Raw genomic sequence first — 57,671 nt, forward strand, 5'->3', positions numbered from 1 at the left:
AATTCATCCACATTCATTTGCTTACCTTTTGTTGCACGAATCCCAAGAAACAAGGCAGCTACCGCAAAAAAGAAAATAATCACTAATGCAATATTCATCGTTTCGACCCCACCTTTTCTCCTCCTTGATTGTCAGGATCAAGTTTATAAACAACTAGTAATATAAAAGAAGATAAGACCATCCATAAAGCAATCCAAAACAAGATAAATGGTAATCCTAACACATAAGGCTCAACTCGATTTGCAAAAGGCATACAGAAAGCCATTCCGATGAACGGTACAAAAAGCAAGAGTTTAATGTATTTCATTTAGGCCCTCCATTCCATTTAAACTACTTCTAACTGTTAAATAATTATCTTTTACGGTTTTTAAGGGTATAATTGTTCTTTAATGCTGATTTCATCTAACCCTTTAAATAAAAATGTAGAGCATTATATAAGTAATTCTTTCATTACAAGTTCTCTTCTAAATATCAATTTAAGAAGTTTATAGTAAGAAATCGTGTCCCTCACGATGTATTCCCTCATACAAACGAATTCGACCTTTGATATACTACTTCCCCATCAATCATGGTCAAATTCACTTTAATATCTTTAAGAAAGCGATTTTCAATTGTGAGTATGCTACGGTCCAAAACCAATAAATCTGCTAACTTTCCTATTTCGACACTTCCTTTTAGCTGCTCGTCAAAACTAGCATAGGCCGCATTATAAGTGTATAGCCTTATTGCTTCATAAATTGAAATGCGTTGAAGCTGTCCAAAAGGATTTCCTGAATTAATTTCTCTGTTCACCGCAGTGTGAATGCCAATAAAAGGATTATATGTAGTGATTGGAGCATCCGATCCAGCTGCACAAATAATTCCTTGATCAATAAAATCACGAGCAGGATACATATACTTTGTTCTTTCACCATAATTCTGAATGTAACTTTCTCCAAACTCATAGGGGAAGGGAGGGTTTGGCACAGGGATCATTTGAAGGTCTTTTATACGTTTTTGTAAATCTGGTGTAGAAATTCCTGCATGTTCTATACGATGTCTATGATTTTTACGTGGATACCTTTTCAAGGCACGTTCCACAACATTTAGATACATTTCGATCGCTTTATCACCTTGCGCATGTACTGTAATTTGGTATCCACGTTTATGGGCCTCACCCAATACTTCGTATAGTTCATCTTCAGAATAATATAAAATACCATAATCATCAGGATTACTTAAATAGCCTTCGCGCGTTGCAATTGTTGGACCAGTACTACTCCCATCTGTGAACATTTTTGCTGGCCCAATCTTAAAAAAGTCATTACCTGTACCTGTCACAACCCCAGCCTTTAACATATTTTTGGTGAACTGGGTACAGTCACTTAGCGTACTGATCATGGCATAAATACGTAACTTTATTGCTCTTCGATGTGATGCAAGCTGCATCAGGCGAAAACTTTCTTGATTAAATGTACCAGCCTCATGAATACTAGTAATACCTTGCTCAATAAAATGTTGTTGAGCAATCTGCATCGCTTGTTCTAATTCACCTTGTGTATAACCAGCAATATCGTTAAATTGCATAAATGCTGTTTCGATTAAACGGCCGTTTAATCGGCCATGTGAATCTCTTTCTATGATACCCCCCTGTGGATTCGGAGTATGTTCATCTATTTTTGCCAAATGTAAAGCCAGACTATTGATCACTCCTATATGGCCACAAGTTCGGGTAATCGAGATAGGATGATCGGTCGAAATGGAATCTAGCTCGTCCAACGTCGGATAGCGTTGCTCCTTGATATTTTTTTCATTGAAACCCCAAGCTCTAACCCAATCACCCTTTGTTGTTTCATTAGCTTTTACTCTTAGTTCCTCTAATAAATCTTGAATCGTTTGGATTTTAGGGTCTTTACAACTTATCTGAAGTTGAAATACACCATACATAACAAAATGCAAATGTGCATCAATAAACCCAGGTGTTAATGATTTCCCTTCCAAATCCAGAACCTTTGTTTTAGGTCCAATATATTCTTCTATTTCAACATTTGAACCTACTGCAATAATTTTGTTTCCTGCAACAGCAACAGCCTGTTTTATAGAATTTTTTTCATCAACGGTTATTACTTCCCCATTTACAAATACAAACGTTGCATCCATGTGTTTCCCCTCCTACGAATCAACCCTAATAGATTAGGATTTAAAAAGGATTTAAAGAATCCCTAAAATAGTTTCAGGGATTCTTTGTAATTAAATTTTCAATCATTATTGCTTGGGAAGGCGAATGTCGACCCTGTATTGGCGGACGATGTCAACCATCTTTCCGAGACAGTCTTTGTTTTAGTAAAGAAACGGGCTTGATCTGGTCCGAACATATGACCTTCACCAAATCTAGACCCTTTAAACCCGGCGAAATTATGGTACCCGACTGGGATTGGAATCGGGACGTTAACCCCTACCATGCCGACATCGATTTCCGTCGTGAATTTCCGCGCTGCCGCTCCATCATTCGTGAAAATGGTAACGCCATTCCCTAACTCATGTTCATTGATCAACTTGATCGCTTCTTCCAGGGAAGAGACGCGAACAATATTACGCGCAGGTCCGAACACTTCCTGTTCGTATATATCCATTCCTGGCTTTACATGATCAATTAATGTCGGCCCTACAAAGAAACCATTGGATTCTTTGACGATTTCCAGTTCCCGTCCATCGCAAACTACCGTCGCGCCTTCTTCAACGCTCCTGTCGATTGCAGCAATGACAGACTCTTTGGATTGTTGGGATATTACCGGCCCGAAGTCGACTTCTTCATCTGTATAGGACCCTACCTTCAATGCGCCGATTTTTTCTTTTAAAATCATTATCAAACGATCCGCCGTTTCTTCTCCGACCGGCATAAGGGTGGAAATCGCCATGCAACGCTGGGATGCAGCTCCATATGCAGCTCCAATAAAAGAATTAGCCACCTGTTCTAAATCCGCATCCGGCATGACGACCATGTTGTTTTTCCCACCGCCAAGGGCTGTCACACGCTTACCATGTTTCGCCCCCGTCTCATAAATATATTGAGCTACCGGCGTAGAACCCACGAAGGAGATTGCCTGCACTTCTGGATTACTTAATAATTCATTGACCGCGTCCTTATCGCCATTGATAACGGTCCAGATACCGTCCGGCAAGCCCGCCTTCTTCCATAATTCGCTTACGAATAAAGCTGTCATCGGAACCCGTTCGGAAGCTTTCAGAATGACGGCATTACCTACTGCAAGTGCCATACTGGTCTGGGCCAGGGGTACCATGATTGGGAAGTTGAATGGTGAAATGGCTGCAACGACACCAAGTGGGTATTTCGCTGAATACACATTGATTTGTCCGCCTACATTGACGGAATACTCACCCTTCACTAAATGGGGAGCCCCAATGGCAAGGTCCACAGATTCTATTCCACGGGTAATCTCTCCCTTTGCATCTTCTGCCGTTTTACCGCTTTCCGTGCAGATAAGATCGATTAGGGCATCCATATTCTCCGTAAGTAAGTTGCGAAATTTGATCACAATGTCCGCACGCCTTGCCACAGATAGGTCACGCCATGCAGGAAAGGCAGCTTTCGCTTTATCAATAGCACCTTTTACCTCTTCAATCGAAGCTAACGGTACTTTTGCAATGACTTCTCCGCTCGACGGGTTGAATACATCCGAAAACCTCCCATTTTGTCCTGCAACCATTTCACCGCCTATAAAGTGAGATAATTCCTTTATTTTTATTGTTTCAGTCATTTATAATTCCTCCTGATCATTCGATTTTTTTACAAAGTTTTATATGCGCAACCGTATTTTAGAACCCGTCTATTAACTAAATACTCAGATAATTGTTTGCAGAAGTTTCCTTGGAGTCCATCGGGCATCATCTTGCACTGTATAAATCGTTTCACTTCCTTTATTGTTTTTATATCCTATCCTTATTGTGATACTTCCTGGCTACTTAGTCATTATACAAAATGTTAAATGAATCCCTATTCTATTTCACATAAAGGCTAATTTTAAAAAAACGAACAAAAGGTACCCCATCAAGAAGCACCTTTTGCCTAAAGCTTATATCGGGAAAGCCCATGTTGATCATCCCTTTTTAACTTTCCCGTACTTGCCCCCTCCTCCTGCATCGAAATCGAGTATCCCTCTTCTTGCAGAATCTATAAAGTGGGCCATTTTTAACGGTACGACTCCCGAAAGCTGTTCGAAAGTGGCCTCATGAAGAATATTCATCTCGGTATCAAATGCCCGTAGCAATCTTTCCATAGACTTCGGTCCAAGCCCTGGAATGAAATCCAGCGGGACTTGGTGGATATATGGGGGCCGCGTTCTCTTTTTCCCATCTGTTCCGGAATCGGATAATTCTGCTATACGGGTGGAGACTCCTTTTATAATCGTCCTGCCTCCGCATTCACTGCACGCTTCACCTATCCCGGGCATTGTATGAAGGCAAGTCCCGCAAACGGTTTGATAATATTTACCCAACAAGGGGTTCAATCCATAATTGGCGGTAACTTTACGCCCTTCTTTTTCTTTAATGGCTTTTTCCAACTCTGTAAAGCTCGGTTCTCTAAGCAATAGTTTTTGATATTCACGGGCTATCTTTCCGAGCGAGTGGGCATCGGAATTCGTCAGGAAGGTATACGCTTTTAATTCTTCTATATCTTCGACCAAATAAGTATCCGAACTTAAGCCAAGCTCGACGGCATCGATTAGCTTCGGATTGAATACTTCATCCAGACTTTTCCGTACACCTTTTCCGTACAAGCTTTTAAAGGGCGTGAACACATGCGCAGGGATGAACAATCCTCCCAACGACTTCACTTTTTCTTGCAGCGTTTTTCCTTCACAATAAATCCTTTGGGAACTCAACGTGATATTTTTGACATGATTACTCATCCATGCTGAAAAGCCCTTCATCGCCTCCATGTTTGGAAAATAAGCCAGAACATGAATCGGTCCATGGCAATTCTGGTCATATATCTCGATTTCCGACCCTGGGATGATGGACATGTCTCGGTAATGAAGCCCGCCACCTTCCATTTCCGTAATTTCCCCACTTCTCATTCCCTCTTCTATCTCTTCAATGACCTCAGGAGAATGGCAATCTATAATTCCAATCAAATCAAGCCCCTTACGTTCGCTTGCCACCTCGATTATATTGCTGAAGGTCAAAGTTTTAGCTCCGGTGATCTTAACGGGCTGCCCACTTCTCGTCCTGCCTATATGAATATGCAAGTCGGCATAGTACTCTTTCATTTATTCGGCAATCGCCTTTTTCAACTGCAAATATTGGATAGCGTATGCCGTTTTGGCATCTTGGATTTTCCCTTCATCCAGATAGTTTTGAGCTTCCTTGAGTGTCAGCTCTATCATCTCGACAAACTCATCTTCATCCAATGGGGCCGCATCTTTTTTCTTTTTCAAATTATGTGCCAGATAGAGATGGACTAACTCATCAGCGAAGCCTGGAGACGTATAAAAAGAGATGATATGCTCCATTCTTTCACATTCATAGCCCGTCTCTTCTTCAAGTTCACGTTCAGCTGACCGAATGGGCTCTTCCCCTTTTTCGAGTTTCCCCGCTGGAATCTCAACCAAGCTTCTCTCCAACGCTTTACGGTACTGTTCGACCATGATGATCTTTTCTTCAGCTGTAAGAGCAATGATTGCAACTGCCCCGGGATGCTTGATGATTTCGCGTTTACTTGTTTTCCCATCTGGAAGCTCTACTTCATCCACTTGCAAATCGATGACTTTACCCGTGAATATTTTTTCGGTAGTTAACGTTTTTTCTTCGAATTTTTTCAACTTGTCCACTCCTCTGTTCTAATTGCAGCATGATGCTTCATACATTTTACCATACTAGAGATGGAGGACGATTTAATGAAAATTCATGTATTCGAAAATGGCATGGTATTCTCCGGAAAGAGTTGGGAGATTATTCAAAAACTCAAAAACCTTCAAAGTAACTATGTATATATCAGTGATTGGATTGCAGATATCCATCAGCAAGAAGCTCACCCTTTAAAAAGGATCAAGTGAAATCTTTGAGTGAAAGTGATTCCTCCTTTACAATAAAGGTAAAGGGAGATGATAGCATTGAAAAAACGCAGATTAGGAAACTCGGATTTGCTCGTATCCGAAATCGGACTCGGCTGCATGTCTTTGGGTACCGATAAAAAAAAGGCATCGGAAATCGTGAAGTCAGCTTTGGATGAAGGCATCAATTATTTCGACACCGCTGACTTATACGATTTTGGAATGAATGAAGAAATCATGGGGGAGAACTTAAAGCCAGTTCGCGACCAAGTATATATAGCGACGAAAGTCGGAAACCGCTGGACAGAAAATAAAGACAGCTGGAGCTGGGATCCATCCGGCGACTATATCAAGTCAGCCGTAAAAGATAGTCTAATGAGACTTGGTACAGACTATATCGACCTCTATCAACTGCATGGCGGCACGATTGAAGACAATTTGGATGAAACGATCGAGGCATTTGAAGACTTAAAAAAAGAAGGCTTGATTCGGTACTATGGAATTTCTTCCATTCGGCCCAACGTAATTAAGGAATTTGTCAAAAAGTCTGAGCTTGATTCCGTGATGATGCAATACAGCCTTCTCGACCGCCGTCCAGAAGAGTGGATGTCACTTTTGGAAGCTAAACAGGTTAGCATCATTGCCCGTGGGCCCCTTGCCAAAGGACTCCTTAGCGAAAAAATGCTTGAAAAGGCTAATGAGGAGGGCTATCTCGACTATAGCTATAACGAACTCAAAGACTTGCTTCCCCAATTAAAAGACAAGCTCTCCGATAAAAAATTGAATGCTACAGCTCTTCAATATGTATTATCGAACCAAGGCGTCGCTTCTGCCGTAGCCGGGGCCAGCTCGGTGCAGCAACTCCGTGAAAACTGTCAGGCTGCCAACAGTTCTTCTCTTTCATACGATGAACTTGATGTATTGAAAAAACTCACTAAAGCTAGCAAATATACAAGTCATCGGGAATAATCACTAAACCAAATATTTTTTGAATATCAGGCTACCTTTCTTTTTATAATGATGGGTAGCCTGTTTTTCTTCGCTATAGAGAAAAGTAATAGAATCTTCACTTATACATTTTACAAGGCCTTTTCAGTTGCTAATTCCCTATCGATATTATAAAATTAAATTGTGCACAACCAAAGTATAAAGATTGGGGAGAAAAACTATGACAAAAACATTATTTACGACATCGGTAACGGTTGATGGTGGAAGAGAAGGAACGGCCATTTCCGCTGATGGAAACTTCACGGTTGATATTGCGATGCCTGGGACGCCAAGAGCTAAACAAATGCCTGAAGCTTCTAATCCCGAACAACTTTTTGCAGCTGGATACGCGGCTTGTTTTGACAGTGCTTTACAATCGGTTGGAAAAATCGAAGGTGTTACTTTCACTTCCAACGTCACGGCCAATGTCAGTTTATTAATGGGTGATATGCATCAGTACAGCTTGGCTGTAACATTAGTGGTAAAGGGATCTGGAATCGATAAAGATTCATTCGAAACTCTTGTCCATAAGGCTCATCAAATGTGCCCTTACTCAAAAGCAATCAGCGGCAATGTCGATGTTGCCATTGAAATTGAAGTAGATTGAAGCAACAATGTTCAAATAAAAAAACGCTTGGATTTTTTTCCAGGCGTTTTTCTGTTCCCTAAAATGCTTGCAAGGTTTTTAATAGTTGAAGCAGTGACACTTTCAAATCCTCCACCACTTGCTTATCTTCACCCGACATATCTGAAATGCGTTTGGGAATGAAGCAGGCTTCTTCTTTTAAATCAAGTCCCTTTTCCGTCAGCTGAATCATGACCGACCTTTCATCATGCGTGGACCGTTCGCGAACAATGAGTCCGTTTTGTTCCATTCGTTTCAACATCGGAGTAAGTGTTCCTGAGTCAAGAGCAAGCAGCTCCCCCAATTTTTTCACGGTGAGCGCATCCTGTTCCCAAAGTAAAAGCAGAACCAGATATTGAGGATATGTTACATTAAGTTTAGTAAGCAACGGTTTATACTTTTTGGTCATTTCCCTCGAATTTGCATAAAGAAGGAAGCATAGTTGATTTTCCAGTACAGCTTCTATTCTTTTTTCCATTACATCACCAACTAATAGTAGTCCATTCAATATGAAATACATATCAAACTTACTTTTACTATAATCGTTATGCTCTATAAAATAAAGCACTATGGCCAGAGGCTACCGCTTTCATTCCGTTAAAGGCATCTATCCTGACAAAAAAACATCTCCGTTACATTGTTACCAACGAAGATGCTTTCGATCAGTCTTTTATGTCAGCGCACGGTAAACGATCCGCTTCCTTATTAAAATTATTTATAGTTCTTCCAATTAAGGTTGCTTTCACCGAGTAGCTCTTCGAATGATTTGTTTTTCTCACGCTGTTTTCTTTCTTCACGTTTCTTCTCTTCTTCTGCTGCTTTTTTCTCTATTTCCACATCATTCAATTCTTTCTGCTTTTGACGAAGCTGGGACATGATATCTTGATTGAGCATATCACCAAGTTTCAATGATGACGATGATTCTTTTTCTTGTTTTTTACTTTGATTTTGATTTCGCGGCTGTTTCTTTTTCATCCTTAAAACCCCCTGACATTATGACATTATTATACCATGACTACGGTTTTACCCGTTATGATTTCTAAACAGTATTTTCTTATTTTCCATATGGTAAAATAAACTAAAAACAAGGAGGATCGCTATGAAAAAATGGGGGCTCGCGATAGCTGGCATTTTGGCGTATATGATCGGTATCGGCGTTTACTTTTCGAATCGACTCATGTACATGAAAAAGAAGGAAGATGATTTCATTCAAAATCGCGAAATCTTGGCTAAACGCTTGATTCAAGCGGACTTTGATAATCTTCCCAAAACAGAAGTTTGGGTACCTTCTCCATCTGGATATCCCTTGAAATGTTTGTTTATTGAACCGCATCAGACGAATAAGTGGATCATTGTTACTCACGGTGTGACGGAGAACAAAATGAACTCGATCAAGTACATGAACATTTTCCTTAAGCGCGGCTTCAATGCGGTCATCTATGATCACAGGCGTCATGGAGATTCGGGTGGGAAAACGAGTAGTTATGGGCATTATGAAAAATTCGATTTGAAGGCTGTTATCGATGAATTGAAAAAACGTAAAGGTACAGACCTTTTCCTTGGCATTCATGGTGAATCCATGGGGGCCGTGACCCTACTTCTTTACGCCGGAATGCTTGAAGATGGAGCGGATTTTTATATAGCCGATTGTCCATTTTCTAATTTCGAGAAACAGATTCAACATCAAATCGGCATGGAAATCCCGTTACCAGCCTGGACCGTATTCCCCTTGGGCCGTATGTTCATCAAGCTTCGTGACGGATATTGGACCAACGAAGTATCACCGATACATTTCATTAAAAACATCAAGAAACCAGTATTGTTCATCCATAGTGAACCTGATGCGTTCATTCCCGCTTCCATGACACGGGAATTATATGCAGCAAAACAAGGACCAAAGCAGCTTTACCTCGCAAAAAAAGGGGCCCATGCACAATCATATAATGACAATCCACAGGAGTATGAGGAACGGATCGAGCAATTTATCGAACAGGTCGTATTGAAATAGACAAAGGGAGAATCCCGGATTATCGGGATTCTCCCTTTGCCTATGTTTTAGAATTTAGTAAAGTAACTCATCCTCGGATTCAACATTTGATTCGGACTTTTCAACTGAAAGCAGTTCGCTTCAGTCACAAAGTCTATTGTCATGACTTCATCCAAAAAGATCTTCTTGGATTTTTCCACAAAAATAGGAATCCCGTTAGTCTCCACCTTTTCGTTACCCTCTTCAAGCTCATCGACGAGCCATAGTGCTGTCACACCACTTACTACGCAACCACAGCCGTCTGTATCATATTTCAATTGTAAGTGTCCTTCTTTTTCCTGTATTTTATCGGAAATCTTTTCCGCTGCTTTTTCCGTCCATTCAATATACATGTCGTTTGCCTCCTTATTCGTTCCATTCCCCAATTATAAACGATAAAGGGGCGGCTGTCCTTTTTCCGGCATACCTCTGCTAGCGTCCATCACATTAATATAAAAGGAAATGTCCTATCCCCCTTATTATTCCATCAACCTCACATCGGCTATGTTGGCAAGTTGAATATAATGCGGTTGCTGAAAGTGATCAATAACATGAAGTTTTTGCAAGGATTCATTATAATAATGAATCCTTCCGATTAAAAGTTGATACCGATTTCCATCATAATGGGCAATCGAGACTTCCTTACCTTCTTCCATCGCTTCCCCCATCACAGCATTCATTTCCTCAAACTGCTGTTCATCGAGAATACGCTTTGTTTCATAGCCATCCTCCCCCACCCAATCCCGCAGCATCTTCACATGCTCCGGTAGCATCATTGATGTCCACTTGATACGCCCCCGATCACGAATCATTTTTTCCCCTCCTCTAACTCACTTCATCAGGCCTTATGCCCGCCAAGCAACCCGCTTCTGTAAACGGCCGTCCCCGCTTTTGTATACGAAACCGCGCGCAACAGCGATTTTGAGCCGTATTTATGCCGAATACGGTCAACGGTATAACTCAACTCCCGCTTTTTCCAACGTGAAGCATCAAATAAAGTCAACTGCATCTCGTTATCATCCACAATATTCGAGAGCGTGACCGAAATGCTGCGAACGGTTTTTTGCTTATGATAGTTTTCATGAAAAAGCTCAAGACAGACTTTATACAATTCCATTGTGATGTTCGTTGGTTCGTCAATCGAACGAGAACGATGAAAACCTCCGCCAAACTCATCCTTACTGTAACCAATGCTTAGACTGACCGTCCTTCCTGCCTTTCTATGGGTGCGAGCCCTTCTTCCGACTTCTTCACAAATTTCTACCATAACCTGCTTGATCTCGTGCTCTTCCTTGTAATCACGGAGTAAAATCTGACTTTTGCCAAAGCTGACCTGCCCCTCGATAATCGGTGCTCCTAAATCTGACAAATCAATTCCCCAAGCATGATGATAAAGCTGATTGCCCATAATCCCAAACTTCGCTTCAAGCAATTCAAGGTCATAATTGGCAAGCTGCCCGACTGTGAATATCCCCATTCCATGGAGGGTTTTTTCTACACGCCTTCCTATCCCCCACATTTCACGAAGTGGAGAGATCGGCCAAAGCTTGTTGGGTACATCTTCATATGTCCACTCGGCTATTCCTGTATGTTTGGCCTCAAGATCAAGGCAAAGCTTTGCCATCAGCATGTTCGGGCCAATCCCGATGGCACTTGGAATCTGTAATTCCCTTTCTATGTCATCTTTTATTTTCCTAGCAATATTCCAGGCATCGCCCCATAAGGAAGCCGCTCCATCGACTTTCAAAAAACTTTCATCCACACTGTATACATGAATCGCTTCTTTTGGAACATAGCGATGAAACAAGCGGGTGATTTCTGTCGAAATTCTCAAATAAGTGGCCATTTTTGGTTCGACGACTATAATGCGTGGATCTTTCGGTATCTCAAACTTTCGAGAACCTGTTTTTAAACCAAATTCCTTCTTTAGCTTTGGGGAAGCCGCAAGCACAATACTCCCCTCCCTACTCTTATCACCAACCACCGCTAAATAACATTCGAGCGGATCCAAACCATGCATGACCGCTGAGCAGCTGGCATAAAAACTCTTCATATCTATACACATAATCGATTGTTTCGGCATCATGCTATAATTCATTATTTCTTCACCCTATACAGAATATATGTTCGCTTTTGTATTATACCCCTAATTCTAAACGAATACACGTTCTCATTCAATGGAAGTTTCATGATAAATTTCCACCTTTTTATTCGACAAGATATATATCCATAAACATACTATAATACTAATATAATACTTCACATCCAAATTGTTTTTTATCGTGATGATCAATTAGTATCTGGATTATTTTATAACATTGATTACTTTTACCTTTTATCACAGGTAAACAGCGGATTACTCCCATTTTCACACCTTCGTAGTACCTATATTTTGTAATGAAATTGTAATCAAAAACTGATTAAATTGTCACAATGGTATTGTAGGATAATATTGTTAAGAAAGATAAAGAGAGAGATAGAGAGAGGAAATGAGAAACATGAAGAAATGGATTGCTTCAGCTGCTGTGGCTTCTGCATTAATGCTGAACCCGCTCCAAGCATTTGCAAATATTGGAGATCAAACCCTCAGACCCGGAATGACACATAGTGACGTTAAACAACTACAAAAACTATTAAAAACCAAAGGTTACTTCACATATACTGGTTCACCTACTACATACTACGGCTCCTATTCTACAGCTGCAGTAAAAAAGCTTCAAAAAGCTAAAGGATTGACTGCAGATGGAATCGCAGGTAGAAATACATTCAAAGCGCTTGGCGTTTACAATGTCAATAATACGAGCCTGATTAATTACGCAAAGACCTTGACAGGGTCCCCATACAAATGGGCTGGCACGACGCCAGCAGGATTTGACTGTTCGGGGTTCATCTATTATGTATTCCAAAAATCACAAGGAATTACCTTGCCACGGACAACATCCCAGCTTTATGCCAATACCGGATTAAAAGTATCTTCGCCATCTAAAGGCGATCTTGTATTCTTTGATACGTCTTCTGGAAAAACGGGTGTATCCCATGCTGGAATCTATATTGGAAACAATCAGTTCATTCATGCATCATCTTCTAAAGGAATTACCATCACCGATATGAAAAACTCGTATTGGGCTCCTAAATACCTAGGTGCAAAAACTTTATAAGGAAATCGTGTAGGCGACCAAAATAAACAGGGCAGAATCCAAAGTGATTCTGCCCTGTCCTTAATTTATATATAAGATTTCTTCAGTCGAATCGTCTACGGTCACAGTAAAGGACGAATCTAAATTGGAGCGATTCATCATCTCGATATTATATACATGCTCGGCAGGAAAATGAATGATCTCAAGAACCATGAAGCGCTGGCTCACTGCTTTGGTCACATGCTTAAGTGTAGCAGTCACAGCCTTTTGCTCCTCTAGGCTCTGTTCGTCCCTCATAACCCGTATCAACTCGGCTTCCGCTTTCGCAGGAAATGATTCTTCAACATCTCCTCTGTGCCATGGTGTAACTTTCATTCCTATCACCAAATCTGAATAGTTGAGTTTTTCCTCAGATTCATCTTGTATGTATGTATGGTGGTTCACTTTGTAATACGTGTCTTTTATTAAAATCCGCTTATCATCCAAATCCGTAATAAAGCCTTCTTCTCCCTTATCTATGGTCTGATGAGTTTTTTCCTCAGAGAAGGACTGACAGCTCCCCAAAATAATAAAAAAACACAAATAGATTAAAGGCTTTCCCAGTACCAGCTTCATAAAAATCCCTCCTATAAAATAGACGAATTCACCAATAAAAGGGTTACAAAAATTGGAATATTAATACATATATTTCACATGATAAAAAAAGGGGCTGTCCCAAAAAGGGTAGTTAAGCCTAAATTGAATAAATAAAGAGAGGCAGAAATGTTGATTTAACAACATTTCTGCCTCTTCAATTTTGCGTTATTTTACTCGAAAAAGGACTTATGAGACATCCCCCATGATTTCTTATGGATGCTCTAAGAAGTTATTCTCACTCATATAGAGAAGGCACTTAGAAATCTATTTTTTGAAAAATGCCTTTTTTCCAATGTTTTCCGTGATTTTCGGAAATAACGTATACCACTTACCCGCAATATTCATCCATCCAGGCAAGTTAATTTCCCGTTTATTTGTCAGCATAGCGGCAACGATTTTGTTTGCGACATTCTCGGGCTTAAGCATGAATTTTTGGATACTCTTAACATATGTCCCGGATTCGTCCGCTATATTAAAAAAATTCGTTTCAATCGGTCCGGGATTAACGGTAGTAACATGAATATGGTCGGCCATCAATTCCAGACGAAGAGCATTTGAATAGCCGAGCACAGCAAACTTGGTGGCAGAGTATAGTGTAGACTTAGGAGTGGCAATTTTACCTGCCTGTGAGGCAATATTGATGATGTGGCCCGCTTGTCTGCGCTTCATATCCGGAAGTACAGACTTCGTACAGGCCATCAATCCAATCACATTGACAGCAAACATCGTTTTACTTTCTTCTATGTCCGTGTCAAGGACCTCTTTAAACGTTCCGTGCCCAGCATTATTGACCAATACGTCGACGGTTCCGACCTGGGCATGGATGTCAGCAAAGACCTTTTCCACTTGCTCCGTATCGGAAACATCCAGCTTATATATATAAACGTCGACACCAAATTGGCTAATCAGGCTTTCCTTCAGCGTCTGTAATTTATCCAGACTCCTTGCCAAAAGAACAAGTCTGGCCCCATGATGTGCGGATTGAATGGCAATCTCCTTGCCGATTCCTCCGGAAGCCCCTGTAATGACAATGACTTTTCCTCGCAGTTTACTCAATATATTATCCCCTTCGAAACCGTTGTCACACTTGAATACCTAATGGCACCTGAATCCATTTCCAATACGATTTCACCCAAATCTTCTAAATAATCCAACTGACCTACCGTTTCCGAGAGTGTCAAGTCGACTTCCTGACGGTACACTTTCGGGAAAAGTTGCTGACACACTTCAAATCCCGTTAATGGCTTTTCTTGAAGCATGCTTTTCACCTGCATGGCCCGATTATGCTGACGCTCAAATCTATATCGAATCAGATCGGCCACTTTGTCCCCATCAATTTCTCCCCCATGCCCGGAGTATACCTTCGAAATCGAAAAGTCCAATAATTTTTGAAGTGAAGCATTATATTGAAGCAATGGACGTTGACGAATACCATCCATAAGCAACGGTGGTTCCATTAATGGATTAGGCGAAATTTTAGCAAGTAAGTGGTCACCTGCTATCATCACCCCATCATTTTCCCGATAAAATGATACATGACTTTGCGCATGTCCAGGAGTCTCGATTACTCGCCATCCCGGAAGTCCTGGAAGTTCGTCCCCTTCTGCTAAATGACCTTGTAGCTGCCTTTTACTAAGAAACTTGATTTCTTCCCGGTCATGGATCAATTTATGTTTCAACTCTTCCGCTACACCCATTTTCCCTGCAAAGTCAAGAAAGAAAGAATTATGGGTGTCAAGGAACTCATCACTTAAAGTCAGCCATCGCTGGTTATTTTCATGGCCATATACCGGAACTGTCATGTCGAAGAAATCGAGTGCGCCTGCATGATCTGGATGATGATGCGTCAAGATAATTTGTTCAATATCAGAAAGTTTCAGCCCTAATTCTTCAAGTCCGTACGCCAGTGCCTCTTTTGATTGTACAGTTTTAACACCCGTATCAATTAGAGTCAAGGCATCCCCTTTGATTACATATACATTTACATCGCCCACTGCAAACGACGTCGGGAGAGAAAGCTTCGCGATGTCCCCATTCCAATTCACCATGTTTATTTCCACCTTAAACATTATATTTAAATAAATTTTTACATCCATATAATTGATTTTCTATATTTTAAAAATGAATATGTAATCACTATTTTACATGTAATTCTAAACATTGTCATTATTTTCACATAATTCACGACTATTTTTTAATGGCCATGTACATATTATTATTGACAGGGTACTCATACATCCCTCATAATCACAAGTAATTAAAGACGGCATGGCTATGATTGAGGCCAAGTAAATAATTGAAGGCGTAAAGAGAGTGAAGCTCTAATTCTGCTGAAAAGCTTCACCGCCCTCTCCTTATTGAACCTACCTCATGAGCCTTCAGTAAAACTGACGTTAATCCCACGTTAGCGGATTCAAGTGCAACTTCCTTTTTATTCATTGTGGAAGTTGAACAAAGGTGGTACCACGGGAGTTAGACCTTTCGTCCTTTATTGGATGAGGGGTCTTTTTATTTTGGAGACTGTCTATTAATAGTATGTACTAAAGGAGTGATTGAAATGAAAAAAATAGCCTGTATCGGGGCTGGATCAATGGCCGAAGCGATTATTTCCGGTTTGGTCACTCAGCAAGTCATTAACCCCGCGGACATTTTTGTGACCAATAAGACAAATGATGAACGATTCACTTATCTAACAGAACAATATGGGATTACCACTACTCGATCTCTTCCAGATCTGCTAGCAGGTGCGAATATAGTGGTACTTGCAGTAAAACCGAAGGATATTTTAGCCACGATGCAATCCATTAAGGAATATATCCGTGAAGATATGCTGTTCATTTCCGTTGTAGCAGGGGTCCATACGTCAAGCCTTGAAGGAATAGCAGCCAAACCGGTCGCCATCATCAGGGCTATGCCTAATACTTCAGCAGCCGTTGGGAAGTCGGCCACCGCCATCTCGGCTAATACACATACAACGGAATCACAATTAATGACGGCAATTACACTTTTCGAAACGGTAGGCTCGGTCGCCAGAGTAGAAGAAACACAGCTTGATGCCGTAACAGGCTTATCCGGAAGCGGTCCTGCATATATTTATTACTTGGTCGAAGCTCTGGAGAAATCGGCAGAATCCATCGGTCTCGATGCCGTAACGGCAAAGCAATTGATCCTACAGACACTAACCGGTGCAGCTGAGATGCTACAGAAATCGCCAAAAACACCAGCTGTACTGCGAAAAGAAGTCACATCACCAGGCGGGACCACCGAAGCCGGCCTGAAAGCACTTCAAGCCCACCAGGTACAAGAAGCCTTCATCTCCTGTGTTCAAGAAGCCACCGCACAATCAAAGCGGATGGGTAATCAAATCAGCAAAGAGCTCGCTAAATATGTAGTCCCTCATTAACTAAAATAGGCTGTTGACTTCTCTAATGGGAGAGCTGGAAGTCAACAGCCTATTACAGGTGTGTTCCATTAAACAATCACTAAAGAAAAATCAGCGAAAGGACTGGTTAAGAGACTCATCCAATCCAAGTGTTTTTTTCAATATTCGCTAAGGTTTTCTCATAATTACTAAGAGTGTGAAGGCCATAAACCCGAAAAAATGGCGTTCAACCATTTTTATTTCAGGAAACAATGGATTGAGACTACTTACTTAATGATCAACATATCATTCTCATCGAATTCCCATTCTTCTGAATATGCTACTTCCCAATAAAAACCGTCAGGATCTGAAAAATAACCACTGTATCCTCCCCAAAATACACGTTGGGGTGCCTTTTCAATAGTTCCCCCGGCTTTTTCCGCTTTTTTGAAAATTTCATCCACTTCTTCCATTGATTTTGCATTATAGGCAAGAGTGAACCCTGAAAATCCCTTTCCTTTAGGAGAATCTTTTTCATTAATGTCATTTGCTAATTCTTCTAAAGGATACAGAGCAAGCTTTGTTCCTGCATTATTAAAGAAAACGATACCAGGATTCTCCTCACTAACCGATGTTTGAAACCCTAGCCCATCCCTATAAAACCTTAAAGAACGATTAATATCACGGACACCTAAAGATATAAGGTTTAATCTATTCATACTTAAAACCCCTTCCCGGTTATTTATAGCTAATTCGGCATGTAGCCCTTTTTTCCTTCGTCTGATTGAAGATTTTATATGCTTCACGTTACTTACAACAAATAAGAGTACCATCAATGGAAAAACGGCCGTTTCCTTTAAAATATCGACATGGCTGTGAAAACAAGGAGGAAAACCACTATCTTTGGCGAATCAGTACTTGTTTTGTCAACTGGAAAGGAATTCGTTCATTTATCTAGAAATCTACACCCAAAGGAGGGGAATCTGGATGAATACAAGCGCAGTTGCCAAGTTATTGAATGTTTCTCATAGTACCATTCAACGCTGGGTTACCCAATTGAACATGGAGGTAGAACGAAATCAACTAGGCCACTATCAGTTTTCAGATGATGATATTGATTTATTAAGAAAGGTTCAAGATCAACTGAACGAAGGCGTCGTCTTACAAAAAGTAACCATTACGGAAAAGAAAATCAGGAAAGCCTGCGTTAAACAACATACTGATCCGGAAAAAGGGCAAGATCATCTAATCGAAAGAATTTCCAGACTCGAGAAGAGCATGAAAACAAAAGCAGATGACGTTGTATCCTATCAACTTCTACAACATAGAAGTGAAATGGAAGACATGCAAAATCTGGTCAATAAACTTGAAGCCCGGATTGAAGCTTTAGAAACCGCCAATGTTCCACCAGCAGATTTCTACTTAGCTAGTGAAGAGGCCGCCGCCGCTAAAAAACCGAAGAAAAAACCCTTCATGAAAAACTTTTTTGGGAACACGAAAAAAAATGGCCATTCATCCTTGAGCACCATCGATAGCGATTAAGCGAGGATTTCCTTGCAAGCCTTATTACACGGGAGAGTTCACCATCCTCTGCATCCAAACCTGTAAGCATAGCCTTCCATACGGTGAGAATAAAGCTCTCCCGATCAGATAATCCCTTCTCATTTCGCCATAAGAAAGAGGCCATGGCTATAAGGTATCCTTACCTTGTAGCCATGGCCTCTTTCACTTTATATCAGCACAGCACGGTCATTCAGCATTTTTTCGCCTTTGATACGTTGGAATTCGTTCAAGAGCGTTTCAACAGTCAGGGCCTGTTTTTTAGGTCCTCTTGCCTCAAAAATGATCTGGCCTTTATCCATCATGATTAAAGAATTGCCAAGATCAATCGCCTGCTGCATGTTATGCGTCACCATCAATGTGGTTAACTGACTCGTTTCCACGATTTCCTTCGTCAAACTGGTTACAAGCTCTGCCCTTGATGGATCAAGGGCGGCTGTATGTTCATCAAGAAGCAGGATTTTAGGATCGGTGAAAGTCGCCATTAATAATGATAATGCCTGACGCTCCCCTCCCGATAATAAACCGACTTTTGCACTCATCCGATTCTCTAATCCCAAATGCAGCGAACTCAAGCTATCCTTAAAAAGTTCTTTCCGCCTTTTCGTCACCCCAAAACCAAATCCCCTTCGATTCGTTCTGCCATAGGCGATGGCCATATTTTCTTCGATGGTCATATGTGGGGCCGTGCCGAGCATTGGATCCTGGAAAACTCGGCCGATTCTTTTGGCACGAGCATGTTCCTCAATGGAAGAAACGTTTACGCCATCGATGATGACTTCGCCAGCATCGGGGAGGATCTTACCGGAAATCATATTCATCAATGTGGATTTCCCAGCCCCATTACTGCCGATGACCGTTACAAATTCACCTTTTGACAGCTGTAAATCAAGATTACTGAGGGCCAGCTTTTCATCGGGAGTCCCCTCATTGAAGACCTTATAGATTTGATTTAGCTGCAGCAAATTCTTCTTCCTCCTTTGACGATGACTCGATATGGCGCAATTGTAGTTCTTTAAGTCGTTTTTTCTTACGGCCTTTTTCTTTTTGTTTTTCCGAAATTTGTGGGATGACTAAAGCACCAATAACAATAAGTGCAGTTATTAACTTCACGTCACCCGTATCAAAGAATTTCACACGTAACGCCAGCGTAACAACGATGCGGTATATGATCGCTCCCCCAATGACCGCTAACGTGGCTCGTGCAATCGTTTTTGCACCAAATAACGCTTCCCCGATAATGACAGAAGCCAAACCGATAACGATGATTCCAATTCCCATCCCAATATCACTGAAACCATTATATTGGGCAACTAAGGCACCCGAAAAAGCAACAAGGGCATTACCGATGGCAAGGCCTAAGACTTTCATATTACCTGTATGTGCAGAAAAGCTCTTGACCATGGCTTCATTGTCACCAGTCGCACGTAGGGCAAGACCCACTTCCGTTTTTAAAAAGGCCGACATCCCCACTTGAATCAACACCACTACAATAAGCATGACAATTAAGATGCCCCACGTTTTTGGCAAACTATCACCGAGACCAATGGTGGAAAAAATCCCATTAAACATCTGATCCAAACCAGTATGTGACCAAGCATCCTCAATATTAGTGATAATCGTCGTTTGGGAAAGCATGGGAATATTCGATGCCCCCATGATCCGTAAGTTAATAGAAAAGAGCGCAATCATCATTAAAATACCGGCAAGTAGCGGATTGATTTTCCCTTTTGTATGCAGCAGTCCAGTCATCGTCCCCGCAACAAACCCCGCAATCATGGCGCAGAACGTGGCCATGATCGGTGAGTAACCGTTGACGATCATAATAGCCGCCACAGATGCCCCTGTCACGAAGCTGCCCTCAACGGTCATATCGGGGAAATCAAGAATTCTGAATGTTAAATAGACCCCAAGTGCCATAATCGCATAAATCATTCCAGATTCAAAAGAGTTGAATAAGGCTGTTGACATTTTTTTCTTCCTTCCCTGGAATCCCGCAAAGCTTATTTGACAAACTCAGCATTTGCTTTCCATTCTTCTTTTATTTCAATGCCCATTTCCTTTGCAGCCGTTTCATTAATAACCAATTTTAATTTTTGTGGATATTGAACCGCGATATCGCCTGGTTTTTTGTCATCTTTTAATATCTCGACCGCCTTCTCGCCTGCTTCGTAGCCTATATCATAGTAACTGAAGCCATATGCTGCGAAACCGCCTGCATTCACTGAATCAAGTTCACCAACGAATAAAGGGATATCCTGTTCATTGGCCACCGATATCACCGATTCCAACGCTGAAACCACTGTATTATCCGTAATGATATAGAGCGCATCCGCTTTTCCAATCAACGATTCTGTTGCCTGCTTGACTTCCGCAGAAGTCGAAACAGATGCTTCCACGATCTTCAATCCTGCTTTTTTTGCTTCCGCTTTCACATTTTTTATTTGGACGACTGAATTTTGTTCCCCTGTATTGTAAACCGTCCCAATCGTCTTGGCACCAAGCTCTTCGGCTAGGAACTTCATGGATTTTTCGATGGCTTCCGGATGGGAATCCGTCGTACCCGTCACGTTTCCACCTGGTTTCTCAAGGGACGAAACAAGCTCAGCCGCTACTGGGTCTGTCACGGAAGTAAAGACAATTGGAATATCTTTTGTAGCATTCACTGAACTTAAAGCACTTGGCGTCGAATTAGCAAAAATCAAATCCACTTTATCCCCTACGAAGTTATTCGCTATCGTCTGGCTATTGTTTTGATCTCCCTGGGCAATTTGAAGATCATACTTCGCTTTAATGTCACTATCCTTTAAGGCTGCCTGAAACCCTTCATATGCTTGATCTAGGGAATCATGCTGGACTAGTTGGGTCACTCCGATTTTAAAGGCATCCTTTTCACTTTCATTTCCCGTCGAGCTCTTCTCTGATTCATCCCCGCATCCTGCCAACAAAATCCCTGTAAACAAGGTGATGGCTGCAGTTGAATATAATCTTTTCTTCATAATTTTCCTCCGCTTTTCTCTTTTTTAATATTCTGTCTCTCCAACGAAGTCAACTTTTCCGCTTTTATGTACTAAATTATAATCGTTTACTGCCATTATTCCAATATATTTTTTTAATTTTTAGAATTTTATGAGTTTTTATTGTAAATACACTAAAAAAGCTGTTGTTCAAAGTTTTGCACACTTTGAACAACAGCCTTTCCCATTCTTTAATTTTCGACGACTCGATTAACAATAGTAGTTACCGTAGACCGGTCGATCTTTTCTTTACCTTCTTTTAGTGCTTTCAACGTGGCTTTTGCCAATTCTAAAGGAATCTTACAGAAATGGACAATATCCTTCGTCTCGATGCTTTCAATATACTTATCCGCTAATGCAAGATTATGTTCCGTGTGGATAAGCATCTCATTGAACCCCCATCCATCCGGATAAAAATTGACGCCGCGCTCTGCATCTTCCTCACGATTTCTCAGGATGTTGACCGTTTGAAGACCCCGTCCGAATGCAATGGCCAGATCACGATCGGTTTCCGTTCCATCGTACCATTTCCAAATGTCAGATAGCATGACCCCAACCAGACCGGCAACATAATACGTATACTCATCAAGCTCTTCTTTATCATGAATTTGCCAATCCTTCGAAACCCACTTTGCCATTCCCTCAGCCATTTCCTTTGTGGACTCGAGGACTTTAGCGGTTGCACCTGGAGGACAATAATCTATCCAATCTGAAAGAAGTAAAGTCACTTCCGGAAGAACCTCCCTGTATGGTCCAAATACAGCCTGAATGTCCTCTTTACGATAATCAGTTTTCAGTAGCTTGCTAACAGCCTGCAATAGGGCAATCTTATCCTTCGCCCCTAGATTCGGATGGTCTTCAATTTCATCAATGGCCCGCATGCAAAGGTATGCAGAACCGATGGCCTCCAGTAGTCCTGAAGGCAGGTAGCTGATAGGGATAAAAAAAGTACGGCTTGTTTTTAAAAGGAAATCCATCGCCTTATTATGTAATTTATTTTGCTCAGTCATTTTTTACCCTCCTTATATCCAATAAACAATTGAACTATTATACCAAATAATCGTAGCAATTTCCCTATTCTTGTACATATAAAGGAATTTTAATCATCAGTAAATCTTCTGCCATGATCGTATTGGCGAATATCGAACTACTTTCCTCTTTTAGCCGTTCTGCATCCTCGAGAGTATAGCGTGAACTGATATGTGTTAAAACAAGATGTTTAGCCCGTGCTTTTTTTGCGGTTTCGGCAGCTTGTATTGTGGTGGAATGGAAATAGGCCGTTGCCATTTCCGTTTCTTCTGCCGAAAAGGTAGCTTCATGGATGAGATAATCTGCTGAATCTGCCAAAATTAATGCATTGTTACACACTCTCGTATCTCCAAGAATGGTGATAATCCGGCCCTTTTGCGGTGCACTCAAGTAGTCTTTCCCATCAATGGTTCGACCATCATCAAGGCGGATCGACTCTCCATTTTTCAATGCTTTATAACTAGGGCCCGGCTGGACCCCTTCTTTACGAAGCTGATCAACAAGTAAACTTCCCGGACGATCTTTCTCCACGATTCGGTAACCGACACTATAAATGCCATGATCCAACTGCAGGGCAGTCACAGTGAACTGATTGTCTTCAAAGACCACGCCTTCCTCAATTTCAATGATTTCTAATGGATATTTCAAATGGGTGCCACTCACTTGTAAACTCGTCGTGATAAAGGCATCAATGCCTTTTGGTCCGTACACCGTTAACTTTTCTACCCCACCCTGAAAAGACCTGCTGCTTAAAAGACCAGGTAGCCCAAAGATATGATCTCCATGTAAATGTGTTATGAAAATCTTTTCGATTTTACGTGGTTTAACCGCTGTTTTTAAGATTTGGTGCTGTGTAGCTTCTCCACAATCGAAAAGCCACACTTTTCCACGTTCCTCCAATAATTGAAGAGCGATTGCCGTCACATTGCGCGCCTTTGCCGGAACACCCGCGCCCGTTCCCAATAAAACAAAATCCACATTCCTACCTCCGTTGCAAAAACTTTATATCATTACTATAGCATAACAGAGACCCTGTTTCATTTTTCAACTTTTATAAAAATTTGATTCCCTTGCAGATTTTAATGAAATTACGAAAAAATGCGCAAATAGATTGCTTTGAGGGAAAGCTAACCGTAAAATTAAGAATTGGTACATATCCAACTTCAAGACAGAATTTACGGAAAGTTGAGGGTTCTAACATGACAGAAAATAAACCTACAGCATTAATCATGATTTTTGGCGCTACAGGAGATTTAGCGAAACGAAAACTGTTTCCTTCCATATATCGACTATTTCAAAAAGAGAAAATAGACAAATTCGCCGTCGTCGGTGTCGCAAGAAGGGCATTGACCGATGAGGAGTTCCAAGCAAGTGTAAAAGAATCGATCCTGACGTTCGGGCATGCCGAAGAAAAGGTCGAGGAATTCGTTTCTCATTTTCACTATCATTCACATGATGTAACTAGTTCAGAGTCATACTTGCAGTTAAAAGAGATTGCTGAAAAGTTGGACGGTCAATATGATTTAGAAGGTAATCGTATCTTTTATTTAGCCATGGCACCGGAGTTTTTCGGAACCATTGCCGAACAGGTGAAAGCACAGGGATTGACCGATACAAACGGGTACAAACGCCTTGTCATCGAAAAGCCATTTGGTCACAGTTTTGAAACAGCAAAAATCTTGAATGAACAGATACGCACGGCTTTTGCTGAAGATGAAATCTATCGAATCGATCATTATCTGGGCAAAGAAATGGTTCAAAATATTGAAGTTATCCGTTTTTCCAATGCCCTTTTTGAGCCACTTTGGAATAACCGTTATATTTCCAATATTCAAGTGACCTCAAGTGAAACCCTGGGTGTCGAGGAACGGGGACGGTATTATGAAACAAGTGGTGCCCTTCGGGATATGGTTCAAAACCATTTATTACAAATGGTTGCCCTACTAGCAATGGAACCTCCGATTGCCTTGACAACAGAAGAAGTCCGCAGTGAAAAGGTTCGGGCTTTACGTTCACTTCGGCCAATGAAGGTGGACGAAGTGAACAAATATTTCGTCCGTGGTCAATATGGTTCAGGGAATGTAGGAGATAAGACACTCCCCGCTTACCGTGATGAATTGAATGTCAATCCCGAATCCAACACAGAAACCTATGTTGCAGGTAAATTGATGATCGATAACTTCCGATGGGCCGGCGTTCCTTTTTACATCCGTACCGGGAAAAGAATGGATGTAAAATCAACGAAAATCGTTGTTCAATTTAAGGACATTCCAATGAATCTATATTATAAAACGGAAGAAACTTTACAGCCGAACCTTCTTGTCATCCACATCCAACCTGATGAGGGTATTTCTCTCTACTTAAATGTGAAGAAATCTGGAACTACGATGAATACGAAGCCAGTTAAGTTGACGGTCTCCAACAAAGGAATCGAACATATCAATTCACCTGAAGCCTACGAAAAGCTGATATTCGATAGCATGCGTGGAGATGCTACGAACTTCACCCACTGGGACGAAGTGGCACTTTCATGGAAGTTCGTCGATACCATTTCAAATGCATGGGAAAATACAAAGGAAGCTTCCTTCCCCAATTATGAAGCGGGTTCAACAGGACCGATTGCTTCCGATGAACTTTTAGCAGAAGACAGCCATGTTTGGTGGCAAATTGAAACAGAACAAAAAAATAACCGGTAACTAATAAGAGGATGCAGTAATCTGCATCCTCTTCTCTATTTTATGAAGCACTCTTTTTGTTGATTTTCTCTCGTATAGCATGAATAAAATCCTTCGACTCTGAATTGGCTCCATAATTCAGCCAAAAAGTCACACTTGATTCAAAGGCAATAAAAAATAAAATTAGAGCTACGATCATCCAGATGAAGTGCATCATTTACCCCCACTCCTTTTCTCGCTTCACTTATACGTGTATCAATCCATTTCTTTTTATTGCAGATAGATCAACCAATCTGATAAAACAATATGGATGGTATAATATTACTACTCCATTCACAAAAAAGAAATGTACTAAGTACCCATTTATCATGAGTGGATTTAACTATATTTCCCTCTCCTTTTTATTAGGAAACCGAATGATAAAGTCATGGCATGGCAACAATAAAAATGGTGTTCTTTATCTGAATGCCACTACTAACGGATGCGGAGGGATTTTACGATGGATGTTCGTGAAGGTTTAATTCCAACAGCTTTAGGAACTGCCGTAACAGCAGCAGGTTATGCGATGAAGCAGAACCGTGGCTCAAACAAGATGGTAGCTAATACGGTCTTCGGTTTCGGTTTGGCCCATGTTGTATTAGGGGTCATCGACCTTGTTGAGCATCGACGTTAGTAGAAGAAAGGGCTATCCCAAAAAGGGTAGTTAAGCCTAATTTGAATAAATAGAGAGAGGCAGAAATGTTGATTTAACAACATTTCTGCCTCCTCAATTTTGCGTTATTTTATTCGAAAAAGGACTTATGAGACAGCCCCTTTTTTGTTATTTTTCCATCCATTCTGTATGGAACGTGCCTTCTTTGTCGATACGTTCATACGTATGGGCCCCAAAGTAATCACGTTGTGCTTGTATCAAATTCGCTGGAAGCGTTTCTGTACGATAGCTATCGAAATAAGCAAGTGCAGAAGATAGGCAAGGAACCGGGATACCGTTCATCACCGCGATAGACACCACTTCACGCAAAGCGCCTTGATAGTTTTCGACGATTCCTTGGAAATAAGGATCGAGAAGCAGGTTATTCAAGTTTGCCTCACGGTCATATGCATCTTTGATTTTTTGTAGGAACTGAGCACGGATGATGCAACCGCCACGGAATATCATGGCGATATCCCCGTATTGCAGGTTCCAGTTATTTTCTTCAGAAGCAGCCTTCATTTGAGCGAAACCTTGTGCATAAGAACAAATCTTACTCATGTACAGTGCTTTACGGATGCTTTCAATCAAGGCTTTTTTATCTCCCGTAAACTCAGGCTTAGGACCGCGCAGGATTCTGCTGGCTTCTACCCGCTCTTCTTTTATCGCAGAAATGTAGCGCGCAAAAACAGATTCCGTAATAATTGGAAGCGGTACACCAAGGTCGAGTGCACTTTGGCTAGTCCATTTACCCGTACCTTTTTGACCAGCTTTATCTAAAATGATATCAACCATCGGCTTGCCTGTTTCTTCATCATATCGTTTGAAAATATCAGCAGTGATTTCTATAAGGTAGCTATCCAACTCACCCTTATTCCAATCTGTGAATACATCATGGAATTCTTCAGCAGATAGGCCAAGTAAATTTTTCAATAGGAAATATGATTCGGAGATCAGTTGCATATCGCCATATTCAATTCCATTATGCACCATCTTCACATAATGTCCCGCACCATCTGGGCCAATATATGTACAACATGCATCGCCATCAACCTTAGCGGATATATCCTTCAAGATAGGAGCTACTAAGTCATAAGCCTCTTTTTGTCCGCTCGGCATGATGGAAGGACCAGTAAGAGCTCCCTCTTCCCCACCTGAGACACCCGTGCCGATGAAATGAATACCCAGTTCGCTTAATTCCTCATTACGGCGCTGTGTGTCCTTATAGAACGTATTTCCGCCGTCGATGACGATGTCCCCTTTTTCAAGAAGCGGCTTAAGTTGTTCAATCGTTGCGTCCGTTGCCGCACCCGCTTTAACCATCAATAGGATTTTTCTAGGCTTTTCAAGTGAATTCACGAATTCCGGAAGAGTGTATGCCGGTACTACATTTTTACCTGCCGCTTCTTCCATCATCTCATCCGTTTTTGCAGCCGAACGATTATACACGGAAATTGAATACCCTCTGCTTTCGATATTAAATGCAAGGTTCTTCCCCATTACCGCAAGTCCGATAACGCCAATTTGTTGTTTTGTCATGATTAACTTCCCTTCTTTTGGGTGTAAGCTATTTTTTACTTCTGGGTTGCTCAAAAAAATCTTTGCTGAAACTAGTATCCGTTCCAATCGAACGTTCTTTCAAAGTAAGGCCCTTTTTAATAATATTTTCTCCATACTTATTTTGCAAGTGTTCCATCGCTTCATATAAAGGTTCTTTTTCAGCGTCTTCTTGAAAGGAAAAGATATCGAGTTGTTTGAACGCCGCTTCTTTTTCAATAACATCATGGGCCGTCACACCTAGCAGACGAATGGCCTCCCCATTCCAATTTTTCAAAAACAGGTCGGTCGCCCAATTCAAAATATCCTCTTTTTCAAAGAATGGATTAGAAACCATTTTGCTTCTCGTAATGGTCCTTCTGTCTTTATAGCGAATCGTTATACCTATTTTCTGACCGAGCAAACGTTTATTCTTCAAACGTACTGCTACTTTCTCGGAAAGCTTCCCCAATACCCCAACCAGCTCTCTTTGATTGGTTGAATCATGTGGAAGGGTTGTAGAGTTTCCTATGCTTTTATGATCGAAAATGGCCTCTGGATCAACAACTCGCGTGTCCATTCCATTAGCCCTTTCCTTTAAACGGATGCCATTAATCCCTAATAACTGTTTTAGCTGATTTTCGTGAGCGTTGGCCAGGTCTCCAATTGTCTTGATACCGATTGTCTGGAGTTTTTCGGATGTTTTATTGCCAATCCCATGCATCTCACCGACCTGTAGAGGCCAGAGAATCCTCGATACATCTCTTTTCCTTAAAACGGTAATGCCCATCGGCTTTTTCATGTCGGAAGCCGTCTTAGCCAAAAATTTATTAGGTGCGATGCCTATGCTGCAGGGGAGATCCATCGTATTGTAGATACGCTCTTGAATACTTTTAGCGATTTCCAATGGGGACCCCCATTCTGCACATTCACTGATGTCCATATACCCTTCATCAATGGAAACTGGTTCAACTATTTCTGTATACTGCCGCAACACTTCAAATATCGCCAGGGATGCTTTTCGGTATCGCTCAAAATTCGGCTTTTGAATGATCAATTGGGGACAGAGCTTTTTAGCCTGCCAGATAGGCATGGTCGTTTTCACACCAAACTTTCTCGCTTCGTAACTACAGGTAACGATGATTCCCCTTCTTTCTTCAACATTACCGGCAATCGCTAGCGGCTTCCCCTTCAATGATTCATCATAGGACATTTCCACAGAGGCATAGAAACTATTCATGTCTACATGGAGAATGACCTTTCCATTTCTAGGGTACATATCCTTCATGTGACTGTCACATCCTTGCTAACTGGTACAAATCTCACGAAAGTGGGTCCGTTAAAAATTAATTAAATCTCCTATTAAGGTACCCCAATATAGCCTTGATAATCAATGAAGCATTGCTTCCATCCTAATCTAAGAAAACAGTCATCATTTTATTGATGACTGCGAAATGTTTTTCCAGTAATTACTCTCCAGCAACTTCCTGAATGATACTGATCACCATTTCAGCCAGCTTTGTCAGTTCTTCGACTGGAATTCTTTCATTGGTTGTATGAATGTCTTCATAGCCGACTGCCAGATTAACAGTAGGAATGCCAAATCCCGCTATTACGTTTGCATCACTACCGCCACCGCTTTTCACCAATTCGCATGGACGGCCGATTTTTTCTGCCGCTTTTCTTGCTACTTCGACTACATGGTCACCTGCTCCGTATTTAAAGCCTGGATACATGACGTCAATTTTCACTTCGGCCCGTCCCCCCATCTCCACGGCAGCAGTCTCGAAAGCTTCTTTCATCCTTGCTACTTGTTTTTCCATTTTTTCAGGAACCAATGATCTGGCTTCTGATAAAATTTCAACATGATCGCATACGATGTTCGTTTGTTGTCCACCTTGGAACCGGCCGATATTTGCAGTCGTTTCTTCATCAATTCGACCTAAAGGCATTCTTGAAATGGCTTTGGCAGCAATCGTAATCGCAGAAACACCTTTTTCAGGAGCCACACCAGCATGAGCGGTCTTGCCTAGAATCGTGGCAGATACCTTTGCTTGAGTAGGGGCGGCAACAACGATGTTGCCAACTTTTCCGTCGCTATCAAGGGCAAAGCCGTATTTTGCGGTGACAAGAGCACGATCAAGAGCTTTTGCTCCAACCAATCCTGATTCTTCACCAACGGTAATAATGAACTCGATAGTGCCGTGTTCAATATTCTGTTCTTTTATCACTTTAAGCGTTTCTAACATAACAGATAATCCTGCTTTGTCATCCGCCCCTAGAATAGTCGTTCCATCTGACACTATGTATCCATCTTTTATAGACGGCTTGATACCATTACCAGGTACGACCGTATCCATATGGGAGGTGAAATAAATGGTATCTACGCCTGGTTTCGTACCTTTCAACGTACAAATCAAGTTACCCGCACCGTGACCCGTAACTGACATTGTATCATCTTCAAAAACATCCACGCCAAGTGCCGTGAATTTCTCTTTTAATACTTTAGCTATTGCTGCTTCATTTTTTGTTTCTGAATCAATTTGCACCAATTCAAAGAATTCGCTAACTAACCGTTCTTCATTAATCATCATTAAAACCTCCAAAAAAGTTTTCCTCTATAAGTATACTTCTAAAGCGGTTACCCGGCAAATAATCTGAAGGCAAGGACCCTTTTTAAAAAAAGGGCCTTAAGTTTGGAATGTTTCAAAGTGGACATCCCTAAAGAATCAAACTTCTCACTTCAAAAAAAGGAGCCCCAAATCGAATAGATTCCAAGCTCCTGCATAATGGCTATTACAACGGAATATTTCCGTGTTTTTTCCACGGACGTGACTCTTTTTTGTTCCGTAACATTTCAAGCGATTGAATGATTTTAATCCTAGTTTCACGAGGGTCAATAACGTCATCGACCATCCCAAGACTTGCGGCCACATATGGGTTTGCGAACTTCTCACGGTATTCTTCAATTTTCTCTTCACGTGTTGCTTCCGGATTTTCACTATTGGCAATTTCGCGGGCAAATATAATATTCGCAGCACCCGCTGAACCCATAACCGCAATTTCAGCATTTGGCCATGCAAACGTAAGGTCCGCACCGATGGATTTACTATTGAGAGCCACGTAAGCACCGCCATAGGCTTTACGAAGAATGATCGTTAATTTTGGAACGGTAGCTTCAGAATATGCATATAAAAGTTTGGCCCCATGACGGATAATCCCTCCATGTTCTTGTTTAACACCCGGGAAGAATCCAGAAACATCTTCAAAAGTGATTAATGGAATATTAAATGAATCACAGAATCGAATGAAACGGGCAGCTTTATCAGACGAATCGATATCCAGTCCACCAGCCAATACTTTTGGCTGGTTACAAATAAGACCCACCGATTTTCCTTTAATGCGTGCTAGACCAACCACTATATTCTTTGCGAAACCTGCTTGTACTTCCATGAATGAATTTTCATCAACAATTTGATCGACCACTTTTCGGACATCATATGGACGGATGCCTTCATACGGAACTATGTCCGTTAAGTCCGGACGATAGTCATCCTCATCTGTCGCTTCTAGAACCGGTGGCTTTTCTTGGTTATTTTGTGGCAGATAACTTAGAAGACGTTTAACATCAGCTAGAACCTCTTCCTCGGAAGTTCCCATAAAATGAGCATTACCGCTAACTGTATTATGTACCTTCGCTCCACCTAAACCTTCAGATGAAATTTTTTCGCCTGTCACGGTTTCGATGACTTTCGGTCCGGTAATGAACATCTGACTTGTTTTTTCAACCATGAATACAAAATCCGTAATGGCTGGTGAATAAACCGCTCCGCCCGCACAAGGTCCTAAAATGACTGAAATTTGCGGGATTACGCCAGAATATATCGAATTACGATAGAAAATTTGGCCATACCCATCAAGGGAAACTACCCCTTCCTGAATACGCGCTCCACCGGAATCGTTCAGACCGATGAATGGAGCACCATTTTCGGCAGCCAAATCCATGACATTGGCAATTTTCAGAGCATGCATTTCACCAAGCGCACCACCGAAAACGGTAAAGTCCTGCGAGAACAAATATATGTCACGGCCATTGACTTTCCCATAACCGGTAACTACTCCTTCACCTGGTCCTTCTGCCTTTTCCATACCAAAATTGGCATTACGGTGTTTGATAAAAGGATTCAGTTCAACGAATGTACCCTCATCCACAAGAAGCTCGATTCTTTCCCTCGCTGTAAGTTTTCCTTTTTCATGTTGCTTTTCAATTCTTTCGTCTCCACCGCCCATTTCTACCTTTCGGCGTCGATCGTATAAATCATTAATAGTTTCATAGATATCCATCAGTTCTCCTCCTCCTTTGATACAGTTCTTTCACAAAGTTCATATAGTACACCCGCCGTGGATTTTGGATGAATGAAAGCGACATCCGCATGATGTGCTCCCTTTCTTGATTTCTCATCGATCATCCGAAGACCGGATTCTTTTATCTCCTTAATCCGATCTTCTATTTGTTCTACACCCAAAGCCACATGGTGAATGCCCTCTCCTCGTTTTTCGATGAATTTCGCGATGGCGCTTTCAGGAGACAACGCTTCCAACAACTCTAAACGGGTATTCCCAGCTAGGATGAAAGCCACTTTAACACCTTGGCTTTCAACCGTTTCAATCCCTTCAAGTTCCAGTTTCAAAGTTTCGGTATAAAGCGGCAAGGCTTCCTCTAATGATTTAACAGCTATGCCGATATGATCGATATTTTTAATCATTTATTTTATCCCCCATGCTATGTACTAGTTTCACTCGATTGAATTTTCTATCAATTTATGATATAGCGATTTTAGATTCGGAATAATGAGAACATTGCACTTTTGCTTGTTTCTCCTATATATTCAAGTTAAAATGAAATTAATCATACTGTTTTGAGGAGAGAACATAATGAAAAATAAAAAAGTAAGAAAAGTTGTTGTCTATCTCATGCTTATCTCGATGTTATTGACGACCCTACTATCAGGAATCGCCTTTTTAATGTAATAAGCTTTAGGAGGGGAGCTATTTGCTTCCCTCTTTCTTATTTGATAGCCCCCATATTTTTGGCTATCGTTTTGAAACTTTCATTTGATAAGGTAATCAAAACCTTTGTTCCAATCGGGACTTTATCATACAACCGCTCCACATCGGATTTATGCATCCTTACACAGCCATTTGAAATGAATTTTCCGATAGATGATGGCTGATTCGTTCCATGTATCCCATAAATCCTGCCATCTGTATTCCTTGCATCAAAGCCAATCCATCTTGACCCAAGTGGATTTCTAGGATCCCCACCTGGAATATTTTTTTTTCGATAATAGGGATTAACCGCCTTTACCTTAACCGTAAATAGACCTTCCGGCGTCAATTCCTGACTTTTACCTGTTCCTACCGGCAAAATCTCTTGAACCTCATTGTCATCGATAAAAGCCAATTTATTATTGGCTTTATTAATTATAATAAAAGGCTCACCATGATTTACAGTTTGGGCATTGACCTGAGACGGCCATGCTGACACGACAAGCAAAAGCATTAAAGAAAGGACTCGTTTCATTTCTATCATTTCCTTTACTTTTTTGCTTAGTTTAAGCCAACGGCAGCTTTTTCATGCGATTATTACTCTCCTTGGGCAATCCTTTGAAAGAATGCTTTAGCCATAAATAACGTTCCATTTCCTTCATAAGCTGCAATAAAGCCGCCCTAGATTCAAACTCTTCCCGGGTCTGCGGGAGTTCCATCCCCTTAAAATATGCCTCCAGTTCTTCAAGTTTCTTCAGATAAAGGATAGCTGTATTTTGAGGATGAACATTTTCTGCCAAATCCTCTATAAAATCTGCCAATATGCCACTTTGCTTAACTACAAGAGGAATATTGGTGACTAAAGGGAGAATCCTTTCAATTATTTCAAACTGTTTTTCTCGCATTTTGAAATAATGATAATGAAGATCTTCTTCCCGAAGAAAATGATTTTCAACATCCTTGAAAGCAAGACTTTTGGCTTCATTAAGAAGGCTGGCTGTTTCTGTGATTTCCTTTCCATCCCATGAATGGTCATTATTCCGTAAATAGCGAACGACAGCCATTAAAATGCCACTGAAGTTAGTCTCTATTTCATCCTGGTAAGCAAATAATTTCTTTTCCACACTGGGCATGTATAGATTCATGATAAGTGCCACACCAACTCCAACCGCAATCAAAATCGTTTCATTCACCAGTAGAGAAAAGGTGATCTTCCCCGATCCATAGAGATGCAGGATGATAACACTGCTTGTGACTATTCCTTCGTTAACATTTAGGGCAACCGTAGTCGGTATGAATATAAGAAGGATCAGGCCGATTACAAGAGGATGGAAATCAATAAAGTGAAACAACAAAGTGGAATAAACCATAGCGATCAAACACGCTAAAAACCGATGCCAGGAGGCATAAACCGATTTCTTTTTTGTAACCTGTATACATAAGATCGTTATGATTCCTGCAGATGAGAAATTATCCAAACCAAGTAGTTGGGCAATAATAATCGCTATGGCAGTACCCAAAGCCGTTTTAATCGTTCTGTACCCGATTTTGAACATTGTTATGTATCACCTAGCTTCTTTCACTTCTATTATAATACTATCAGCTATCCCAATAATTTTACAGTCCTTTATGAAGGAAAATTCTAAATAATTAATAATTCCTTACGCCTATAATACATTATTTGGATAAAATAAAAAAGGTAACAAAAGTTACCTTTTTCAATCAAACGGTTCATATCATTTGGGTTCTATAGCACTTTTTGAAGAAAATCTTTGGCACGCTGGCTTTTCGGATTGGAAAAGAATTCTTCGGGTGCGCTTTCTTCAATAAGCAAGCCACCATCCAAGAATAGCACTCGATCGGCCACTTCTTTAGCAAATCCCATTTCATGCGTCACGATTAACATGGTCATACCTGTATTGGCGAGCGACTTCATAACATCCAATACTTCTTTTACCATTTCCGGATCAAGAGCTGAAGTCGGTTCATCAAAAAGCATGACTTCCGGATTCATGGCCAATGCACGCGCTATGGCCACCCTTTGTTTTTGCCCACCCGAAAGACGGTTAGGATAAGTCGTTTCCTTATCAGCCAGTCCAACTTTATTCAAAAGCTCACGTGCCTGTTTTACAGCTTCAGCTTTCGATAGCTTCTTCACCTTCATAGGGGCGTACGTCAAGTTCTCAAGCACTGTTTTATGGGGAAATAAATGAAAATGCTGAAATACCATCCCCACATTCTCGCGCACTTTCATAATATTAGTCTTTTTTTCCGTAATGTTTTGATCCTTGAACCAGATTTGGCCATCAGTAGGTGTTTCTAGCATATTTATACAACGGAGAAAAGTCGATTTTCCCGAACCAGAAGGGCCGATTATCGCCAAAACTTCACCCTGCCCAATTTCGGTACTGATTCCTTTCAGGACGTTAAGTTTGCCATAGTTTTTTTGAAGTTTATCTATTTTAATCACTGCGTCTCATTCTCCTTTCAATCACTTTGCCCAAGATGGTGAGAATCATGACCATCACATAATAAATGAGACCGGCAAATAATATCGGCTCGAAGAATTTATATGTTTCACCGCCGACAATATAAGAACGGCGCATGATGTCGCCTAATCCAATAATTGTTACAACAGCCGATTCCTTAGTCAAGGAAATCAATTCATTCACTAAAGATGGAAGAATGTTCTTGATGGCCTGTGGCAGGATGATATTCAACATCATACTTGAATATGGGACACCAAGAGCAAGCGCGGCTTCACGTTGACCTTTATCGACCGCTAGTATACCTCCCCTGATGATTTCTGAAATATATGCTGCAGAGTTTAAACCGAAAGCCAAGAAAGCAGCCTGAAACGCTTCTATTTGTATGCCTAAAATTTGGGGAGATCCAAAATAAATAAGCATCAATTGTAAAACTAATGGTGTACCACGGAATATCGATGTATAAAAGTCGGCAATCCAATTCAATGGTTTGATCCTGCTGATTTTCAGTATGGATAAAATTATCCCCAAAACAAAACCGATTACTGCCGCAACCGCTACAACTTTTAATGTAGTCGGTATTCCCTCCATGATATATGGAAGGGATGGCATAATCCTTTCAAAATCCAGATTCACTCCATTCATCCTCTCTTATAAAGACCTATAAAAGGCCTTCCTCATTCACTTTATACTCAATAAAGCGTGGAAAAACGCTCAGAAGGCATATCCTAACACTTCTGAACGTTTTCCCTTTTCTCTGTATTATTCAGTTTCACTGCCACCGAACCATTTCAAAATTAATTTTTCCATTTCACCATTATCCAACATTTTGTTCAGTTCAGCATTGAAATCTGCTGTTAAATCACTGCCCTTTTGGAATGCAATAGCGGAACCGGCGTCTTCTTCACCTGTTTCAATCTCATATCCTACTAAGTCCGGATTGTCTTTCAAATATCCTTTAGCAACTGTATCTTCAATAATCACGGCATCAAACCGTTTAGCAACCATTTCTTGAATGATTTCTGGAATGCGATTTCGTTTTTCAACCTTCAACCCGATATCTTTACTTTTATTTAGGTCAGTCGCCAATGTCTCTTGTATGGACGCAAGCTGTACACCAACCTTTTTCCCTTTTAAGTCTTCAACCGTTTTTATCTTACTACCTTTTGTCGTAATTATCATATTTTTAGCTGTATAATAAATATCACTAAAATCAACTGATTTCTCACGTTGTGGGGTTGGAGTCATTCCGGAGATAACAAAATCCACCGATTTATTTTCAAGAGCGGGTACAAGACTGTTAAAGTCAATGTCCTTCACTTGGACTTCATATCCTAAGTTCTTACCGATCGCCTTAGCAATATCCACATCAAATCCTTTGATTTCATCACTTTTGGATGTTTCAACATATTCAAACGGTGGATAATCCGCAGATGTTCCCATGACTAACACTTTTTTATCTTTATTACCTGATGTATTCTCTTCTTTTTTCTCTGAGGTTCCGCATGCTGCTAAAATACCTACTAGTAAAACAGAAGTAAGCAACAACGCTACCCGCTTTTTCAATTTCATCATTATTCCTCCAAAGTAGTTTTCACATCTTTTATGAGCAAAAGCTTAATTACGTTAAACATAAACTAGTATATTGAACTAATATTCATGCACCCATGTGTATTTTAACACATTCTTATAATTATTCAATAAGCATAATGAAAAAAATATTTTTTAGAATATTATTTTAACCAAATTCTAATATAATACTCTGTCTATATGAAGGAATACATATTAAGGAGCATCCCCCCATCCTTCCGATAGGTTTTCTATGCAAAATCACGAATAAAAAAACCCGCCTAATGGCGGGTTTTTTTGCATTTCCATATAACTTAATGTATAAGAAGTGGATTTATACTTCTTCACAATACTCATCGAAGTACCCTTGCAGTTTTTCAACTACAGACATTGGATGATGCCCTTCGATTTCATGTCGCTCAATCATGGTGATGATTTTTCCATCTTTAAGAAGTGCAAATGATGGAGAAGAAGGTGGATACCCCTCGAAATAATCACGGGCCGCTGCCGTCGCTTCTTTATCTTGACCTGCAAAAACAGTTACAAGCTGATCAGGACGTTTATCATTATGAATGGCATGTGCTGCAGCCGGTCTTGCAATTCCTCCAGCACATCCACAAACGGAATTGACCATAACAAGTGTCGTACCCTTTTGAGCCAGTACGTTTTCCACTTCCTCGGCAGTCGTCAGTTCTGTATATCCAGCAGTCTTAATCTCATCGCGAGCTTGTTTGACCACGTCATTCATTAAAAAATTGAAATCCATATTCATAATATAGAGCTCCTTCCAGGTTTTTCTCTTCCCCCCTTATCATAACAATTGATGAAGCCTGATTCAATAAATTTAATTGGCAACGGAACAGAAACCACCAAACTTCCAATCAATGGATGAAAACGGGAAGGTCTATATGCGTGTTCACTATCTCCAGTGCCGGCATCAATCCGGCTTTAAGGAATTCGAGAATGATTGAAATGCTTGTTGGACAGCCTTTGTTACCGTCTTATTACCGGACATCACTTCATTTTCAAGCTGGGGAAGTAGACCTTTGACCGTTTCATTTTTATAAAACATCTTTTTAAGCTGATGATCTATTAAAGAATGGAGCCATTCTTTAGATTGCATCCTTCTCCGTTCATGAAAGACACCGGATTGCTTTGTTGTTAAAGAAAATTCCTGTAATACATCCCAGATTTCAGGAATCCCTTTTCCTGTGACAGAAGAGCACGTATACGCTTTTCCAGCCCAACCCTTTGTGGCAGGTTGAAGGAAATGAAGAATTCGACTGTATTCCGATCTGGTCCTCATCGCAAGCGGAATGTTTTCACCGTCTGCTTTATTGACTACTATACCATCCACAAGTTCCATGATCCCTTTTTTCATGCCCTGCAATTCATCTCCTGCTCCTGTGAGCACCAGCAACATGAAAAAGTCGACCATACTTCGAACAATCGCTTCACTCTGGCCTACACCTACCGTTTCAATCAAAATCACATCAAATCCGGCCGCTTCACATAGTAACATCGTTTCCCTTGTTTTTCGATGCACTCCACCCAAGGTTCCTTCTGATGGGGAAGGACGGATAAAAGCATGGGGATTCCGGGCCAGTTCTTCCATCCTCGTCTTGTCCCCAAGTATGCTCCCTCCATTAACCGAGGAACTGGGGTCGACTGCGAGTACCGCAACCTTATATCCCTTATCACATAAATAGGTTCCAAACGTTTCGATAAAGGTGCTTTTACCAGCTCCGGGAACACCCGAGATGCCGATGCGAAGCGAAGAACCGGTATGAGGAAGGATGGAATGCAAAAGTTCTTGTGCCATTTCGAAATGATGTTCGGCATTGCTTTCTACTAATGTAATACCTTTAGCAAGCTTTGCCCTCACTCCCGTTATGATTCCATCTTTCAGGTCAGGAATAGAAATACGCGTATTTTGCTTTTTGACAAATCTACTTTTTGAAGCTTTATTGTGGCCTGACTCCAATTCCACACCTGGTTTCAATGAAGAAGCAAAACCATCCTGATTATTAAGATCGACCCATGCCGGCTTCTTATCTTCTGTCATTACTGAGCCACTTCCTCATAACCGAGGCGGTGGTATATTTCCTGAAGTACTTTTTTGGCTGCCTGTGGGATGACGGTTCCAGGTCCGAAAATCGCCGTCGCGCCGTTTTGCATTAAGTAATCATAATCTTGTGCCGGGATAACCCCACCGACAATGACGATAATGTCTTCCCGGCCCAACTTTTTCAATTCTGCCATCAATTGTGGCAATAATGTTTTGTGGCCGGCAGCTAGCGAACTCATACCTACAACATGCACATCGTTCTCCACAGCCTGAAGAGCGGTTTCCTCTGGCGTTTGGAATAATGGTCCAATATCAACGTCGTATCCCAGGTCAGCAAATCCTGTACCTACCACTTTAGATCCGCGATCATGACCGTCCTGACCCATCTTGGCCATCAATAAACGAGGTCTTCTGCCTTCATTTTCAAGGAATTCATCAGTCATCGCGATGACTTCCTCAATTTCCGCTTCTTTTGAATAAGCTGAGCTATAAACACCGCTAATAGAACGGATTGTAGCTTTATGACGTCCAGCGACTTCTTCAATTGCATCCGAAATTTCCCCGAGTGACGCACGGACTCGAGCTGCTTGTACAGCCAGTTCTAGCAAGTTCCCGTCACCCGTTCTTGCAGCTTGTGTCAATGCCTGGAGTGCTTCATCTACTTTCGCTTGATTTCTTTTTCCTTTAAGAATGCTCAACCGCTTAAGTTGACTTTCACGAACGGCGGTATTATCAATCTCCAAGATTTCGATCGCATCTTCCTTTTTCAATCGGTATTTATTCACGCCGACGATGGTTTCGTCCTTAGAATCGATTTTTGCCTGACGTTTTGCCGCAGCCTCCTCAATCCTCATTTTTGGAAGACCTGTTTCAATCGCTTTCGCCATGCCCCCGAGTCCTTCAATCTCCTCAATATGGGACCAAGCCCGAGCAATCAGTTCATTTGTTAATGATTCGACGTAGTATGAACCTGCCCATGGATCAATGACCTTTGTAATACCCGTTTCCTCCTGAAGGTATAGCTGGGTATTACGAGCAATACGTGCGGAGAAATCGGTTGGAAGGGCAATCGCCTCATCCAATGCGTTTGTATGCAACGATTGTGTATGGCCGAGTGCAGCCGCATGTGCCTCGATCAGTGTACGTGCCACATTATTAAATGGGTCTTGTTCAGAAAGGCTCCATCCCGATGTTTGGGAGTGGGTCCTCAAGGCCATCGCTTTCTTATTCTTCGGTTCGAATTGTTTCATGAGTTTTGACCAGATGAACCGGCCCGCTCTCATCTTTGCCACTTCCATAAAGTAATTCATTCCAACAGCCCAGAAGAACGACAAACGTGGGGCAAATTTATCAATATCGATACTGGCTTTCATTCCTGTTCTCGCATACTCCAGGCCATCCGCCAACGTATAAGCAAGCTCGATATCCGCAGGCGCCCCCGCTTCCTGTAAGTGATAACCAGATATAGAAATGGAATTGAATTTAGGCATATACTTGGACGTATACTCAAATATATCAGCTATGATCTTCATCGACATCTCAGGTGGATAGATATACGTATTCCGGACCATGTATTCCTTTAAAATATCATTTTGAATGGTTCCAGAAAGCTTATCCTGAGTGACACCCTGCTCTTCGGCTGTAACGATATAAAAAGCTAGAATGGGTAAGACGGCTCCATTCATTGTCATCGATACCGACATTTGATCCAGTGGGATTCCATCAAATAAGACTTTCATATCTAGAATAGAGTCTATCGCTACCCCGGCCTTACCAACATCCCCTACAACACGCGGGTGATCTGAATCGTAACCACGGTGTGTGGCTAAATCGAAAGCCACCGAGAGACCCTTTTGACCCATTGCTAAATTCCGGCGGTAAAACGCGTTGGATTCTTCTGCAGTAGAGAATCCTGCATATTGACGAACCGTCCACGGTCGGTTAACGTACATCGACGGATATGGTCCCCTTGTATATGGAGCAATCCCTGGTACACTGTCCATATGCTCCAGATTTTGATTGTCTTCTTTCGTATAAAGGGGCTTAACCTTTATTTGTTCATTCGTGTCGAATAGAAGGTCATCAATATTTTGTTCAACTGCCGCTTCTGCTTCTTTTTTCCATACTTCTACTGTTCCTTTAGACTCAGCTTTAGCTGGATTTATGGTAGAGAAATTTGGTTTTTTCATTGTTAGTTCACCCCTAGCTCTTGTAGTAGTTCGGTCAAGATTGCCACAACATTCGTTTTGACATGGATAAAGTTCCCCACTCCAGCTTTTAGCAAAACGCTCTCTAATTCCCCTGGCTGCTTACCTGCAACATATAGTTTGGTATCGGGGGATTGCCGCTTAATTTCCTTGACGATAGCTTCTGCCTTATCCGCATAATCCGAATCGCTTCCACATATGCAATAAATGGATAGTTGGCTATCAGCTATGTAATCGACCGCTTCCTGACTAGTTTGGCAACCTGTACTTTCATCCGTCTCAATTCCACCGGCTGCAACAAGACCTTTGACAAAATCTGCACGAGGCTTATATGATTTAAGTTCATTTAGGTTAATTAGACCGATTTTTGGGGTAATCCCGTCATTTTTCTTACACTCTTCACTTCGTAACCTTAACTGCTCAAATTGAGATGATATGCGTTGTAATTTGATTGGCGTAATAGCCAATGGCTCCTCCACAACCATATACGACTCCTGTTTTTCATAGGTGGATCCTGTGGTGATTTTATCTGTAGGGTTCGGGTAAACATTGGTGCCGATGATACTTTCTTTCCTTAATGCTGCATTTTGGATCCTTGCTTGATAAACTTCTGCTAGGTCTGCTTGCAAAGCACCGTGCTTAATGGCCTCTAGAATGCCACCTGCCTCCTCAATTTCAAGGAACTTCGTCCATGCTTTTTCCGCCAGCTCATCTGTCAATTGCTCTACATACCAAGAGCCCCCAGCGGGATCAACCACTGTTGTAATATTCGTTTCTTCTTTAAGAATTAAATGTGTATTTCGCGCAATTCTTTCCGATAATTCATTGAACGCTCCAGAAGCGTGATTAAATGGATGGATCTGCAAATATTGAATCCCTCCGATTGCCGCAGCAAATGCTTGATTTGTGGTACGCAGAATATTCACATGTTGATCATAAAGCGTTTCTGTCAATTCAGAAGTAACGGCATGTATCGTCATTTTAAAATAGGCGGAATCTTCCTCAAACGCTTCCGCTAGACCTGCCCAAAGTCTTCTAGCTGCTCGTAGCTTCGCAATTGACATAAAGTAATTTGAATCCACAGCAAAAGAAAACACGATTTTTTCAGCAATATCCCGTATGGAAAGTCCTTGTTTTTGCCCTTCCAATACATATTGGACAGCTACAGCCAATCCATAGGCAAGCTCTTGTACCGCATTGGCTCCTCCATTATGAAAAATAGCTGTGTTGACAAGAACCGACTTTAAATCTGGACCAACTTGTTGATAATCTTGAATCGTTTGGGCCCATTCTGCAAAATACTTTTCTATATCTTCGGGAAGTTGACCACGGACCAACCATTCTGCAATCGGATCTTCTGCAAGAACACCTGTCATCTGTGCATCTTGTTGATTTGCAACAGCTTTGAATTGAGGAAGTAGTTCTTTTTGTTTCCCTTTTAGATCAATGAAAACAGGAAGTTCCTTTAATGGTATGTTATTAAAAAGGTTTGCAGCCCTAGCTCCTTCAGCAAGTAACTGCACTGGATAGACGACAATGTTTTGGCCTCGTTCCAACGCGACAAGCATCTTTTCATTTGCCTCTTCGGCCGTGACACCGCTTACAGGTTGAACGACAAGCCAAGGTTTCTCGTAATAACCCGTTGGAGTAATTCCACGGGTGAAGGGTGCAAATCCGGGAAGCTCAGCTTTTGTATTTGCTGAACTAGCTACTTCGGTATAGAGGGGATGTAGGGTAATGCCTTCATATGTATTCGTTTTTAATGTTTCTACACTTTTGCCTTTTAAACTAGTTTCTGCCGCTTCCTTCCACTCATCTAATGATGGTTTTGGAAAGGATATGTTCTTTACATCTTTCAAATCCATTTGTATCGCTCCCTTATATTTTGCTACCTAATGGTTCAATTATACGGAGACCGAACGCTCAGACCATCACATAAGAAAAACACTCTCCGATCTATTACTATCATTCTATCATAATATTCTTATAATTTAAGAAAATAACGGAGCCCTCTTAAAAAATCCATATAATTGATAGAAAATCAGCTTTTCTTTTTACGAGTAGTGCTTGCCTCTATAAAATAATAACAAAAATATGGATATCGTGACTATTTTCTAAATACGCTTATATCTTTGCCCATAATCAGTTATAGAGGCACAGAAAAAAAGGAAGTACCTTTGCGGATACCTCCTTCTTTTTCCCCATTAATAAACCGATGTATTGTCCGCTGATATCTTTTCAATGATTTCTTTTACCCTTGCTAAGAATCGGCCGCATACTAGACCATCCAATACGCGGTGATCGAGTGATAAACAAAGGTTGACCATATCCCGAACAGCAATCATGTCATTGATAACCACTGGCCTTTTTACAATGGTCTCCACTTGGATGATGGCTGCCTGGGGATAATTGATAATTCCCATGGACTGAACGGAACCAAATGAACCTGTGTTATTGACAGTGAACGTACCACCCTGCATATCCTCAGACTTTAATTTCCCTTTTTTCACCTTTAAGGCCAATTCGTTTATTTCCCTTGCGATTCCTTTAATCGATTTCTCATCGGCATTTTTTATGACAGGAACAAATAGGGCATCTTCCGTTGCAACGGCGATTGAAATATTGATTTCTTTCTTTTGGATAATTTTATCGCCTGCCCACATGGAGTTGATTTGAGGGAACTCAGTAAGTGCCTGAGCAATCGCTTTAACAAAGAAGGCAAAATAAGTTAAATTATATCCTTCTTTTTGTTTAAATTCAGATTTAAGTGTATCCCGGAGTTTAACCATATTCGTTGCATCGACTTCGACCATCGTCCAGGCATGTGGAATCTCATGCTTACTTTTCAACATATTCGATGCAATTGCTTTCCGTACCCCTGTGACAGGTATTTCTCTATCCCCAACCATGGTAGGAATCATGGATTCTTTATTTTCTTTTATAGGCAATGGAGGAACAGGAATAGGCTCTTTTCCCTTGTTCTCGGTTCGCTCCTGAGCAATTACCGGTTTAGGGAGATTACCTGAATCAATGAGTTTCAGCAAGTCTTTACGTGTAATTCTGCCTTCGTTCCCCATTCCCTTCACTTGAGATAGGTCAATATCATGCTCCTGGGAGAGCTTCAAGACAGCGGGTGAAAACCGAGCCTTACTCGATAATTCGGCCGCTGGTTTAACCTTAGTAGTTTCTATGTTATCATTTCTCTCTTGGTCGATATCTTCTTCCACTTCCTTGGGCATAGTCGACTCCACCTCAATGGAGCATATGACTTCCCCTACAGCTAGCGTTTGATTCTCATCTGCCTTTAATTCTTTAACGACCCCTGTGAAGGAAGAAGGAACTTCAGCGTTTACTTTATCCGTCATCACTTCAGCAAGTGGATCATACTTCGTGACGTGATCACCCGGTTGAACAAGCCATTTGCTGATTGTTCCTTCCGTAACGCTTTCACCAAGCTGGGGCATTTTCATTTGTTCTATCGCCATCATTCAAACCTCCTTCTTATCAATCATCAATATTCAGCTAGTTCTCTCATCGCCTTCTCCACCTTATCGGGTGTGACCATAAAATGCTTTTCCATTGTAGGAGCATAAGGCATGGCAGGGATATCAGGACCAGCCAACCTCTTGATGGGGGCATCCAAATCAAATAAGCAGTGCTCGGCAATGATGGCTGCAACCTCACTCATTATGCTACCTTCTTTATTATCTTCCGTAACAAGCAGGACCTTGCCTGTTTTGGAGGCCGCTTCCATGATCGCTTCCTTATCTAACGGATATACGGTGCGCAAATCTAAAATATGCGCCGAGATACCATCCATTGCTAATTTTTCCGCTGCCTGGAGTGCAAAATGCACACAAAGACCATAGGTTATGACCGTAATGTCCTCTCCCTCTCTTTTCACATCCGCTTTGCCGATTGGAAGCACATAATCATCCGCCGGCACTTCGCCTTTAATCAAACGGTATGCACGCTTATGCTCGAAGAAAAGCACAGGATCTTCATCGCGAATGGCCGCCTTAAGCAAACCCTTTACATCATATGGAGTGGAAGGCATCACGATTTTCAGGCCTGGTTGATTCGCGAACATTGCCTCGACAGATTGGGAATGATATAGGGCACCATGGACCCCGCCACCATAAGGAGCGCGTATGACCATTGGACAGTTCCAATCATTATTGGAACGATAGCGGATTTTTGCCGCTTCGGATACGATTTGGTTAACCGCTGGCATGATAAAATCAGCAAATTGGATTTCAGCAATCGGACGGAGTCCATACATGGCAGCTCCAATGCCCACACCAGCTATCGCCGACTCTGCAAGTGGCGTGTCTAGGACCCTTGCTTCTCCAAATTGTTCATATAATCCATTTGTCGCTTTAAAGACTCCGCCTTTTTTCCCAACGTCCTCCCCCAAAATGAATACACGCGAATCTCTCTCCATCTCTTCTCTCATTGCCATCGTTACCGCATCTATATAAGAAATCACTGCCATCTTTTTCCCCCCTTACTTTTGTTCATAAACATGATCCATAGCGCTCTCCGCTTTAGGATATGGTGCAAGCTCTGCATAATCTGTTGCTTCGTTCACTATTTTCATCACATCATCATTAAGTTGTTTTTCCAGGTTTTCATCCATGATACCCGTTTCCTTTAAGTACGCACCAAAAGTTCTGATGGAATCTTTTGTTTTCGCTTCTGCCACTTCTTCCGCTTCACGATAACTACGGTCGTCATCATCACTTGAATGGGGAGTGAGCCTATATGAAACGGTTTCAATTAAAGTAGGACCTTCTCCTCTACGGGCACGATCAGCTGCTTCTTTCACAGCTTTATAAACCTCCAACGGGTCATTGCCATCCACCGTAATACCAGGCATCCCATAACCAATAGCCCGATCGGAGACTTTTTCACAGGAAAGCTGTTTCGATATAGGTACAGAAATTGCATATTGGTTATTTTCACACATAAAGATGACAGGAAGCTTGTGAACACCTGCAAAATTGGCACCTTCATGAAAATCACCTTGATTCGAGGATCCTTCTCCGAACGTGACGAATGTAACCAAGTCCTTCCCCTCCATTTTGCCTGCAAGGGCGATGCCTACTGCGTGCGGTACCTGTGTAGTGACAGGTGAAGAACCAGTAACGATTCGGTTTTTCTTTTGTCCGAAATGACCTGGCATTTGTCTTCCTCCTGAATTGGGATCTTCCGCTTTAGCAAATCCGGAAAGCATTAATTCTTTTGCAGTCATTCCAAAAGACAACACCACACCAACATCCCTATAATAGGGTAATGCGTAATCCTTTTCCCGATCCAAGGCAAAAGAAGCCCCGACTTGTGCAGCTTCCTGCCCCTGACAAGAAATCACAAAGGGAATTTTCCCGGAACGGTTCAAGAGCCACATCCGTTCATCCATCCTACGGGACAACAGCATTGTCCGGTACATATCTAAAACAGTTTCATCATTTAAGCCCAATTGTTGATGACGTGTTTCTGCCATTATCAAAAAACCTCCTCCTTTTTATGAGTGAATGGCAAGGCCATCCACCGCGAGAGCTGCCTCCCCTATTGCTTCAGAAAGACTTGGGTGGGGGTGAATCGTGTTTGCCACTTCCCAAGGTGTGGCATCGAGCACTTTCGCCAAGCCTGCTTCGGAAATCATGTCTGTTACATGTGGACCGATCATATGGATACCAAGAATATCATTCGTTTTTTTATCTGAGATAATTTTGACAAAGCCGTCTGTTTCCCCAAAAACAAGCGCTTTACCTACCGCCCGGAACGGGAACTTTCCGATTTTCAACTCGTATCCATCCTTTTTTGCTTGTTCTTCTGTCAGGCCAACACTTGCTGCTTCGGGACTGGAATAAATGCATTTCGAAATAAGCGAATAATCTATCTCTTTCGGCTTTTCCCCTGCAATATGTTCAACGGCTGCCAATCCTTCATGGGAAGCGACATGGGCAAGCTGCAATCCCCCAATGCAATCACCAATGGCGTACATGTGTGTCTCTTTCGTTTGGAAAAACTCATTTGTCACTATGAATCCATTCTCTATGACGATCTCAGTATTATCAAGCCCAATCGATTCAAGATTTGCCGTTCTCCCAACAGATATCAACAGTTTATCCGCCTTGAATTCCTCGACTGTTCCGTTTACTTCTGCACAAATATACACTGATTTATCTTTTTTCAGGGTCTCTGGCAACACTTTAGCCCCTGTATAAAAAGCAATACCCTTTTTCTTTAATATCCGAAGCATTTCATCAGAAACCTCATGATCTTCGGTTGGAATGATTTTATCTGCGTACTCAAGTACCGTTACTTCCACCCCAAAATCATTTAACATCGAGGCCCATTCCACACCTATAACGCCGCCTCCGACTATGATCATCGATTTTGGCAAACTATCCAACTGAAGCGCTTCATCGGAAGTTAGGACGAATTCGCCATCTACCGCTAAACCTGGTAATGACTTTGGACGGGAGCCCGTAGCGATGATGATATTCTGTGGAATCAGCATTTCATTTTCACTGCCATCATTCATTTCCACAGAAATTGTTCCAGGTATCGGTGAAAATATAGAGGGTCCAAGTATACGGCCTATCCCTTCATACACTGCGATTTTCCCTTGCTTCATTAAGTGCTGAACCCCTCTATACAACTGATCGACAACTTTATTTTTCCGCTCCTGCACCTTTTTGAAATCAACATTCACATTTGACGTGAAGACACCGAATTCTTCACTTTTTAATGCGGTTTGATAAACCTCTGCGCTTCTTAAAAGCGCTTTAGAGGGAATGCATCCTTTATGTAAACATGTCCCGCCTAATTTTCCTTTTTCCACAATAGCGGTTTTCAAACCGAGTTGTGCTGCCCGGATTGCGGCAACATATCCACCGGTTCCTCCGCCAAGAATGACAAGATCGTATTCTTCAGCCATGCCCATTCCTCCAGTTGGAAATTCCTGTGTTCATCTTGAATCACAGGAATTTCATGTTGTTTTATATATTGTATCATTTTCGTCGATTCAAGATATGTTTCTCATCACGTAAAAATTGACTTCTTGAGTTGCGCATTCTTTCAATCCGTTCCTCTGCCATTCGATCTGCTGCTTTATATGTCGGGATTTTATCGCGTTTCGCAATGTCAATGACCCTTTCAATGTTATCATAAACACCTTCTACTTTTTTCATCGCTCTTTCCCGATTATACCCTTTAAGTTCATCTGCAACATTAATGACCCCGCCCGCGTTTATAACATAATCCGGAGCATAAATTATGCCTCTTTCATGTATTTGATCACCATGAATGGGCTCCTTCAACTGGTTATTGGCTGCACCAGCAATCACCTTTGCCTTGATTTTGCTTATCGTTACATCATTTATGACGGCACCTAATGCACACGGTGCATAAATGTCACAGTCCACCCCATATATTTCATCTGGATTCACCGCTTTAGCACCGAATGTCTCAACAGCCCGATTTACACTCTCTTTATTAATATCAGTGACGATGAGCTTAGCCCCTTCTTCATGCAGATGGCGGCATAGGTTATACGCGACATTACCAACCCCCTGGACTGCAATTACTTTCCCTTCCAAGGAATCGTTCCCGAAAGCTTCTTTTGCCGCAGCTTTCATACCACGGTATACGCCATAAGCGGTAACAGGAGATGGATTACCCGATGAACCAAATTCAGGAGAAATTCCTGTGACATAATCCGTCTCTTCATGAATGAGATCCATATCCTCTACTGTTGTTCCTACATCCTCAGCTGTGATATACCGACCATTCAAACCTTGGATGTACCTTCCGAACGCCCTGAACATTTCTTCGTTTTTATCTTTACGGGGATCCCCGATAATGACGGTTTTTCCTCCCCCTAGATTCAAGCCGGCAGCCGCATTTTTATAGGTCATACCCTTTGACAGCCTAAGAGCATCTTCGATAGCTTCTTCTTCTGAAGCATACGTCCACATTCGCGTGCCTCCAAGGGCTGGGCCCAGAGTCGTATCATGTATCGCGATGATTGCTTTTAGACCTGATTGTTTATCTTGGCAAAATAATAATTGCTCATAGTCATATCGTTCTAAATAATTAAAAATTTCCATAAAGGAATCCCCCTTAGATGTTTTCATGCTAGACAGATAAAGAGAGGCTGAACTATGAATCCCCATTCTTTTCTGTTAAGCCGTCTTTTTGAATGATGTTCTATTGCCACCATGTTAGTTTTCAGTTTCAAAAATGGTTACCTAGAAAAAATATTTTTCCAATTACTAACATGCAAAATTCATGCCAAAAAAACAAAGACTAATGGAAAATTAGCAAAGTGGGATTGATTCCAGGAACTAAACGGGTATCAGGCAAGGACTCCCTCGTTTGAAATTTTTAAATGAATCCAATAATTTCATTTTCCTGTCATCCATCACCAACAATAACCATGCATTTTTTTTCATGTTTTGCAATTAATTGCACGCAACTTATTTCACAGTTCCAGTTTCTCCATCTTGTAATATAAATTTCTGACAGATATACCAAGCGCCTTCGCTGTAAGGGTCTTATTCCCTTTATACATATGTATCGCTTCCTTGATAACCTTCGCTTCATGCCTATCTATTATTTCCACGAGCGTTTGACCCGATACGTAAGCCTCAGGTCTTGCTGCTTTCTCCTGTTTTAAAGGAACATTATCTTCAATGAAATCCGGAATGTGCTGAATATCAATCATTGTCTCGGTTAGCTTCATGAAAATGATCGTTCTCCCTAAAATATTTTCAAGTTCTCTAACATTACCGGGCCAATCGTAACCCTGCAATTTTTTAATTGCTTCTTCTGTAATACCTTCAATGCTTCGCCCATATTCCTGGTTAATTTTATGAATTAAATGTTCTGCCAGTTCTTTTATGTCTCCTTTTCTCTTCCGCAATGGAGCAATGAAAATGGGCATACGATTTAAACGGAAATACAGATCCTCTCGGAAAGTTCCCTTTCCAATCGCTTGTTCTAGGTTGATATTGGTTGCAGCGATGACTCTGACATCGATTGGGATTGGATTGGTCCCGCCCACTCTAATGAGTTCTTGTTCCTGTAGTACCCGAAGTAATTTAGCCTGGATACTCGCCGGTAACTCACCAATTTCATCCAAGAATATACTTCCATGATTGGCTTCCTCAAAAAGTCCGGTCTTCCCTCCTCTTCTTGCCCCTGTAAAGGCTCCTTCTTCATAACCGAATAATTCACTTTCTAGCAATGATTCCGATATTGCTGCACAATTGACGCGCACGAATTTATCGAACTTCCTGTCACTTTCATTGTGGATGGCATGGGCAAACAGCTCCTTGCCTGTCCCTGATTCCCCTCTCAAAAGGACAGTAGCTGGCGTTCTGGCAGACAATTTAGCCTGCTCAATAGGAAGCGTCATTTCTTCAGAAGCTCCAATGATATCAACAAAAGTATATTTAGCCTGAAGTGTCCGGATAATTTGCCGTGCTCGTTTCAATTCATGAGTTAATGATTGAATTTCAGAAACGTCATGAATGACTCCGACGCTCCCTTTCAATACTCCCTCGACAATGATGGGGGCAACATTGACAATCACTTCTTTATGTTTTGGTCCAACACGCATGTTGACTCCGCGAACCGGCGTTTTAGTCTTGAGTACTTTCATATGCATGCTTTCCCCTTCATAAATATCAATGGCCGCGGGTTTACCAATTACTTGATTTTTGGTCAAGCCTGTTATTCTAGAGTAAGCTGGATTGATCAATAAGCCGCATCCCTGATCATCCACCACGGATATCGCCTCGTCACTAGATTGAATAATCGCTTCGAGCATGGTCTGGACCTCTTTTAAGTCCGTTATCTGTTCAGCTAATTTCACCGCTTCTGTTCTTTCCTTAAACAACGAGAACGCGCCAATAATCTCATTTTCTGAACTTACTAAAGGAATTCTGGATGTAATGACATCCATTCCTGCCCCTTTGATTGAAATGTGTTGGTTTTCTTCCCGCTCTCCAGTTTCCATCACCCTCAATAATCCACTTGAAGGGATAATCTCCAGAATATGTTTCCCAATCACCGCTTCCCTTTTTGTATTCGTTATTCGTTCCGCACTATTATTGAATATGGTGACATAACCCTCCCGATCAATTACAAGCATTCCTTCATTGGTTGCATTAAGTATCAAGTTCCTGTTGGCCGATACATTCTCCAACGTGTTAATGAGTTTATTTTTCTCTTCAAAGAGGTTAGCAAGGATATGGGCAACACTACCAGGAATCAAAATGGTTTGCTTCCCCATTTTCATCTTAATCTCCTCAAAAACGGTAGGGTCCCCTGTCGTATCAATAATGATATCCAATTCCCTAGCCATTACACTGTTCCAATTTGTCACTGTTCTAACCTTTAGTGCTTTTGCAGCTAAGATTCCTTCGGCTGCCTCGTTGGTATCAGCCATACAAACGATAAAAAAAGCATCAATTTCAGACATGAGCTCTAATACTGCCCTTCCCCCTTTTCCTCCTCCTACAATCATTACCTTCTGCATGAACTTTCCCCCCTGCGATGTTATACTATATTTTCATAGTACCATATCACATTCAAAGTCACCGTTCATACATTCCAATCATTTTCTTAATTACATAAACTTGACAAAAATATATTATCCTTTATCATTTTTTATAAGGAATTTTTGGAAGGGACTTGTCTACATGAATCGATTAATCGCTTTTCTCATCCTTTTTATCCCTGGTGCCTTTGCTGCCTATGGGATTAAAATAATGCGGGATATGGTATTTGGCATTCTTCAGCCCCCTTATCCGGTACTGTGGCTACAATTTTTGATTGGACTTCTGATTACCATTGGTGGAATAGCGTTTATCGCTGGCTTTATCCTTCATCGCGATCGTAAAAAAGACAAGGTACAAAGTAGATTTAACAAATTCTAAAAACAGTGAACGAGGGGCCATGAAACACATGGCCCCTCGTTCACTGTTTTTCAATTTTCAAAGTTTATTCTGACCTTTTTTGCTTTTTCCGGAAAATCGGTGATGATGGCACTGCAGCCCAAGCCATATAACCGCTCCATATCCGGTTTTTTATTGATAGTATAGGGTCTAACCAAGATGCCAGCCTTCATCGACGATTGAATGATCCGGTCAGGAGCTGAATGAATACTAGGATGGATTGCACTTCCTCCAATCGCCCGTGCATACACCCATGGCATGAATAGACCGTCCCTATATAAAGGCGCCGTTTCTATTTCTGGTGCCAACTGGTGACAGTACACTAGACTATAATGATTGAAGGAAGAAATAACGATCCGTTCCTCCATTCCATATGCTCGAATGAGCTGAATAACTTTTTCTTCTAAACCTGGATACATAAAAAATGTGTTTTTAAGTTCAATATTGCAAAAAAGATGATTGTTGCACAGCCATATCAATAGTTCTTCAAGTGTAGGAATTCTTTCTTTAGCTACTTTCCCTTTGAAGGATTGAGCTGCATTCAAGGTTTGTAACTCCTTTAAAGTTCTGTCACTAACAAAACCAGGTGTCCCCGTTATACGGTCCAGCTTTTCGTCATGAATGATGACCACTTCACCATCTTTTGAAAGTTGTACATCCATTTCGATTCCATCCGCTCCGACACGGGCTGCCTCTTTAAAGGCCAACATCGTATTTTCAGGATGGGTTCCTGATGATCCTCGGTGTGCGAAGATTAACGTCATAGAAAAGCTGCCCCCCATGAAATTTCAGTAGATCTTCAATTTTATGAAAAGAAGCAGCGATTTATTTTGATTCATTAACGTAATTTGAATTAATCAAAATGGAGATTATTGTTTTCTGCATAGAATGTTCCTTTTGTTAAATCGTTCAATTTCTTCTCCATACTTTTAATTTGCAGCCGTGTATCGGGAAACGCCATTTGACCGATTGTAATTTCCCCATCACCTTTTGATTCAAGTGTATCCATCAATGATTTACGCTTTTCATCAATTTGGAAAATCTCACCATTCAGGCGTTCTAGCTGATTTCTTGCATGTTCATATTGATAATTTTGCGATACGTTCAATTGCCCGACAAACTTTTCATAGACCTCCAGCTTCTCTTTCATAAGTTCCAGCTCTTGAACTTTCGACTTATACCGGAGTAACGTTTCATTCAATTCCTCTTTAAGATTCATACGGTTAAATCCTTGTACATTTACGATGGTCTTCCGTTCCATCCTATTCCCAATGACAGCTGCTCTTACTTTACCGTGCGCTTCAATTACGCCTCCAATCAATTTCCCTTTCTTTTCATCGGTGTAGATATTTTTCGCTTTCAGAAAACTTCCGAGCGAATAGTATCCAATATGTATGCTTTCTCCAGCTTTCAAGTGGCTTTCATTGGCATGTTTAACGAAAATATTTCTCCCTGCGGTAATCTGTGATATCCCTTTACCAAAAATCCCACCTTTAATAAATACATCACCTGTTTTTGAATGAATTTCTTTTACATTGCTTATTCCCAATTCACTTAGAATGGAAATATCCTTGGTTGCCAGTACCGAATAATTATCCTGCACCGTCCCTTTTATGGTGACACTTCCTTCAAATTCGATATTGCCTGTTTCATTTCCGACATCTCCCTCAATGACAAGGTGATTCCCAACAGAAATCCTTCCGCCCTTGAATTCGACTACCCCATCTATCATGGCCTGAAGAACGAGTTTACCGTTACTTTCAATAGCCTCCACACTTTTTTGATCATATTGGATTTTTTTATTTTTTCCCTTTTGAGCAAGGACAAAGTCCCCTGTGATGGTCTTACCCATCGTTCCATCTGTTGGAGGAATCTTTTCCCCAAGCCAATCCCCCTTTTTCACTTCATCCAGAAAATTCATGTCGTAATAATCAGCCTTGCCGTCTTCCCGAATCGCTGGCTTTCTATCTGATCGTTTGTAATAGGTAATCACTGCATCGATTCCATGAACTGGCTCGGTTCCCTTTGCCACCACAATTGAACTCTTCACTTCTAACTGATTTTGCAAAACATGCATCAAGATTCCTTCAAAAATATCCTGCCGTTGAAGATCTTGTAAAATATACCCTACTATTTCCGAATGATGGCTTCTCAAATGACGCTCGGAACAGTTAATTTTTACACTAGCTGTCATCTTATCTTCCGCTATATTCCATTCTAAAAGTGGCTTTTGTTTTCCCACTTTAATTTTTTCTCCGCTAGCTTGTATTAGCGCCTCCTTTAAGTCTTTAAAGTTATCGAGTGAAATTTGTGGGAATTCATTCAGGATCGGGTTCAATTTCAGAATGGAAAAACCCTTTTGAAAAACGGTCATATATATAATTTCTTCTTCCATCTCCAAGATAAAGTAATCATTTTCTTCGTAAATCACATGCTTTCCCCCTAGCACCTATGTATATATACCTATAATTATAATCTATAAACTCGGAAAAATATCATAAAATATACATATTTTACTAAAATTATATTTATTTCCATAATATATTGATTCAAAGTTATATAAATAAACAAAAACGCCTTTTATTTATTGGATTCTTTAGGAAAAATCCAATAAATAAAAGGCGTTTAACTTAATAAAAAAAGCATATCCTCCTTGTCGTCTTAAAAGGAGGCCTCGAATTATTCAATTTTATCGGCTCTAGCCTTTTTATGGTCAATTGTTAATATTCACATAAAAACAATGGTATCCCCTAACCCTGTCAAGAAGCTTTGTGTTCAAGACGTAGCTTATCAGCGACCATGGCAATGAACTCCGAATTCGTTGGCTTCGCCTTGGTCATGCTTACCGTATAACCGAATAATGAAGAAATCGATTCGATATTACCGCGACTCCAGGCCACTTCTATCGCATGGCGGATGGCACGTTCAACCCGGCTAGCCGTTGTATTATATTTTTTGGCGATGTCAGGATATAGGACTTTTGTTATTGATCCCAGCAATTCAATATCATTATACACCATTGATATGGCTTCCCTTAAGTATAGATATCCTTTAATGTGGGCTGGCACTCCAATTTCATGAATGATGCTTGTAATACTGGCATCCAGATTTTTCGGTTTTGATTCAGTTTGAGGACGGTAACTAAACTGACTATGGTTCTTGAGGACAGACTGCCCTTTATTGCTCACTTGACGGATGTGATTAGACAAGTTTTCCATATCGAAAGGTTTTAGAATAAAATAGGAAGCCCCCAAATCTACAGCCTTCTTCGTTACATCTTCTTGACCGAATGCAGTAAGCATAATCACATTAGGCATATTTCCCCGTTTAACTTCACGAAGTTTTTCCAGTACCCCCAAGCCATCTAAATGAGGCATAATAATGTCAAGAATCAAAATATCCGGATCAACGCTTTCTAACATCCCCAGGCAATCCTGACCGTTATGTGCAATACCGATTACTTCCATGTCATCTTGGGATGAAATGTATTCTTCCAAAAGACCAACCAGTTCTCTATTATCATCTACCACGCAAACCTTGATTTTTTTCACTCTTGATTTCCTCCTCAACTACAATGGTCTTTTTTTCTATATGACTAAATTCTATTGTAATTGAACTTTTCGACAATGGAAACTAAATTCCTTTTATTTTCGAAAAAATAAAAGGAATTCAATATTATTCTCCCGATATCTCTTGTTTTCGACTTCGTTTGCTATCACACGAAGCGCTTTGTCGAAAAATCATCATTTTATCATCATTTTATCACATTTTTCCCAAAAAACCTTTATTCTTGTTAATTCATTTTAGTTGTCATGGGTATTAAGGGGGAAGATAACCTATATTTCAAAAAAAGGTATCCAAATGGATACCCCGTATTTTCAGCTTGCTTTCTCATAATCGTCTTTGTCATATATATTGATACCGGCCTCGTTTAACATCCACTCGATATGGACTCCGTACCCACTTGTAGGGTCATTGACAAATACATGGGTAACGGCACCGATTAATTTGCCATTTTGAATGATGGGGCTTCCGCTCATCCCTTGAACGATCCCACCCGTTTTTTGGAGTAATTCTTTATCTGTCACTTTTAGAACCATTCCTTTGATGGCAGGGAACTTCTGTGGAATGGAGCTGACTATTTCTACATCAAAGGCTTCCACTTCGGAACCGTCCACCACAGTAAGAATTTTTGCAGGACCCTCTTTCACTTCATGAGAAAGAGTTATTGGTAAGGCTTTATCCATAACTCCATTTTTAAAATCTTGATTTAGTTTCCCGAAAATCCCAAATGGACTATTGCGGTTAATATTACCGATTTTTTCTTTGTTGGCTGAAAAGCGCGCTAATTTTTCCCCTGGGTCCCCATTACTTCCCTTTTCAATGGATGTCACCATCGATTGAACAATCTGCCCATCTCTTACAACGATAGGTTTTTTAGTGTCCATATCTGATATGACATGTCCCAATGCACCATACTTCTTTGTTTCCGGGTGATAAAATGTCATCGTTCCGATACCCGCTGCTGAATCACGGATATACAAACCTAATTTGAAAATGCCTTCATTTTTATCCTTTAAAGGCATAAGCGTACTGTGAAGCACTTCATTATCACGATTGATCACCATTTTCAATGGTTCTCCCTTTTCACCTGCTTGCTGAACAAAAGGAGTCACGTCACCCATCTTTTTAATCGTTTGACCATTGATTTCAGTAATGATATCACCGATTTCAACTTTTGCTTTTTCACCTGGTGATTTCTTTCCTTGAGGTGTATCAACAAGATGATGACCGACTACAAGGACACCCAAAGTATTAAGCTTTACCCCAATTGATTGTCCACCAGGGAGCACTTTAAAATCCTTTAGCACCTTGATATCAACTTTTTTGGCAGGCAAGCCTGCAACATCAAGCAACACCTCATTCGTTCCCGGCTTTTCGGCATCCAGTGTAATGGAAGCTCTCTCATCATGGATCGAAATTCCTTGGCTTGACTCCAAAACTTTTGCAGAAACGGGTAATGACTTGGAAATACTATAGTGACTACCTTCAAAAAGCACAAGCTGATTTGGAATTAAAAAATATTCACGAAATGGCTGGTATAACCCTAATGTTAATAGCGAAACAAGGAGAATCCCACCGATGATCCTGTTAATCCATACTTTCAATCCATTCACTCTCCTCGCTCTCTAAAACTTTATGGCTACCCCTTTAATTTAGCCTTCATGACAATCATTTATAACAGCAGAGCAAAATAAAAGCTATCCGTTTTTGGATAGCTTTACAATGGATGCTTATGATAAGTTGTAGATATCTTCATACAAGAAACATCAGGAAGTAATTTTCAGCTTTTTAGCAAGTTGAATCAATTCATTGGCATGTTGCCTTGTTAAATCCGTTATTTCCACACCAGATATCATCCTGCCAATTTCCCGAATCTTTTCTGTTTCTACCAGGGGTTTGACTGACGTATTGGTTCGACCAGCCTTCACATTTTTCGCAATGAATAAATGGGTGTCCGCCATGGCCGCAACCTGCGGCAAATGCGAAATGCAAAGTACTTGGGAACCCGTAGCCACTTTATAAATTTTTTCGGCAATGGATTGGGCTACCCGCCCGCTGACACCTGTATCAACCTCATCAAATATGATGGAAGTAATCCCTTGATGTTTGGAAAAAATGCTTTTCAATGCCAACATAATCCGTGATAACTCTCCGCCCGAAGCGATCTTTGACAACGGTTTTAATGGTTCGCCGGGATTGGTGGATATGTAAAACTCCATGACATCCAGACCAGAATGATTTATCCCACGTTCTGATAACTCATCAAATGTATAGGCAGTTTGAAGAAAATGTGGTTCGAATATCGTTTTTTCCATATATAGATCTTTTAATTCCTGGTGAATGTTCTTTGTTAGCTGCTGGGCATATTTTTGACGGAGCTCAGACAAATTTTTCGCTTCGATGATTAAATCGGCTTTAATCGATT

The 57,671-nt window shown here is 41.1% G+C and carries 57 protein-coding genes (2 of these 57 only partly in view); 11 read left to right on the top strand and 46 right to left on the bottom strand.

Annotated features, from left to right (window positions below):
- The 6 genes from ACIQXN_RS09725 to ACIQXN_RS09750 form a co-directional block, all read right to left on the bottom strand.
- Window positions 1-98, bottom strand: partial view of a sodium:solute symporter family protein gene (locus ACIQXN_RS09725; RefSeq protein WP_402965545.1) — the 5' end (the start) only. 1,396 nt of this gene lie to the left of the window's left edge; only the first 98 of its 1,494 coding nucleotides appear in the window; the start codon lies at window positions 96-98; the stop codon falls past the left edge of the window.
- Entirely contained in the window at window positions 95-307 is a 213-nt protein-coding gene (locus ACIQXN_RS09730) for a DUF3311 domain-containing protein (protein WP_402965548.1), read from the bottom strand. Before ACIQXN_RS09730 ends, ACIQXN_RS09725 begins: the two co-directional genes overlap by 4 nt.
- Window positions 308-522: 215 nt before the next feature.
- Window positions 523-2,139: an amidohydrolase gene (locus ACIQXN_RS09735; protein ID WP_402965551.1), complete on the bottom strand. Its 1,617-nt coding sequence runs from the start codon at window positions 2,137-2,139 to the stop codon at window positions 523-525.
- Window positions 2,140-2,237: 98 nt separating this feature from the next.
- A complete protein-coding gene (locus ACIQXN_RS09740; RefSeq protein ID WP_402965554.1) occupies window positions 2,238-3,758 on the bottom strand; it encodes a CoA-acylating methylmalonate-semialdehyde dehydrogenase in 1,521 nt (506 codons plus the stop codon).
- A gap of 339 nt (window positions 3,759-4,097) precedes the next feature.
- Entirely contained in the window at window positions 4,098-5,270 is a 1,173-nt protein-coding gene (locus tag ACIQXN_RS09745; protein ID WP_402965557.1) for an endonuclease Q family protein, read from the bottom strand.
- On the bottom strand, window positions 5,271-5,822 hold the full coding sequence (locus ACIQXN_RS09750) for an NUDIX hydrolase (protein ID WP_402965560.1): 552 nt from the start codon (window positions 5,820-5,822) through the stop codon (window positions 5,271-5,273).
- A gap of 75 nt (window positions 5,823-5,897) precedes the next feature.
- Between ACIQXN_RS09750 and mciZ the strand changes: the two genes are divergently transcribed.
- The 3 genes from mciZ to ACIQXN_RS09765 all read left to right on the top strand — a co-directional run bounded on the left by mciZ (window position 5,898) and on the right by ACIQXN_RS09765 (window position 7,647).
- Window positions 5,898-6,056, top strand: coding sequence for a Z-ring formation inhibitor MciZ (mciZ, locus tag ACIQXN_RS09755; protein WP_402965563.1), 159 nt, complete (start codon window positions 5,898-5,900; stop codon window positions 6,054-6,056).
- A 57-nt stretch (window positions 6,057-6,113) separates the two neighbouring features.
- Entirely contained in the window at window positions 6,114-7,022 is a 909-nt protein-coding gene (locus ACIQXN_RS09760) for an aldo/keto reductase (RefSeq protein ID WP_402965566.1), read from the top strand.
- A 199-nt stretch (window positions 7,023-7,221) separates the two neighbouring features.
- Entirely contained in the window at window positions 7,222-7,647 is a 426-nt protein-coding gene (locus ACIQXN_RS09765) for an Ohr family peroxiredoxin (protein WP_402965569.1), read from the top strand.
- Window positions 7,648-7,705: 58 nt separating this feature from the next.
- Here ACIQXN_RS09765 and ACIQXN_RS09770 read toward each other — a convergent pair whose 3' ends face one another.
- A complete protein-coding gene (locus tag ACIQXN_RS09770) occupies window positions 7,706-8,143 on the bottom strand; it encodes a MarR family winged helix-turn-helix transcriptional regulator (protein ID WP_402965572.1) in 438 nt (145 codons plus the stop codon).
- 233 nt (window positions 8,144-8,376) lie between these two features.
- On the bottom strand, window positions 8,377-8,640 hold the full coding sequence (locus ACIQXN_RS09775) for a YqkE family protein (RefSeq protein WP_402965575.1): 264 nt from the start codon (window positions 8,638-8,640) through the stop codon (window positions 8,377-8,379).
- A gap of 124 nt (window positions 8,641-8,764) precedes the next feature.
- Between ACIQXN_RS09775 and ACIQXN_RS09780 the strand changes: the two genes are divergently transcribed.
- Window positions 8,765-9,673 (top strand): alpha/beta hydrolase, encoded by a 909-nt coding sequence (locus ACIQXN_RS09780; protein WP_402965578.1) that lies wholly within the window; start codon window positions 8,765-8,767, stop codon window positions 9,671-9,673.
- Between the two features lie 47 nt (window positions 9,674-9,720).
- Here ACIQXN_RS09780 and ACIQXN_RS09785 read toward each other — a convergent pair whose 3' ends face one another.
- The 3 genes from ACIQXN_RS09785 to ACIQXN_RS09795 form a co-directional block, all read right to left on the bottom strand.
- Window positions 9,721-10,044 (bottom strand): iron-sulfur cluster biosynthesis family protein, encoded by a 324-nt coding sequence (locus ACIQXN_RS09785; protein WP_402965581.1) that lies wholly within the window; start codon window positions 10,042-10,044, stop codon window positions 9,721-9,723.
- Window positions 10,045-10,170: 126 nt separating this feature from the next.
- Entirely contained in the window at window positions 10,171-10,503 is a 333-nt protein-coding gene (locus ACIQXN_RS09790; RefSeq protein WP_402965584.1) for a YolD-like family protein, read from the bottom strand.
- Window positions 10,504-10,529: 26 nt separating this feature from the next.
- Window positions 10,530-11,789, bottom strand: coding sequence for a Y-family DNA polymerase (locus ACIQXN_RS09795; protein WP_402965587.1), 1,260 nt, complete (start codon window positions 11,787-11,789; stop codon window positions 10,530-10,532).
- A 400-nt stretch (window positions 11,790-12,189) separates the two neighbouring features.
- Between ACIQXN_RS09795 and ACIQXN_RS09800 the strand changes: the two genes are divergently transcribed.
- Complete coding sequence (locus ACIQXN_RS09800) at window positions 12,190-12,849, top strand: C40 family peptidase (RefSeq protein ID WP_402965590.1); 660 nt, start codon at window positions 12,190-12,192, stop codon at window positions 12,847-12,849.
- A 60-nt stretch (window positions 12,850-12,909) separates the two neighbouring features.
- On the opposite strand, the gene ACIQXN_RS09805 is transcribed toward ACIQXN_RS09800, so the two are convergent.
- The 3 genes from ACIQXN_RS09805 to ACIQXN_RS09815 all read right to left on the bottom strand — a co-directional run bounded on the left by ACIQXN_RS09805 (window position 12,910) and on the right by ACIQXN_RS09815 (window position 15,512).
- Window positions 12,910-13,443: a DUF3221 domain-containing protein gene (locus ACIQXN_RS09805; RefSeq protein ID WP_402965593.1), complete on the bottom strand. Its 534-nt coding sequence runs from the start codon at window positions 13,441-13,443 to the stop codon at window positions 12,910-12,912.
- A 285-nt stretch (window positions 13,444-13,728) separates the two neighbouring features.
- Window positions 13,729-14,523, bottom strand: coding sequence for an SDR family NAD(P)-dependent oxidoreductase (locus ACIQXN_RS09810; protein WP_402966086.1), 795 nt, complete (start codon window positions 14,521-14,523; stop codon window positions 13,729-13,731).
- Window positions 14,517-15,512 carry an MBL fold metallo-hydrolase gene (locus ACIQXN_RS09815; protein ID WP_402965595.1) on the bottom strand — a complete coding sequence of 332 codons (996 nt, stop codon included), beginning with the start codon at window positions 15,510-15,512 and terminating at the stop codon, window positions 14,517-14,519. The genes ACIQXN_RS09810 and ACIQXN_RS09815 overlap by 7 nt, the downstream gene beginning before the upstream one ends.
- Before the next feature lie 503 nt (window positions 15,513-16,015).
- Between ACIQXN_RS09815 and proC the strand changes: the two genes are divergently transcribed.
- Window positions 16,016-16,867, top strand: coding sequence for a pyrroline-5-carboxylate reductase (gene proC, locus ACIQXN_RS09820; RefSeq protein ID WP_402966088.1), 852 nt, complete (start codon window positions 16,016-16,018; stop codon window positions 16,865-16,867).
- Window positions 16,868-17,112: 245 nt separating this feature from the next.
- On the opposite strand, the gene ACIQXN_RS09825 is transcribed toward proC, so the two are convergent.
- Window positions 17,113-17,544: a VOC family protein gene (locus ACIQXN_RS09825; RefSeq protein ID WP_402965598.1), complete on the bottom strand. Its 432-nt coding sequence runs from the start codon at window positions 17,542-17,544 to the stop codon at window positions 17,113-17,115.
- Window positions 17,545-17,812: 268 nt separating this feature from the next.
- On the opposite strand from ACIQXN_RS09825, the gene ACIQXN_RS09830 reads away from it, so the two are divergent.
- A complete protein-coding gene (locus ACIQXN_RS09830) occupies window positions 17,813-18,367 on the top strand; it encodes a MerR family transcriptional regulator (RefSeq protein WP_402965601.1) in 555 nt (184 codons plus the stop codon).
- A 188-nt stretch (window positions 18,368-18,555) separates the two neighbouring features.
- Here ACIQXN_RS09830 and ACIQXN_RS09835 read toward each other — a convergent pair whose 3' ends face one another.
- The 5 genes from ACIQXN_RS09835 to rnz all read right to left on the bottom strand — a co-directional run bounded on the left by ACIQXN_RS09835 (window position 18,556) and on the right by rnz (window position 23,409).
- A complete protein-coding gene (locus ACIQXN_RS09835) occupies window positions 18,556-19,350 on the bottom strand; it encodes an ABC transporter ATP-binding protein (protein ID WP_402965604.1) in 795 nt (264 codons plus the stop codon).
- Window positions 19,325-20,356 carry an ABC transporter permease gene (locus ACIQXN_RS09840; RefSeq protein WP_402965607.1) on the bottom strand — a complete coding sequence of 344 codons (1,032 nt, stop codon included), beginning with the start codon at window positions 20,354-20,356 and terminating at the stop codon, window positions 19,325-19,327. The genes ACIQXN_RS09835 and ACIQXN_RS09840 overlap by 26 nt, the downstream gene beginning before the upstream one ends.
- Before the next feature lie 32 nt (window positions 20,357-20,388).
- Complete coding sequence (locus ACIQXN_RS09845) at window positions 20,389-21,384, bottom strand: ABC transporter substrate-binding protein (RefSeq protein WP_402965610.1); 996 nt, start codon at window positions 21,382-21,384, stop codon at window positions 20,389-20,391.
- 209 nt (window positions 21,385-21,593) lie between these two features.
- Window positions 21,594-22,412, bottom strand: coding sequence for a squalene/phytoene synthase family protein (locus tag ACIQXN_RS09850; RefSeq protein ID WP_402965612.1), 819 nt, complete (start codon window positions 22,410-22,412; stop codon window positions 21,594-21,596).
- A gap of 64 nt (window positions 22,413-22,476) precedes the next feature.
- A complete protein-coding gene (gene rnz / locus ACIQXN_RS09855; RefSeq protein WP_402965615.1) occupies window positions 22,477-23,409 on the bottom strand; it encodes a ribonuclease Z in 933 nt (310 codons plus the stop codon).
- 221 nt (window positions 23,410-23,630) lie between these two features.
- On the opposite strand from rnz, the gene zwf reads away from it, so the two are divergent.
- On the top strand, window positions 23,631-25,127 hold the full coding sequence (gene zwf / locus ACIQXN_RS09860) for a glucose-6-phosphate dehydrogenase (RefSeq protein WP_402965618.1): 1,497 nt from the start codon (window positions 23,631-23,633) through the stop codon (window positions 25,125-25,127).
- Between the two features lie 40 nt (window positions 25,128-25,167).
- Here the strand turns inward: zwf and ACIQXN_RS09865 are convergent, their stop codons facing one another.
- Window positions 25,168-25,323: a hypothetical protein gene (locus tag ACIQXN_RS09865; RefSeq protein ID WP_402965621.1), complete on the bottom strand. Its 156-nt coding sequence runs from the start codon at window positions 25,321-25,323 to the stop codon at window positions 25,168-25,170.
- A 282-nt stretch (window positions 25,324-25,605) separates the two neighbouring features.
- Between ACIQXN_RS09865 and ACIQXN_RS09870 the strand changes: the two genes are divergently transcribed.
- A complete protein-coding gene (locus ACIQXN_RS09870; RefSeq protein ID WP_402956599.1) occupies window positions 25,606-25,779 on the top strand; it encodes an asparagine synthase in 174 nt (57 codons plus the stop codon).
- 147 nt (window positions 25,780-25,926) lie between these two features.
- Here the strand turns inward: ACIQXN_RS09870 and gndA are convergent, their stop codons facing one another.
- From gndA to mce, 5 genes are all read right to left on the bottom strand, one after another.
- Entirely contained in the window at window positions 25,927-27,336 is a 1,410-nt protein-coding gene (gene gndA, locus ACIQXN_RS09875) for an NADP-dependent phosphogluconate dehydrogenase (protein WP_402965624.1), read from the bottom strand.
- Window positions 27,337-27,364: 28 nt separating this feature from the next.
- Window positions 27,365-28,621, bottom strand: a complete 1,257-nt coding sequence (locus tag ACIQXN_RS09880) for a DNA polymerase IV (protein WP_402965627.1) — start codon at window positions 28,619-28,621, stop codon at window positions 27,365-27,367.
- A 181-nt stretch (window positions 28,622-28,802) separates the two neighbouring features.
- A complete protein-coding gene (locus ACIQXN_RS09885; RefSeq protein WP_402966090.1) occupies window positions 28,803-29,924 on the bottom strand; it encodes a tripeptidase T in 1,122 nt (373 codons plus the stop codon).
- 205 nt (window positions 29,925-30,129) lie between these two features.
- Window positions 30,130-31,677, bottom strand: a complete 1,548-nt coding sequence (locus ACIQXN_RS09890; RefSeq protein ID WP_402965630.1) for an acyl-CoA carboxylase subunit beta — start codon at window positions 31,675-31,677, stop codon at window positions 30,130-30,132.
- A complete protein-coding gene (mce, locus tag ACIQXN_RS09895; RefSeq protein ID WP_402965633.1) occupies window positions 31,677-32,099 on the bottom strand; it encodes a methylmalonyl-CoA epimerase in 423 nt (140 codons plus the stop codon). The genes ACIQXN_RS09890 and mce overlap by 1 nt, the downstream gene beginning before the upstream one ends.
- A gap of 169 nt (window positions 32,100-32,268) precedes the next feature.
- Here mce and prli42 point away from each other — a divergent pair, with 169 nt between their 5' ends.
- Window positions 32,269-32,364 carry a stressosome-associated protein Prli42 gene (gene prli42 / locus ACIQXN_RS09900; RefSeq protein WP_402965636.1) on the top strand — a complete coding sequence of 32 codons (96 nt, stop codon included), beginning with the start codon at window positions 32,269-32,271 and terminating at the stop codon, window positions 32,362-32,364.
- 37 nt (window positions 32,365-32,401) lie between these two features.
- Here the strand turns inward: prli42 and ACIQXN_RS09905 are convergent, their stop codons facing one another.
- From ACIQXN_RS09905 to ACIQXN_RS09975, 15 genes are all read right to left on the bottom strand, one after another.
- Window positions 32,402-32,917, bottom strand: a complete 516-nt coding sequence (locus tag ACIQXN_RS09905; RefSeq protein WP_402965639.1) for a L,D-transpeptidase — start codon at window positions 32,915-32,917, stop codon at window positions 32,402-32,404.
- Between the two features lie 31 nt (window positions 32,918-32,948).
- Window positions 32,949-33,938, bottom strand: coding sequence for an aromatic acid exporter family protein (locus tag ACIQXN_RS09910; protein WP_402965642.1), 990 nt, complete (start codon window positions 33,936-33,938; stop codon window positions 32,949-32,951).
- 191 nt (window positions 33,939-34,129) lie between these two features.
- The gene (locus tag ACIQXN_RS09915; RefSeq protein ID WP_402965645.1) at window positions 34,130-34,852 is read right to left on the bottom strand and encodes an amino acid ABC transporter ATP-binding protein; all 723 of its coding nucleotides are present in this window, start codon (window positions 34,850-34,852) and stop codon (window positions 34,130-34,132) included.
- On the bottom strand, window positions 34,845-35,504 hold the full coding sequence (locus ACIQXN_RS09920; protein ID WP_402965648.1) for an amino acid ABC transporter permease: 660 nt from the start codon (window positions 35,502-35,504) through the stop codon (window positions 34,845-34,847). The genes ACIQXN_RS09915 and ACIQXN_RS09920 overlap by 8 nt, the downstream gene beginning before the upstream one ends.
- Window positions 35,505-35,630: 126 nt before the next feature.
- Entirely contained in the window at window positions 35,631-36,434 is an 804-nt protein-coding gene (locus ACIQXN_RS09925) for a transporter substrate-binding domain-containing protein (protein ID WP_402966092.1), read from the bottom strand.
- A 337-nt stretch (window positions 36,435-36,771) separates the two neighbouring features.
- Window positions 36,772-37,209: a BrxA/BrxB family bacilliredoxin gene (locus ACIQXN_RS09930; RefSeq protein ID WP_402965651.1), complete on the bottom strand. Its 438-nt coding sequence runs from the start codon at window positions 37,207-37,209 to the stop codon at window positions 36,772-36,774.
- A 165-nt stretch (window positions 37,210-37,374) separates the two neighbouring features.
- On the bottom strand, window positions 37,375-38,502 hold the full coding sequence (gene meaB / locus ACIQXN_RS09935; protein WP_402965654.1) for a methylmalonyl Co-A mutase-associated GTPase MeaB: 1,128 nt from the start codon (window positions 38,500-38,502) through the stop codon (window positions 37,375-37,377).
- Entirely contained in the window at window positions 38,502-40,694 is a 2,193-nt protein-coding gene (gene scpA, locus ACIQXN_RS09940; protein ID WP_402965657.1) for a methylmalonyl-CoA mutase, read from the bottom strand. Before scpA ends, meaB begins: the two co-directional genes overlap by 1 nt.
- 2 nt (window positions 40,695-40,696) lie before the next feature.
- Window positions 40,697-42,577 (bottom strand): methylmalonyl-CoA mutase family protein, encoded by a 1,881-nt coding sequence (locus ACIQXN_RS09945; protein ID WP_402965660.1) that lies wholly within the window; start codon window positions 42,575-42,577, stop codon window positions 40,697-40,699.
- A 339-nt stretch (window positions 42,578-42,916) separates the two neighbouring features.
- Window positions 42,917-44,197, bottom strand: coding sequence for a dihydrolipoamide acetyltransferase family protein (locus tag ACIQXN_RS09950; protein ID WP_402965663.1), 1,281 nt, complete (start codon window positions 44,195-44,197; stop codon window positions 42,917-42,919).
- A gap of 26 nt (window positions 44,198-44,223) precedes the next feature.
- The gene (locus ACIQXN_RS09955) at window positions 44,224-45,207 is read right to left on the bottom strand and encodes an alpha-ketoacid dehydrogenase subunit beta (protein ID WP_402965666.1); all 984 of its coding nucleotides are present in this window, start codon (window positions 45,205-45,207) and stop codon (window positions 44,224-44,226) included.
- A 12-nt stretch (window positions 45,208-45,219) separates the two neighbouring features.
- Window positions 45,220-46,215 (bottom strand): thiamine pyrophosphate-dependent dehydrogenase E1 component subunit alpha, encoded by a 996-nt coding sequence (locus ACIQXN_RS09960; RefSeq protein ID WP_402965669.1) that lies wholly within the window; start codon window positions 46,213-46,215, stop codon window positions 45,220-45,222.
- Between the two features lie 21 nt (window positions 46,216-46,236).
- The gene (gene lpdA / locus ACIQXN_RS09965; RefSeq protein ID WP_402965672.1) at window positions 46,237-47,658 is read right to left on the bottom strand and encodes a dihydrolipoyl dehydrogenase; all 1,422 of its coding nucleotides are present in this window, start codon (window positions 47,656-47,658) and stop codon (window positions 46,237-46,239) included.
- A gap of 73 nt (window positions 47,659-47,731) precedes the next feature.
- A complete protein-coding gene (gene bcd, locus ACIQXN_RS09970; RefSeq protein WP_402965675.1) occupies window positions 47,732-48,829 on the bottom strand; it encodes a branched-chain amino acid dehydrogenase in 1,098 nt (365 codons plus the stop codon).
- A 374-nt stretch (window positions 48,830-49,203) separates the two neighbouring features.
- Window positions 49,204-51,264, bottom strand: a complete 2,061-nt coding sequence (locus ACIQXN_RS09975; RefSeq protein ID WP_402965678.1) for a sigma 54-interacting transcriptional regulator — start codon at window positions 51,262-51,264, stop codon at window positions 49,204-49,206.
- Window positions 51,265-51,427: 163 nt separating this feature from the next.
- Here ACIQXN_RS09975 and ACIQXN_RS09980 point away from each other — a divergent pair, with 163 nt between their 5' ends.
- Window positions 51,428-51,664 carry a DUF2627 domain-containing protein gene (locus ACIQXN_RS09980; protein WP_402965681.1) on the top strand — a complete coding sequence of 79 codons (237 nt, stop codon included), beginning with the start codon at window positions 51,428-51,430 and terminating at the stop codon, window positions 51,662-51,664.
- A gap of 50 nt (window positions 51,665-51,714) precedes the next feature.
- On the opposite strand, the gene ACIQXN_RS09985 is transcribed toward ACIQXN_RS09980, so the two are convergent.
- The 5 genes from ACIQXN_RS09985 to recN all read right to left on the bottom strand — a co-directional run.
- On the bottom strand, window positions 51,715-52,446 hold the full coding sequence (locus tag ACIQXN_RS09985; protein ID WP_402965684.1) for a glycerophosphodiester phosphodiesterase: 732 nt from the start codon (window positions 52,444-52,446) through the stop codon (window positions 51,715-51,717).
- An 89-nt stretch (window positions 52,447-52,535) separates the two neighbouring features.
- A complete protein-coding gene (locus ACIQXN_RS09990) occupies window positions 52,536-54,113 on the bottom strand; it encodes a flagellar assembly protein A (RefSeq protein ID WP_402965687.1) in 1,578 nt (525 codons plus the stop codon).
- A 328-nt stretch (window positions 54,114-54,441) separates the two neighbouring features.
- Complete coding sequence (gene spo0A, locus ACIQXN_RS09995; protein ID WP_402965690.1) at window positions 54,442-55,233, bottom strand: sporulation transcription factor Spo0A; 792 nt, start codon at window positions 55,231-55,233, stop codon at window positions 54,442-54,444.
- Window positions 55,234-55,560: 327 nt separating this feature from the next.
- Complete coding sequence (gene spoIVB / locus ACIQXN_RS10000; RefSeq protein ID WP_402965693.1) at window positions 55,561-56,859, bottom strand: SpoIVB peptidase; 1,299 nt, start codon at window positions 56,857-56,859, stop codon at window positions 55,561-55,563.
- Window positions 56,860-57,012: 153 nt separating this feature from the next.
- Window positions 57,013-57,671: the 3' end of a DNA repair protein RecN gene (gene recN, locus ACIQXN_RS10005; RefSeq protein WP_402965696.1), read on the bottom strand. Its footprint extends 1,057 nt past the window's final position; the window shows 659 of its 1,716 coding nt (coding positions 1,058-1,716); the start codon falls outside the window, past its right edge — the gene reads right to left on this strand; its stop codon occupies window positions 57,013-57,015.

The sequence above is a fragment of the Peribacillus sp. NPDC097295 genome (assembly GCF_044761665.1).
Taxonomy (GTDB): Bacteria; Bacillota; Bacilli; order Bacillales; family DSM-1321; genus Peribacillus.

Bases quoted from the DNA above. Each gene is read 5' to 3' on its own strand.
- ACIQXN_RS09730 (WP_402965548.1), bottom strand. From the start codon at position 307: ATGAAATACATTAAACTCTTGCTTTTTGTACCGTTCATCGGAATGGCT.
- ACIQXN_RS09735 (WP_402965551.1), bottom strand. From the start codon at position 2,139: ATGGATGCAACGTTTGTATTTGTAAATGGGGAAGTAATAACCGTTGAT.
- ACIQXN_RS09740 (WP_402965554.1), bottom strand. From the start codon at position 3,758: ATGACTGAAACAATAAAAATAAAGGAATTATCTCACTTTATAGGCGGT.
- ACIQXN_RS09745 (WP_402965557.1), bottom strand. From the start codon at position 5,270: ATGAAAGAGTACTATGCCGACTTGCATATTCATATAGGCAGGACGAGA.
- mciZ (WP_402965563.1), top strand. From the start codon at position 5,898: ATGAAAATTCATGTATTCGAAAATGGCATGGTATTCTCCGGAAAGAGT.
- ACIQXN_RS09765 (WP_402965569.1), top strand. From the start codon at position 7,222: ATGACAAAAACATTATTTACGACATCGGTAACGGTTGATGGTGGAAGA.
- ACIQXN_RS09770 (WP_402965572.1), bottom strand. From the start codon at position 8,143: ATGGAAAAAAGAATAGAAGCTGTACTGGAAAATCAACTATGCTTCCTT.
- ACIQXN_RS09775 (WP_402965575.1), bottom strand. From the start codon at position 8,640: ATGAAAAAGAAACAGCCGCGAAATCAAAATCAAAGTAAAAAACAAGAA.
- ACIQXN_RS09780 (WP_402965578.1), top strand. From the start codon at position 8,765: ATGAAAAAATGGGGGCTCGCGATAGCTGGCATTTTGGCGTATATGATC.
- ACIQXN_RS09785 (WP_402965581.1), bottom strand. From the start codon at position 10,044: ATGTATATTGAATGGACGGAAAAAGCAGCGGAAAAGATTTCCGATAAA.
- ACIQXN_RS09790 (WP_402965584.1), bottom strand. From the start codon at position 10,503: ATGATTCGTGATCGGGGGCGTATCAAGTGGACATCAATGATGCTACCG.
- ACIQXN_RS09795 (WP_402965587.1), bottom strand. From the start codon at position 11,789: ATGAATTATAGCATGATGCCGAAACAATCGATTATGTGTATAGATATG.
- ACIQXN_RS09800 (WP_402965590.1), top strand. From the start codon at position 12,190: ATGAAGAAATGGATTGCTTCAGCTGCTGTGGCTTCTGCATTAATGCTG.
- ACIQXN_RS09805 (WP_402965593.1), bottom strand. From the start codon at position 13,443: ATGAAGCTGGTACTGGGAAAGCCTTTAATCTATTTGTGTTTTTTTATT.
- ACIQXN_RS09815 (WP_402965595.1), bottom strand. From the start codon at position 15,512: ATGGTGAATTGGAATGGGGACATCGCGAAGCTTTCTCTCCCGACGTCG.
- ACIQXN_RS09825 (WP_402965598.1), bottom strand. From the start codon at position 17,544: ATGAATAGATTAAACCTTATATCTTTAGGTGTCCGTGATATTAATCGT.
- ACIQXN_RS09830 (WP_402965601.1), top strand. From the start codon at position 17,813: ATGAATACAAGCGCAGTTGCCAAGTTATTGAATGTTTCTCATAGTACC.
- ACIQXN_RS09840 (WP_402965607.1), bottom strand. From the start codon at position 20,356: ATGTCAACAGCCTTATTCAACTCTTTTGAATCTGGAATGATTTATGCG.
- ACIQXN_RS09845 (WP_402965610.1), bottom strand. From the start codon at position 21,384: ATGAAGAAAAGATTATATTCAACTGCAGCCATCACCTTGTTTACAGGG.
- ACIQXN_RS09850 (WP_402965612.1), bottom strand. From the start codon at position 22,412: ATGACTGAGCAAAATAAATTACATAATAAGGCGATGGATTTCCTTTTA.
- zwf (WP_402965618.1), top strand. From the start codon at position 23,631: ATGACAGAAAATAAACCTACAGCATTAATCATGATTTTTGGCGCTACA.
- ACIQXN_RS09865 (WP_402965621.1), bottom strand. From the start codon at position 25,323: ATGATGCACTTCATCTGGATGATCGTAGCTCTAATTTTATTTTTTATT.
- ACIQXN_RS09870 (WP_402956599.1), top strand. From the start codon at position 25,606: ATGGATGTTCGTGAAGGTTTAATTCCAACAGCTTTAGGAACTGCCGTA.
- gndA (WP_402965624.1), bottom strand. From the start codon at position 27,336: ATGACAAAACAACAAATTGGCGTTATCGGACTTGCGGTAATGGGGAAG.
- ACIQXN_RS09880 (WP_402965627.1), bottom strand. From the start codon at position 28,621: ATGAAGGATATGTACCCTAGAAATGGAAAGGTCATTCTCCATGTAGAC.
- ACIQXN_RS09885 (WP_402966090.1), bottom strand. From the start codon at position 29,924: ATGATTAATGAAGAACGGTTAGTTAGCGAATTCTTTGAATTGGTGCAA.
- ACIQXN_RS09890 (WP_402965630.1), bottom strand. From the start codon at position 31,677: ATGGATATCTATGAAACTATTAATGATTTATACGATCGACGCCGAAAG.
- mce (WP_402965633.1), bottom strand. From the start codon at position 32,099: ATGATTAAAAATATCGATCATATCGGCATAGCTGTTAAATCATTAGAG.
- prli42 (WP_402965636.1), top strand. From the start codon at position 32,269: ATGAAAAATAAAAAAGTAAGAAAAGTTGTTGTCTATCTCATGCTTATC.
- ACIQXN_RS09905 (WP_402965639.1), bottom strand. From the start codon at position 32,917: ATGAAACGAGTCCTTTCTTTAATGCTTTTGCTTGTCGTGTCAGCATGG.
- ACIQXN_RS09910 (WP_402965642.1), bottom strand. From the start codon at position 33,938: ATGTTCAAAATCGGGTACAGAACGATTAAAACGGCTTTGGGTACTGCC.
- ACIQXN_RS09930 (WP_402965651.1), bottom strand. From the start codon at position 37,209: ATGAATATGGATTTCAATTTTTTAATGAATGACGTGGTCAAACAAGCT.
- meaB (WP_402965654.1), bottom strand. From the start codon at position 38,502: ATGACAGAAGATAAGAAGCCGGCATGGGTCGATCTTAATAATCAGGAT.
- scpA (WP_402965657.1), bottom strand. From the start codon at position 40,694: ATGAAAAAACCAAATTTCTCTACCATAAATCCAGCTAAAGCTGAGTCT.
- ACIQXN_RS09945 (WP_402965660.1), bottom strand. From the start codon at position 42,577: ATGGATTTGAAAGATGTAAAGAACATATCCTTTCCAAAACCATCATTA.
- ACIQXN_RS09950 (WP_402965663.1), bottom strand. From the start codon at position 44,197: ATGGCGATAGAACAAATGAAAATGCCCCAGCTTGGTGAAAGCGTTACG.
- ACIQXN_RS09955 (WP_402965666.1), bottom strand. From the start codon at position 45,207: ATGGCAGTGATTTCTTATATAGATGCGGTAACGATGGCAATGAGAGAA.
- ACIQXN_RS09960 (WP_402965669.1), bottom strand. From the start codon at position 46,215: ATGGCAGAAACACGTCATCAACAATTGGGCTTAAATGATGAAACTGTT.
- lpdA (WP_402965672.1), bottom strand. From the start codon at position 47,658: ATGGCTGAAGAATACGATCTTGTCATTCTTGGCGGAGGAACCGGTGGA.
- bcd (WP_402965675.1), bottom strand. From the start codon at position 48,829: ATGGAAATTTTTAATTATTTAGAACGATATGACTATGAGCAATTATTA.
- ACIQXN_RS09975 (WP_402965678.1), bottom strand. From the start codon at position 51,264: ATGCAGAAGGTAATGATTGTAGGAGGAGGAAAAGGGGGAAGGGCAGTA.
- ACIQXN_RS09980 (WP_402965681.1), top strand. From the start codon at position 51,428: ATGAATCGATTAATCGCTTTTCTCATCCTTTTTATCCCTGGTGCCTTT.
- ACIQXN_RS09985 (WP_402965684.1), bottom strand. From the start codon at position 52,446: ATGACGTTAATCTTCGCACACCGAGGATCATCAGGAACCCATCCTGAA.